Origin of the sequence: Modestobacter muralis (assembly GCF_010682105.1) — a bacterium.
GTDB lineage: Bacteria > Actinomycetota > Actinomycetes > Mycobacteriales > Geodermatophilaceae > Modestobacter > Modestobacter muralis.
In genome coordinates, this window is sequence record NZ_JAAGWH010000013.1 from 565,101 (window position 1) to 621,627 (window position 56,527).

The 56,527-nt window shown below is 75.2% G+C and carries 53 protein-coding genes and 1 pseudogene (1 of these 54 running past the window's edge); 31 read left to right on the plus strand and 23 right to left on the minus strand.

Features of this window, described 5'->3' with window-relative positions; translation table 11 throughout:
* Nucleotides 1-355, plus strand: the 3' portion of a protein-coding gene (locus GCU67_RS06835) for a GntR family transcriptional regulator (RefSeq protein WP_338104826.1). The gene continues 374 nt to the left of window position 1, outside the view; the window shows 355 of its 729 coding nt (coding positions 375-729); its start codon lies off the left edge, out of view; the stop codon is at nucleotides 353-355.
* Nucleotides 356-409: 54 nt separating this feature from the next.
* Here the strand turns inward: GCU67_RS06835 and GCU67_RS06840 are convergent, their stop codons facing one another.
* The gene (locus GCU67_RS06840) at nucleotides 410-1,063 is read right to left on the minus strand and encodes an FMN-dependent NADH-azoreductase (protein ID WP_163610278.1); all 654 of its coding nucleotides are present in this window, start codon (nucleotides 1,061-1,063) and stop codon (nucleotides 410-412) included.
* A gap of 104 nt (nucleotides 1,064-1,167) precedes the next feature.
* On the opposite strand from GCU67_RS06840, the gene GCU67_RS06845 reads away from it, so the two are divergent.
* Nucleotides 1,168-1,521, plus strand: a complete 354-nt coding sequence (locus GCU67_RS06845; RefSeq protein WP_163610279.1) for a winged helix-turn-helix transcriptional regulator — start codon at nucleotides 1,168-1,170, stop codon at nucleotides 1,519-1,521.
* Nucleotides 1,522-1,525: 4 nt separating this feature from the next.
* Here the strand turns inward: GCU67_RS06845 and GCU67_RS06850 are convergent, their stop codons facing one another.
* Entirely contained in the window at nucleotides 1,526-1,972 is a 447-nt protein-coding gene (locus tag GCU67_RS06850; RefSeq protein WP_163610280.1) for a rhodanese-like domain-containing protein, read from the minus strand.
* 129 nt (nucleotides 1,973-2,101) lie between these two features.
* On the opposite strand from GCU67_RS06850, the gene GCU67_RS06855 reads away from it, so the two are divergent.
* Nucleotides 2,102-2,761, plus strand: coding sequence for a GntR family transcriptional regulator (locus tag GCU67_RS06855; RefSeq protein ID WP_338104827.1), 660 nt, complete (start codon nucleotides 2,102-2,104; stop codon nucleotides 2,759-2,761).
* Nucleotides 2,748-3,791 carry a 1-aminocyclopropane-1-carboxylate deaminase gene (locus GCU67_RS06860; RefSeq protein ID WP_163610282.1) on the plus strand — a complete coding sequence of 348 codons (1,044 nt, stop codon included), beginning with the start codon at nucleotides 2,748-2,750 and terminating at the stop codon, nucleotides 3,789-3,791. Before GCU67_RS06855 ends, GCU67_RS06860 begins: the two co-directional genes overlap by 14 nt.
* A 40-nt stretch (nucleotides 3,792-3,831) precedes the next feature.
* On the opposite strand, the gene GCU67_RS06865 is transcribed toward GCU67_RS06860, so the two are convergent.
* The 4 genes from GCU67_RS06865 to GCU67_RS06880 form a co-directional block, all read right to left on the minus strand.
* Nucleotides 3,832-4,560 (minus strand): alpha/beta fold hydrolase, encoded by a 729-nt coding sequence (locus GCU67_RS06865; RefSeq protein ID WP_163610283.1) that lies wholly within the window; start codon nucleotides 4,558-4,560, stop codon nucleotides 3,832-3,834.
* Between the two features lies 1 nt (nucleotide 4,561).
* Nucleotides 4,562-4,765, minus strand: a complete 204-nt coding sequence (locus tag GCU67_RS06870; protein WP_163610284.1) for a hypothetical protein — start codon at nucleotides 4,763-4,765, stop codon at nucleotides 4,562-4,564.
* Nucleotides 4,766-4,879: 114 nt separating this feature from the next.
* On the minus strand, nucleotides 4,880-7,393 hold the full coding sequence (locus tag GCU67_RS06875; RefSeq protein WP_163610285.1) for a SpoIIE family protein phosphatase: 2,514 nt from the start codon (nucleotides 7,391-7,393) through the stop codon (nucleotides 4,880-4,882).
* Nucleotides 7,394-7,449: 56 nt separating this feature from the next.
* The gene (locus GCU67_RS06880; RefSeq protein ID WP_163610286.1) at nucleotides 7,450-8,475 is read right to left on the minus strand and encodes an NADP-dependent oxidoreductase; all 1,026 of its coding nucleotides are present in this window, start codon (nucleotides 8,473-8,475) and stop codon (nucleotides 7,450-7,452) included.
* 73 nt (nucleotides 8,476-8,548) lie between these two features.
* Here GCU67_RS06880 and msrA point away from each other — a divergent pair, with 73 nt between their 5' ends.
* The 3 genes from msrA (at nucleotide 8,549) to GCU67_RS06895 (ending at nucleotide 12,169) form a co-directional block, all read left to right on the plus strand.
* Entirely contained in the window at nucleotides 8,549-9,202 is a 654-nt protein-coding gene (gene msrA / locus GCU67_RS06885; protein WP_163610287.1) for a peptide-methionine (S)-S-oxide reductase MsrA, read from the plus strand.
* A 158-nt stretch (nucleotides 9,203-9,360) separates the two neighbouring features.
* Nucleotides 9,361-10,494: a methyltransferase gene (locus GCU67_RS06890; RefSeq protein ID WP_163610288.1), complete on the plus strand. Its 1,134-nt coding sequence runs from the start codon at nucleotides 9,361-9,363 to the stop codon at nucleotides 10,492-10,494.
* Nucleotides 10,495-10,585: 91 nt separating this feature from the next.
* Nucleotides 10,586-12,169, plus strand: a complete 1,584-nt coding sequence (locus GCU67_RS06895; RefSeq protein WP_163610289.1) for a methyl-accepting chemotaxis protein — start codon at nucleotides 10,586-10,588, stop codon at nucleotides 12,167-12,169.
* A 76-nt stretch (nucleotides 12,170-12,245) separates the two neighbouring features.
* Here GCU67_RS06895 and GCU67_RS06900 read toward each other — a convergent pair whose 3' ends face one another.
* The gene (locus tag GCU67_RS06900; protein ID WP_163610290.1) at nucleotides 12,246-12,746 is read right to left on the minus strand and encodes a phosphoribosyltransferase family protein; all 501 of its coding nucleotides are present in this window, start codon (nucleotides 12,744-12,746) and stop codon (nucleotides 12,246-12,248) included.
* A gap of 47 nt (nucleotides 12,747-12,793) precedes the next feature.
* Nucleotides 12,794-13,531 carry a GAF domain-containing protein gene (locus GCU67_RS06905; RefSeq protein ID WP_338104828.1) on the minus strand — a complete coding sequence of 246 codons (738 nt, stop codon included), beginning with the start codon at nucleotides 13,529-13,531 and terminating at the stop codon, nucleotides 12,794-12,796.
* Nucleotides 13,532-13,866: 335 nt separating this feature from the next.
* On the opposite strand from GCU67_RS06905, the gene GCU67_RS06910 reads away from it, so the two are divergent.
* On the plus strand, nucleotides 13,867-17,301 hold the full coding sequence (locus tag GCU67_RS06910; RefSeq protein ID WP_163610291.1) for a DUF6923 family protein: 3,435 nt from the start codon (nucleotides 13,867-13,869) through the stop codon (nucleotides 17,299-17,301).
* Nucleotides 17,302-17,332: 31 nt separating this feature from the next.
* Here GCU67_RS06910 and pucL read toward each other — a convergent pair whose 3' ends face one another.
* The 3 genes from pucL to uraD form a co-directional block, all read right to left on the minus strand.
* A complete protein-coding gene (pucL, locus tag GCU67_RS06915; RefSeq protein WP_163610292.1) occupies nucleotides 17,333-18,250 on the minus strand; it encodes a factor-independent urate hydroxylase in 918 nt (305 codons plus the stop codon).
* Nucleotides 18,251-18,339: 89 nt separating this feature from the next.
* Nucleotides 18,340-18,651 carry a hydroxyisourate hydrolase gene (gene uraH, locus GCU67_RS06920; protein ID WP_338104829.1) on the minus strand — a complete coding sequence of 104 codons (312 nt, stop codon included), beginning with the start codon at nucleotides 18,649-18,651 and terminating at the stop codon, nucleotides 18,340-18,342.
* Between the two features lie 2 nt (nucleotides 18,652-18,653).
* On the minus strand, nucleotides 18,654-19,169 hold the full coding sequence (gene uraD / locus GCU67_RS06925; RefSeq protein WP_338104830.1) for a 2-oxo-4-hydroxy-4-carboxy-5-ureidoimidazoline decarboxylase: 516 nt from the start codon (nucleotides 19,167-19,169) through the stop codon (nucleotides 18,654-18,656).
* 52 nt (nucleotides 19,170-19,221) lie between these two features.
* On the opposite strand from uraD, the gene GCU67_RS06930 reads away from it, so the two are divergent.
* The 3 genes from GCU67_RS06930 (at nucleotide 19,222) to GCU67_RS06940 (ending at nucleotide 22,522) form a co-directional block, all read left to right on the plus strand.
* Nucleotides 19,222-20,442: a DUF6986 family protein gene (locus tag GCU67_RS06930; RefSeq protein ID WP_163610294.1), complete on the plus strand. Its 1,221-nt coding sequence runs from the start codon at nucleotides 19,222-19,224 to the stop codon at nucleotides 20,440-20,442.
* A gap of 143 nt (nucleotides 20,443-20,585) precedes the next feature.
* Complete coding sequence (locus tag GCU67_RS06935) at nucleotides 20,586-21,611, plus strand: anti-sigma factor RsbA family regulatory protein (RefSeq protein WP_163610295.1); 1,026 nt, start codon at nucleotides 20,586-20,588, stop codon at nucleotides 21,609-21,611.
* A 59-nt stretch (nucleotides 21,612-21,670) separates the two neighbouring features.
* Nucleotides 21,671-22,522 (plus strand): NAD(P)H-binding protein, encoded by an 852-nt coding sequence (locus tag GCU67_RS06940; protein WP_163610296.1) that lies wholly within the window; start codon nucleotides 21,671-21,673, stop codon nucleotides 22,520-22,522.
* A 58-nt stretch (nucleotides 22,523-22,580) separates the two neighbouring features.
* On the opposite strand, the gene GCU67_RS06945 is transcribed toward GCU67_RS06940, so the two are convergent.
* Complete coding sequence (locus GCU67_RS06945) at nucleotides 22,581-22,976, minus strand: STAS domain-containing protein (RefSeq protein WP_163610297.1); 396 nt, start codon at nucleotides 22,974-22,976, stop codon at nucleotides 22,581-22,583.
* A gap of 29 nt (nucleotides 22,977-23,005) precedes the next feature.
* A complete protein-coding gene (locus tag GCU67_RS06950) occupies nucleotides 23,006-23,485 on the minus strand; it encodes an NUDIX domain-containing protein (protein ID WP_338104831.1) in 480 nt (159 codons plus the stop codon).
* 95 nt (nucleotides 23,486-23,580) lie between these two features.
* Between GCU67_RS06950 and GCU67_RS06955 the strand changes: the two genes are divergently transcribed.
* Nucleotides 23,581-24,069 carry a DnaJ family domain-containing protein gene (locus GCU67_RS06955; RefSeq protein ID WP_163610299.1) on the plus strand — a complete coding sequence of 163 codons (489 nt, stop codon included), beginning with the start codon at nucleotides 23,581-23,583 and terminating at the stop codon, nucleotides 24,067-24,069.
* A 3-nt stretch (nucleotides 24,070-24,072) separates the two neighbouring features.
* Here GCU67_RS06955 and GCU67_RS22300 read toward each other — a convergent pair whose 3' ends face one another.
* Nucleotides 24,073-24,207, minus strand: coding sequence for a hypothetical protein (locus GCU67_RS22300; protein WP_276508397.1), 135 nt, complete (start codon nucleotides 24,205-24,207; stop codon nucleotides 24,073-24,075).
* Nucleotides 24,208-24,399: 192 nt separating this feature from the next.
* Between GCU67_RS22300 and GCU67_RS06960 the strand changes: the two genes are divergently transcribed.
* Nucleotides 24,400-31,380, plus strand: coding sequence for a DUF7507 domain-containing protein (locus GCU67_RS06960; RefSeq protein WP_163610300.1), 6,981 nt, complete (start codon nucleotides 24,400-24,402; stop codon nucleotides 31,378-31,380).
* A gap of 30 nt (nucleotides 31,381-31,410) precedes the next feature.
* Here GCU67_RS06960 and GCU67_RS06965 read toward each other — a convergent pair whose 3' ends face one another.
* Nucleotides 31,411-32,235, minus strand: a complete 825-nt coding sequence (locus tag GCU67_RS06965) for a dienelactone hydrolase family protein (protein WP_163610301.1) — start codon at nucleotides 32,233-32,235, stop codon at nucleotides 31,411-31,413.
* Nucleotides 32,236-32,340: 105 nt separating this feature from the next.
* Here GCU67_RS06965 and GCU67_RS06970 point away from each other — a divergent pair, with 105 nt between their 5' ends.
* Entirely contained in the window at nucleotides 32,341-32,499 is a 159-nt protein-coding gene (locus GCU67_RS06970) for a hypothetical protein (protein WP_163610302.1), read from the plus strand.
* Nucleotides 32,500-32,506: 7 nt separating this feature from the next.
* Here the strand turns inward: GCU67_RS06970 and GCU67_RS06975 are convergent, their stop codons facing one another.
* A complete protein-coding gene (locus GCU67_RS06975) occupies nucleotides 32,507-32,935 on the minus strand; it encodes a MarR family winged helix-turn-helix transcriptional regulator (protein ID WP_338104832.1) in 429 nt (142 codons plus the stop codon).
* Nucleotides 32,936-33,002: 67 nt separating this feature from the next.
* Between GCU67_RS06975 and GCU67_RS22730 the strand changes: the two genes are divergently transcribed.
* Nucleotides 33,003-34,844: an ABC transporter ATP-binding protein gene (locus GCU67_RS22730; protein ID WP_338104833.1), complete on the plus strand. Its 1,842-nt coding sequence runs from the start codon at nucleotides 33,003-33,005 to the stop codon at nucleotides 34,842-34,844.
* A 302-nt stretch (nucleotides 34,845-35,146) separates the two neighbouring features.
* Here the strand turns inward: GCU67_RS22730 and GCU67_RS06985 are convergent, their stop codons facing one another.
* The gene (locus GCU67_RS06985) at nucleotides 35,147-35,971 is read right to left on the minus strand and encodes an SDR family oxidoreductase (RefSeq protein ID WP_163610303.1); all 825 of its coding nucleotides are present in this window, start codon (nucleotides 35,969-35,971) and stop codon (nucleotides 35,147-35,149) included.
* A 203-nt stretch (nucleotides 35,972-36,174) separates the two neighbouring features.
* On the opposite strand from GCU67_RS06985, the gene GCU67_RS06990 reads away from it, so the two are divergent.
* Both GCU67_RS06990 and GCU67_RS06995 read left to right on the plus strand, forming a co-directional pair.
* A complete protein-coding gene (locus tag GCU67_RS06990) occupies nucleotides 36,175-37,257 on the plus strand; it encodes an alkene reductase (RefSeq protein WP_163610401.1) in 1,083 nt (360 codons plus the stop codon).
* A gap of 154 nt (nucleotides 37,258-37,411) precedes the next feature.
* On the plus strand, nucleotides 37,412-38,887 hold the full coding sequence (locus GCU67_RS06995; RefSeq protein ID WP_163610304.1) for an MFS transporter: 1,476 nt from the start codon (nucleotides 37,412-37,414) through the stop codon (nucleotides 38,885-38,887).
* A gap of 55 nt (nucleotides 38,888-38,942) precedes the next feature.
* Here GCU67_RS06995 and GCU67_RS07000 read toward each other — a convergent pair whose 3' ends face one another.
* On the minus strand, nucleotides 38,943-39,401 hold the full coding sequence (locus GCU67_RS07000; protein ID WP_163610305.1) for a hypothetical protein: 459 nt from the start codon (nucleotides 39,399-39,401) through the stop codon (nucleotides 38,943-38,945).
* A gap of 203 nt (nucleotides 39,402-39,604) precedes the next feature.
* Between GCU67_RS07000 and GCU67_RS07005 the strand changes: the two genes are divergently transcribed.
* A complete protein-coding gene (locus GCU67_RS07005) occupies nucleotides 39,605-39,946 on the plus strand; it encodes a DUF1801 domain-containing protein (RefSeq protein WP_163610306.1) in 342 nt (113 codons plus the stop codon).
* A gap of 34 nt (nucleotides 39,947-39,980) precedes the next feature.
* Here the strand turns inward: GCU67_RS07005 and GCU67_RS07010 are convergent, their stop codons facing one another.
* A complete protein-coding gene (locus GCU67_RS07010) occupies nucleotides 39,981-41,180 on the minus strand; it encodes an EAL domain-containing protein (RefSeq protein WP_163610307.1) in 1,200 nt (399 codons plus the stop codon).
* A 130-nt stretch (nucleotides 41,181-41,310) separates the two neighbouring features.
* Nucleotides 41,311-41,991, minus strand: coding sequence for a DUF4386 domain-containing protein (locus tag GCU67_RS07015; RefSeq protein WP_163610308.1), 681 nt, complete (start codon nucleotides 41,989-41,991; stop codon nucleotides 41,311-41,313).
* Nucleotides 41,992-42,085: 94 nt separating this feature from the next.
* Between GCU67_RS07015 and GCU67_RS07020 the strand changes: the two genes are divergently transcribed.
* The 5 genes from GCU67_RS07020 (at nucleotide 42,086) to GCU67_RS07040 (ending at nucleotide 46,241) form a co-directional block, all read left to right on the plus strand.
* The gene (locus GCU67_RS07020; RefSeq protein ID WP_163610309.1) at nucleotides 42,086-42,802 is read left to right on the plus strand and encodes a TetR/AcrR family transcriptional regulator C-terminal domain-containing protein; all 717 of its coding nucleotides are present in this window, start codon (nucleotides 42,086-42,088) and stop codon (nucleotides 42,800-42,802) included.
* Nucleotides 42,803-42,926: 124 nt separating this feature from the next.
* Nucleotides 42,927-44,678 (plus strand): SpoIIE family protein phosphatase, encoded by a 1,752-nt coding sequence (locus GCU67_RS07025; protein ID WP_163610310.1) that lies wholly within the window; start codon nucleotides 42,927-42,929, stop codon nucleotides 44,676-44,678.
* 53 nt (nucleotides 44,679-44,731) lie between these two features.
* Nucleotides 44,732-45,370 carry a hypothetical protein gene (locus GCU67_RS07030; protein WP_163610311.1) on the plus strand — a complete coding sequence of 213 codons (639 nt, stop codon included), beginning with the start codon at nucleotides 44,732-44,734 and terminating at the stop codon, nucleotides 45,368-45,370.
* A gap of 83 nt (nucleotides 45,371-45,453) precedes the next feature.
* Nucleotides 45,454-45,720, plus strand: coding sequence for a hypothetical protein (locus GCU67_RS07035; RefSeq protein ID WP_163610312.1), 267 nt, complete (start codon nucleotides 45,454-45,456; stop codon nucleotides 45,718-45,720).
* Nucleotides 45,717-46,241, plus strand: coding sequence for an RNA 2'-phosphotransferase (locus tag GCU67_RS07040; protein ID WP_163610313.1), 525 nt, complete (start codon nucleotides 45,717-45,719; stop codon nucleotides 46,239-46,241). The genes GCU67_RS07035 and GCU67_RS07040 overlap by 4 nt, the downstream gene beginning before the upstream one ends.
* Nucleotides 46,242-46,251: 10 nt before the next feature.
* On the opposite strand, the gene GCU67_RS07045 is transcribed toward GCU67_RS07040, so the two are convergent.
* The gene (locus GCU67_RS07045) at nucleotides 46,252-46,830 is read right to left on the minus strand and encodes a TetR/AcrR family transcriptional regulator (RefSeq protein WP_338104834.1); all 579 of its coding nucleotides are present in this window, start codon (nucleotides 46,828-46,830) and stop codon (nucleotides 46,252-46,254) included.
* Between the two features lie 110 nt (nucleotides 46,831-46,940).
* On the opposite strand from GCU67_RS07045, the gene GCU67_RS07050 reads away from it, so the two are divergent.
* From GCU67_RS07050 to GCU67_RS07070, 6 genes and pseudogenes are all read left to right on the plus strand, one after another.
* Nucleotides 46,941-47,363, plus strand: a complete 423-nt coding sequence (locus GCU67_RS07050) for an organic hydroperoxide resistance protein (protein ID WP_163610315.1) — start codon at nucleotides 46,941-46,943, stop codon at nucleotides 47,361-47,363.
* Between the two features lie 153 nt (nucleotides 47,364-47,516).
* Nucleotides 47,517-47,948: pseudogene (locus GCU67_RS22315) on the plus strand (SDR family NAD(P)-dependent oxidoreductase); the annotation flags it as partial.
* A 97-nt stretch (nucleotides 47,949-48,045) separates the two neighbouring features.
* Nucleotides 48,046-48,297, plus strand: coding sequence for an SDR family oxidoreductase (locus tag GCU67_RS22320; RefSeq protein WP_338104837.1), 252 nt, complete (start codon nucleotides 48,046-48,048; stop codon nucleotides 48,295-48,297).
* Between the two features lie 23 nt (nucleotides 48,298-48,320).
* Nucleotides 48,321-49,361, plus strand: coding sequence for an isopenicillin N synthase family dioxygenase (locus GCU67_RS07060; RefSeq protein WP_163610316.1), 1,041 nt, complete (start codon nucleotides 48,321-48,323; stop codon nucleotides 49,359-49,361).
* A gap of 9 nt (nucleotides 49,362-49,370) precedes the next feature.
* Nucleotides 49,371-50,141 (plus strand): SDR family NAD(P)-dependent oxidoreductase, encoded by a 771-nt coding sequence (locus GCU67_RS07065; RefSeq protein WP_163610317.1) that lies wholly within the window; start codon nucleotides 49,371-49,373, stop codon nucleotides 50,139-50,141.
* Between the two features lie 220 nt (nucleotides 50,142-50,361).
* A complete protein-coding gene (locus GCU67_RS07070) occupies nucleotides 50,362-51,774 on the plus strand; it encodes an LCP family protein (protein ID WP_338104835.1) in 1,413 nt (470 codons plus the stop codon).
* A 224-nt stretch (nucleotides 51,775-51,998) separates the two neighbouring features.
* Here GCU67_RS07070 and GCU67_RS07075 read toward each other — a convergent pair whose 3' ends face one another.
* Together GCU67_RS07075 and GCU67_RS07080 are read right to left on the minus strand one after the other, a co-directional pair.
* Nucleotides 51,999-52,289, minus strand: coding sequence for a hypothetical protein (locus tag GCU67_RS07075; protein ID WP_163610319.1), 291 nt, complete (start codon nucleotides 52,287-52,289; stop codon nucleotides 51,999-52,001).
* 46 nt (nucleotides 52,290-52,335) lie between these two features.
* Nucleotides 52,336-53,172: a PHP domain-containing protein gene (locus GCU67_RS07080; RefSeq protein WP_246214594.1), complete on the minus strand. Its 837-nt coding sequence runs from the start codon at nucleotides 53,170-53,172 to the stop codon at nucleotides 52,336-52,338.
* A 69-nt stretch (nucleotides 53,173-53,241) separates the two neighbouring features.
* Here GCU67_RS07080 and GCU67_RS07085 point away from each other — a divergent pair, with 69 nt between their 5' ends.
* Nucleotides 53,242-55,482 (plus strand): RecQ family ATP-dependent DNA helicase, encoded by a 2,241-nt coding sequence (locus GCU67_RS07085; protein ID WP_163610320.1) that lies wholly within the window; start codon nucleotides 53,242-53,244, stop codon nucleotides 55,480-55,482.
* A gap of 113 nt (nucleotides 55,483-55,595) precedes the next feature.
* Nucleotides 55,596-56,225 (plus strand): alpha-ketoglutarate-dependent dioxygenase AlkB, encoded by a 630-nt coding sequence (locus tag GCU67_RS07090; protein WP_163610321.1) that lies wholly within the window; start codon nucleotides 55,596-55,598, stop codon nucleotides 56,223-56,225.
* The last annotated feature ends 302 nt before the right edge of the window (nucleotides 56,226-56,527 follow it).

Here is a 56,527-nt window from a genome sequence, read left to right on the forward strand (position 1 = left end):
CCAGGCCTGGCACGTGCGCCGGCTCCGGCTGGCCGACGAGCAGCCGATGTCGATCGACGACGCCTGGTACGACGCGCGGGTGCTGCCCGACCTGGACCGGCAGGACCTCACCGGTTCGCTCTACACGCTGCTGGCCGAGACCTACGGCTGCACGATCGACCGGGCCGAGCAGACGGTGCGGGCCACCGACGCCGACCGGGAACGCGCGGTGCTGCTGGGGATGTCCACCGGCCGGCCGGTGCTGGTCTTCGACCGGGTCTCCTACAGCGGCAGCCGCCCGGTCGAGCACGCCGAGACGACCTACCGCGGTGACCGGTACGAGGTCCAGATGACCGTGGGGCTCGGCGACGGCTGACCCCGCTCATGGAGTCCCAGCGCGTCACGAACCGAGCGCTGGGACTCCATGACGTCAGGCGGCGGCGCGGGCGCTGGTGAGCAGGCGGCCGTGCTCGGCGGCCTCGCGCTCGGCGGTCTCCTTGAGCTCGGCGGCCATCTCGGTGAAGGAGTCCAGCGCCGGGTTGACCCCGACCAGGGTGAAGTCCCGCTCGACGACGCGCAGGTCCATGCCCCAGACGTCCTCGAGGATGCGGCGCATCCAGCTGGTGGCGTGGTCCCAGCCCTCGCGCGGGGTGCCGGCGCTGTAGTTGCCGCCGCGCACGGTGACCAGCACCGCGGGCTTGCCGATCGTCGGGGCCTCGGCGTGCGGGCCGAAGCGCGGGTCGGTGATGACCATGTCGACGTAGGTCTTCACGTGCTGCGAGACGCCGAAGTTGTACAGCGGGACGGCGAACAGCAGCGCCTCGGCGTCGGCCAGCTCGTCGGCGAGCGTCGCGGCGAGGGCGGCGGCCTCGGTCTGGGCGGGCGTGCGCTGGTCGGCGGGCAGGTACGACCCGCTGACGGCGTCGGCCCAGGCGGTGGCCGGGAGCGGCTCGGTGCCGACGTGCCGGCGGGTGACCGGGGCGTCGGGGTTCTCGGCCCGCCACTCGCGCTCGACGATGTCCGCGATCGCGCGGCTGGCCGACCCCTCGACCCGGATGCTGCCGTCCAGACGGAACAAGGACATGATGACTCCCCGATTGCTAGTCGCTAGTCGTTTACTAGCACTTCGGGAAAGCTAGCACTTCGGGAAGCGAAGTGCACGGGGTCGCCACGCCGTACGATGGCGGGGTGACCGAGGGGCTGCTGCACACGCCGACAGCGTGCGACGGCGCCCTCGTGCGGGCCTTCGGCTTCCTGGGCAAGCGCTGGAACGGGCTCATCATCGGCGTGCTGGCCGGTGGTCCCGCGACCTTCTCCGGACTACGGCGGGCCGTGGGCGGGATCAGCGACTCGGTCCTGTCCGACCGGCTGACCGAGCTCACCCGGGCCGGGCTCGTGCAGCGCACCGTCGACGACGGCCCGCCGGTGTCGGTCGGCTACCAGCTCACCGAGGCCGGGCAGTCGCTGTCGCCGGTCCTCGAGCAGCTCGCCACCTGGGCCCGCACCAGCCTCCCCGAGCGGGAGTGCACCGGCGACTGCTGAGCGCTCAGCAGCCGCAGCTCACCGCGGCCGGTGCCGTCAGCGGGTCGGCGGGGGCTCGCACGACGCCGTCCGCGGTCTGCACGGGGAGGCCCTCGCGGGCCCAGTACTCGAAGCCGCCGATCATCTCCCGCACCCGGTACCCGAGCTGCGCCAGCGTCAGCGCCGCCCGCGTCGCGCCGTTGCAGCCCGGCCCCCAGCAGTAGGTGACCACCGGGACGGCGGGGTCCAGCTCGGCCGCCGCCCGCACCGCGAGCTCCCGGCCGGGGAGGTGCACCGCGCCCGGGACGTGCCCCTGCGCCCAGGACTCCGCGCTGCGGCTGTCCAGCAGCACGAAGCCCGGCGCGCCGGACTCCAGCGCGGCGTGCACGTCGGAGACGTCGGTCTCGACCGCCAGCCGGCGGGCGAAGTGGACGGCGGCGTCGGCGGGCGGGGTGGACCAGTCCAGGCTCATGCCCGTCATCGTGGAGGCCGGCGGGCGGCCGGACGAGGGCCCTGACTGCCCGGGACCGCAACGATCCGGACGACGTCGGACGCGGCAGGGGGTTGACGCGACCGCCTACTGACATGTCAGATGTCAGTCGTGCCGATCGAACCCGTCTCCCGCGTGCTGCTGCGCGACCAGGCGGTGACCCTGATCCGGTCGGCGATCCTGAGCGGTGAACTGCCGCCCGGCTCGGTGGTCAAGGACAGCGCGCTGGCCGGCCGGCTGGGCCTCTCGGTCGCCCCGGTGCGCACCGCGCTGGCCCGGCTGGCCGACGAGGGGCTGGTCGAGAGCAAGCCGCAGAGCCACACCCGGGTCACCCCGCTGGTCCTCCGGCAGGTGCGTGACGCCGCGGTGGTGGTCCGCGCGATGCACGAGCTCGCCGTGGCCGAGGCCGCTCCCGCGGTCACCGCCGCGGACGTCACCGCGATGCGGGCGGCCAACCGGCGGTTCGCCGTCGCCGTGGCCACCGGCGACCTGGACACCGCGCTGGCCGCCGACGACGAGCTGCACGACGTCCTGCTGGCCCGCTGCGGCAACGGCGCCGTGCGGGCCACGATCGACCGCTTCACCCCCGCCGTCCGGCGGCTGGAGCGGCAGCGCTTCGCCGCGGCGCACGGCCACGGGTCCGTCGTCCTGCACGAGCGACTGATCAGCGCCTGCGCGAACGGCGACGTCGCCGCCGCCGTGTCCACCACGACCGAGATCTGGACCGCCCTGCTGTCCGAGCTGGAGGAGACCCCCGATGAGCGTTCCTGACCCCGCCCGACCCAGCCTGGCCGACTTCCCCCGCCACCCGCTGCTGTTCGGCCCCTCGCCGGTGCACCGCCTCGACCGGCTGACCGCGCACCTGGGTGGTGCCGCGGTATGGGCCAAGCGCGAGGACGTGAACTCCGGGATCGCCTACGGCGGCAACAAGACCCGCAAGCTGGAGTACCTGGTCGCCGAGGCCCTGGCCCAGGGCTGCGACACCCTGGTCTCGATCGGTGGCGTGCAGAGCAACCACACCCGGCAGGTCGCCGCCGTCGCCGCGCACGTGGGCCTGAAGTGCGTGCTCGTCCAGGAGAGCTGGGTCGACTGGCCCGACGCCGTCTACGACAAGGTCGGCAACATCCTCATCAGTCGGCTGGCCGGCGCCGACGTCCGGCTGGTGAAGGCCGGCTTCGGGATCGGGTTCAAGGAGAGCTGGGAAACCGCGCTCACCGAGATCACCGACCGCGGCGGCAAGCCCTACCCGATCCCGGCCGGCGCCTCGGACCACCCGCTGGGCGGGCACGGGTTCGCCAACTGGGCGCACGAGGTCGCCGCGCAGGAGGCCGAGCTCGGCGTCTTCTTCGACACCGTCGTCGTCTGCTCGGTGACCGGCTCGACCCAGGCCGGCATGGTCGCCGGCTTCGCCCAGCTGGAGGAGGCCGGTGCCCGGCCGCGCCGCGTGCTGGGCGTCGACGCCTCGGCCAAGCCCGCCGAGACCCGTGACCAGGTGCTGCGGATCGCGCAGCGGACGGCGGCCGCGATCGGCGTGCAGCGGGAGCTCACCCTCGACGACGTGGAGCTCGACGAGCGGTACCACGCGGGCGTCTACGGCATCCCGGACGCCACGACGATCGCGGCGATGGAGCTGGCCGCGCGCACCGAGGGCATGGTCACCGACCCGGTCTACGAGGGGAAGTCGATGGCGGCGACGATCGACCTGGTCGGCCGCCGGGAGATCGACCCGTCGTCCACCGTGCTGTACGCCCACCTCGGCGGGCAGCCGGCCCTCAACGGCTACAGCGCGCTGTTCTCCTGAGTGAGCGCTGCCCGGCCACTCGGCCGGGCAGCACCCCTCCTCACAGCGGGACGGCGAGACCCTCCGGGCTCGGCTGCCGCAGCGCCTCGGCGATCGACGGCCGCATCGGCTCCAGCCCGGTCCCGGCCAGGACGACGTCCCGGACGAAGGCGTGCCAGGCACCGGAACGGCGGACCATCCCGTGCCCGCCCACGACGGTGAACCGGGCGACCCGGGCGCCGGCCCGCCGGGCGCGGACGGCGAACTCGGCCGAGAGCCGGGCGGGCACCCAGCGGTCGCCCCGGCCGTGCAGGATCGCCACCGTCTGGTCGCGCAGGTGCATCACCGGCTCGCCGGGCGGTGTCCAGGGGGCCAGGGCGCAGACCGCGGTGACCGACGGCTCGCCGCCGGCGCGGAGCGCGGCCCGGCCGCCCATCGAGTGCCCGACCAGCACGATCGGGACGTCGGTGCCGTGCTGGGCGCGCAGCTGCCCGATCGCCCAGCGGACGTCGGCATGGGCGTCGGCGGCCTCGCCGTTCCACCCGGCCACGCGGTAGCGGAGCAGGGCGGTCGCGATGCCGCGCTCGGCGGTGGTCGCGTGCACGTGGTTCTCGATCGCCCGCATGCGCACCAGCGACAGCGCCCGCTCCTTCGGCGGTTCGATGCTGGCGACCGTGCCGCCGTGGCAGAACAGGGCGATGCCCCGGGTCTCCCCGGCGGCGGGGCGCTGCTCGAGCGCGGGCTGCCGCGGTGCGGGTCGGTCGGCGTCCGGGGTGGTGGGGTCCGTCACCTCAGCGGCGCTTGCGGCCGCCGCGCAGCCGGTCGCGCGTGCGGTCGCCGAGGGCGCCTGCCTTGAGCAGCCCGTTGCTCACCGAGGTGGGCCCGTTGCGCCGCTCGAGGGTCTGGCCGAGCTTGCGCAGCAGGCCGCTGGCGAGCGGGACGATGAAGGTGAGCAGGATCCACGTGCGGAACCGGCGGGTGAGGAAGAGCCACATGATCAGCAGTCTGCCCGGATCGGCGGCTGCGCAACCGGGCCGGGCCTAGACCGGTCGCCGCCCGGGACCGGCGCCGCGGTCGTGCCCTCCGCCCGGGCAGGACCGGGCGCGGGGTCACCGCAGTCGCACGCAGATGACGGCGACGTCGTCGGAGGGCGTGTCGGCCAGGCGCATCAGCACGGCGCACAGGTCTGCGGGGTCGGCGGTGTCCGGCTGTGCGGTCAGGGTGGCGAGCAGCCGGTCGATCCCCTGGTCGAGGTCCTGGTCGTGGCGTTCGATGAGACCGTCGGTGTAGGCGACCAGCGTGCTGCCGCGCGGTGCCCACACGGTGGCCGAGGTGCGGGTCGTGGTCGCGTCGACGCCGAGGATCAGCCCGTGGACGTCGGCCAGCAGGTGGACGGTGCCGTCGGGGTGGCGCAGGACCAGCGGTGGGTGCCCGGCGTTGGCGACCTCCAGCCGCCACCGGTCGTCCCCGGCCGTGGGCCGGTGGGCGTGCACGTGGGCCAGGGTGGCCAGCCCCGGGACCGAGAGCACGTCCATCAGCTCGTCGACGCGGGCCAGCACGTCGGCGGGGTCGGGACGGGCGGCGTCGTGGGCGCTGGCGCGCAGCAGGCCGCGGAGCTGGCCCATGGTGGCCGCCGCGTCGATGTCGTGGCCGGCGACGTCGCCGATGCTGATCCCGATGCTCCCGTCGGGCAGGGCCAGCAGGTCGTAGAAGTCGCCACCCACGGCGGCGGCGGCGGACGCGGACTCGTACCGGGCCGCGGCCTGCACGTCGGGCAGGTCGGGGAGGGTGGGCAGCAGGGCGCGCTGCAGGGCCTCGGCGACGGAGCGCTGCCCCTGGTAGAGCCGGGCGTTGTCCAGGGCCAGCCCGGCCCGGCCGGCCAGGTCGCCGAGCAGCTCCACGGCGTCGCGGTCGAAGGCGCCGGTGCGGGTGCTGGTGAGCACCAGCACGCCCAGCGTGGTGTCCCGGGCCCGCAGGGGGAGGGCGATGAGGGACCCGATGGCGAGCTGGTCGATGAGCTGGTGGACGGAGGAGTCGGGATAACGCACCCGGGCGTCGGCCGACGACACGTCCGGGACCACCGTGGCGCCACCGCTGCGCAGCGAGTCGGCCGCGGGGGAGCGCGGTGCCAGCGGCCGGCCGGTGACCTTCCTGCCCAGCCGGGCGAGCTCGTCGTCCAGGCCGTCCCGGTGCCGCAGCACGGTGGAGGTGACGACGTCCTCGGCGCCCAGGCGGGCGATGAGCACCGAGTCGGCCAGGGTGGGCACGCACAGCTCGGCGATGCGCTGCATGAGGTCGTCGACGTCCAGCGTGCCGGTCAGCGTCGCCGACGCCTCGCTCATCAGCTGCAGCCGCCGGCGGGCGGCCTCGGCGGTCTGCCGGGCCTGCCGCTCCGCCCGGAGCGCGGACTCGCGCTGCTGCTCCAGCCGGACCCGTGCGGTGACGTCGTGCTGCACCCCGACGAAGCTGGCCAGCTCACCGGCGCCGTCGAAGATCGGCGTCAGGGTCAGCTGGTTCCAGAACGTGGACCCGTCGGCCCGGTAGTTGAGCAGCGTCACGGTCTCCTGGCGACCGGCCGCGACCGCCTCGCGGACGACGGTCACCGACTCAGGGTCGGTGTCCGGGCCCTGCAGGAAGCGGCAGTTGAAGCCGATCGCCCGCTCCGCCGGGTAGCCGGTCACCGCGGTGAACGCCGGGTTGACCCAGACCAGCGGGGCGTCGGGGAGGCGGGCGTCGGCGATGGTGAAGCAGACCTCGGTGGCCTCGATCGCCTGCTCCTGCAGCCGGCGCAGGCCCTCGTCGGCGTGCTGCGGCTCCGCGCCCCGGTCCTCGGCGACGGGGAGCAGGACGACCAGCGAGAGGTCCCGGTGGGCGTGCTGGTCGGCGTCGTGCGGTGTCGCGTCGCGGTCGAGCGGCAGGCCGGTGATCGACAGCAGCTGCCCCGGGTCGGTGCCTGCGGGCAGGCGCACCGGTTCGCCGTCGACCGGCAGCCCCCGGGTGAGGCGGGACAGCGGTGCGTCGGCGCCGTGCAGGGCACCGCCGGAGGCGTCGGTCAGGCCGGCCGCGGCCGCCCAGGCATCGAGGCCGACGGGCAGCCGGACGTCCCCGGCCAGGGCGATCGCGGCCCGGTTGGCGTAGGTCACCGCCCCGTCGCGCCGGTCCACCAGCAGCACGGCGACCACGGACCCGCCCAGGACGGCCGGGAGCGACCCCGCGTCCCGGGGCCCGGTGGTGGCGGCCCGGGCCAGCCCGTCCGCCCGGGGGTCGCGCCGGGCGGTGGCCGGTCGGTCCCGGCCCGGGTCGACCGGGCCGGCGGAGGAGCCCCCGGCCTGCTCCGCGCCCGGCACCGGGGGACCTCCGTGACGTGCTCCGTGCATGGTCGAACAGTAGGTGACGCACCACCGACCGGCGGCCGAGCGGCCGGGGAGGTGGCCGGACCACCCGGCGGCGGTCAGCGCCTCGCGGACCGACGGCCAGCCGGCGAGCGCCGTCCGGACGGCGGGGTGGGTCTCCTCCGCCAGCGCCTGTGCGTGCGCCCGGGCCAGCACGTCGTCCAGCTCCACCGGTGCACCCGTGGCCGCCGACTCGACCGCCGCCTCGACCATGGCCAGGCGCCGTTCCACGACGTCTGCGCGCCGGGGGCGGCTGCGCGACGGGCACCGCTCGCAGGTCGCCCGGCTCAGTCCGGGTCGGGCGCCAGCCGGACGACGGCCTTGCCGGTGTTGCCACCGCGCAGCAGCATGTCCAGGAACGCGTCGACGGCGGAGTCGAGCCCGTCGTGGACGGTCTCCCGGGCCTGCACCGACCCCTCGCGCAGCCAGCCGGGGACCGTGGCCAGGAAGTCCGGGCGCAGGTCCGCGTGGTCGCCGACCAGGAAGCCCTCCAGCCTGACCCGCTTGCCCACCAGCTGCGTCAGGTTGCGCGGCCCGGGCGGGGGCTCGGTGGCGTTGTAGGCCGAGATCGCGCCGCACAGCGCCGCGCGGCCGTGCTCCCGGAACGCGCTGACCGCAGCCTCCAGGTGCTCGCCGCCGACGTTGTCGAAGAAGACGTCGATGCCCTCGGGGGCCGCCGCGGCGAGCAGCTCGCGAACCGGGCCGTCGTGGTAGTCGAAGGCGGCGTCGAAGCCGAGGTCCCCGGTCAGCCAGCGCACCTTCTCCGGGGTGCCGGCGCTGCCCACGACCCGGGCCGCACCGCGGAGCCGGGCGAACTGGCCGACCAGGCTGCCCACCGCGCCTGCGGCACCGGAGACGAACACCGTCTCGCCCGCGGTGAAGGAGGCGACCCGGAACAGCCCGGCCCAGGCGGTGAGCCCGGGCATGCCCAGCACGCCCAGGTAGAGCGACAGCGGCAGGCCGGGCAGCGGTTCGACCGGCCGGACGCTCGTCGCCGGCAGGACCGCGACGTCGCGCCAGCCCAGTCCGTGCAGCACGAGCGTCCCCTCGGGCACGTCGGGGGAGCGGGAGGCCACCACCTGCCCGACCGTGGCGCCCTCCATCGTGGCGTCGAGCTCCCAGCTGGGCGCGTAGGACCGCGCCGCGCTCATCCGGCCGCGCATGTAGGGGTCGACCGACAGGGCGATCGTGCGGACGGCGACCTCGCCGGGACCGGGGTCGGGACGCTCGGTGTCGACAAGCCGGAAGTCCTCGGGCACCGGCTCGCCCTGGGGACGACGGACCAGCTGCCACTCACGGGTGGGGATCGGCATCTCCCGAGGGTGCGCCTGTGAGCGTCACCGCAGTCGCTCCGGGTCCGGTCGGGTCCTTGATTACGATCGGACCGTGTTCTTCTCCCGTGCCAGGACCAGGCCGGTCACCGCGGCGGACGCCCTGACCGGCCGTTCCCAGCCGCTCGCCGGCGTCCCCGAGGTGCACGCGGTCAACGGCAACCGCATCCAGCCGCCGTTCCCCGAGGGCATGCAGACCGCCGTCTTCGGCGCCGGCTGCTTCTGGGGTGTCGAGAAGGTCTTCTGGGAGACCCCGGGCGTGTACTCGACCGCCGCGGGCTACGCCGGCGGGTTCACGCCGAACCCGACGTACGACGAGGTCTGCTCCGCGCGCACCGGCCACACCGAGGTCGTCCTGGTCGTGTTCGACCCGGCCGTGATCTTCTACGAGCGCCTGCTCAAGGAGTTCTGGGAGGAGCACGACCCGACCCAGGGCATGCGCCAGGGCAACGACATCGGCACCCAGTACCGCTCGGCGGTCTACACCTCCGGCGCCGAGCAGGCGGCCGCGGCGGAGGCCAGCCGCGGTCTCTTCCAGGAGCGGCTGACCGCCGCCGGCTACGGCGACATCACCACCGAGATCGCTCCGCTCGGAGACTTCTTCCACGCCGAGGCGTACCACCAGCAGTACCTGCACAAGGTGCCGCACGGCTACTGCCCGGTGAACTCCACCGGCGTCAGCTGCCCCGTGGGCCTGCCCGGCGTCTGAACAAGGACCTCCTCGCCCTCACCACTCGTTCCTCATGGCGGGCCTCTGCGGGGCCTGACCCTCGCCACCCACTCGCACGCTCGCGGCGGGACCCTGCGAGGGGCCCTGACCCTCGCCCGCCCGGCCGGGCGGGCGGCGCACACGGCAGAGTGGGCTGCGTGACCTCCATCGACGCGCCCGACCTGTTCGCCCAGCTCCGCCGCGAACCGGACGTCGAGGCCCCCGAGCTGGTCGCCGTCGACGCCACCGACCGGCTGCTGCTCGACGAGGCCGCGGACTCCCTGGCCGCGGGCCCCGACGCGGTCGCCGTCGTCGACGACTCGCACGGCGCCCTGACCCTCGGGGCGGTCGTGCTGCACGGCGCCGTCTCGCCGCGGGTGACCACCGACCTGTTGCTCGGCGAGCTGGCGCTGGCCGCCAACGCCGAGCGCACCGGCCAGGCGGGCACCTACCGGCTGCTGCCGCTGGGTCCGGAGCTGGTGCGCGGGGCCACGACCGTGCTGGCCAAGGCGCCCAAGGGCCTGGACGCGCTGCGCCAGCTCGCCGAGGTCGTCGCCGCCGACGCCGACCCGGACGTGACCCTGTTCGTCGGGGGGCGGGTCAAGCACATGACCCGGGCGATGAACGACGTCCTGGCCGAGTCCTTCACCGAGGTGCGGGCGTCACTGGGGCGGCAGAAGTCCCGGGTGCTCGTCGCCCGCGGCCCGCGGGCCGACGGCGCCTCCTCGTTCCCGCACTGCCGCGAGCACACCGAGCTGGGGCTCACCGTCTGCGCGCACGGCGCCGCCTTCGCCGGCCCGAAGGTCGACCGGGGCACCCAGGCGCTGCTGGCGGTGCTCGCCGGGGCGGTGCCCGACGCCGCGACCGCCCTCGACCTGGGCTGCGGCACCGGCGTGCTGGCCACGGCGCTGGCCGCCGCCCGGCCGGGCCTGCGGGTGCTGGCCGTCGACCAGTCGGCGGCCGCGGTCGCCTCGGCGCAGGCGACGGCGGCGGCCAACGGGCTCACCGACCGCGTCACGGTCGTCCGGGACGACGCCGGCAGCAGCATCCCCGAGGGCACCGTGGACCTGGTGGTCTGCAACCCGCCCTTCCACGCCGGCGTCGCGGTCGACGAGACCGTCGCGCACCGGCTGTTCGAGGGGGCGGCGCGGGTGCTGCGCCCGGGCGGGGAGATGTGGTGCGTCTTCAACTCGCACCTGCCGCACCGCCAGGCGCTGACCCGCATCGTCGGCCCGACCCGCCAGGTGACCCGCAACCCCACCTTCACCGTCACGGCCTCGACCCGCCGCTGAACCTGGCGGTGGCCGCCGGTCCCGTCCCGTCCCGCGCCTGCCGATGGTGCGGGCACGAGGGTGCCCTGCTCTCCGAGATCCCAGGAGAGTCATGTCCCAGTCGTGGTGGGCCGACCGGCCACTCGGTCTGAAGTTGTCCACGCTCGTCGTCGCCGGCTCGATCGGCCTGGGCGTCGCCGGTCTGATCGGCGTGACGGCGCTCCAGGACAGCGGGGAGCGCACCGACCGGTTGCTGCTCACCACGACCGCGACCGCCGCCGCGCTGGAGGCGGACATGATGCACGACGCCATCCGGGCGGACGTGCTGCAGGCCATGCTGGCCGGGAGCGGCGGCCGGTACGACGCCGCGGCCGCCGACCTCGAGGGGCACGCCGCCACGCTGGAGGGCTCGCTGGCCGAGGTCCGCGACGGCGGCCTGGGGAGCGGCGTCGGCGCGGCCGTGGACTCGGTGTCCGACGAGGTGGCGTCCTACCTGTCCTCCGCCCAGGAGATCGTCATCCTGACCGGGGCCGACCCGGGTGCGGCCTCCGCCGCCTACCCGCAGTTCCTAGAGGCCTTCGAGGGTCTCGAGGAGGCGCTGCCGACGGTCGGTGACGCCGTCGGCGCCGAGGCCGCCGCGGCTGCCGCCGAGAGCCGGGCGCAGCGCGAGTCGGCGATCGTCTCCGTCGTCGTCGTGGTGGTCCTCGGCGCTCTCGTCCTCGGTGGGCTGGGGTGGGTGGTGACGCGGTCGGTGGTGCAGCCGCTGCGGCGTGTCCGCGCCGTCGTCTCCGGCCTGGCCGACGGCGACCTCCGGGGCACCACCGGGCTGACGAGCACCGACGAGGTCGGCCAGATCGCCACGGCGCTCGAGTCGTCCATGGCCTCGATGCGCGCCGTCATCCTCACGATCGGCGACAGCTCCACCACCCTGGCCGCGGCGACCGAGGAGCTGTCGGCGACCGCGCAGGACATGGGCCGGCTCGCCGCGGAGTCCGCCGAGCAGACCGGCCTGGTCGCTGCGACGGCTGGGCAGGTGTCGGGGAACGTGCAGGTCGTGGCGGCCGGCACCGACGAGATGGGCACCTCGATCCGGGAGATCGCGCACAACGCCAGCGACGTCGCCCGGGTGGCAGCCCAGGCGGTCGGCGCAGCCGAGTCGGCCACCACGACGGTGGCGAAGCTGGGGGAGTCCTCCATCGGGATCGCCACGGTCGTCGCCGTGATCACCTCGATCGCCGAGCAGACGAACCTGCTCGCCCTCAACGCCACGATCGAGGCGGCGCGGGCCGGGGAGGCGGGCAAGGGGTTCGCCGTGGTCGCCAACGAGGTCAAGGAACTGGCCCAGGAGACGGCGAAGGCGACGAAGGACATCACCGACCGGGTCGACAGCATCCAGTCCGACACCCGGGGCGCCGTCGCCGCCATCGCCGAGATCGCGTCGGTCATCGCGCGGATCAACGACGCCCAGGGCACCATCGCCGCGGCCGTCGAGGAGCAGACGGCGACGGCTGCGGAGATGAGCCGCGGGGTGGCCGAGGCGGCGTCCGGGGTGGACCAGATCGCCGGGAGCGTGGGCGCGGTGGCCGAGGCCACCGGTGCCACCACCCGGGCGATGGCCGACGCCCAGGTGGCGATCGACGAGACGGCGCGGCTCGCCGCTCAGCTCAGCACTGCCGTCGGCCGCTTCCGCTGCTGACGGAGGACTCCCCGGCCGGCCCCCTCGCAGGGGCCCGCCCCGAGGCACGAGGGGTGGGGGGCGAGGGGGTCCTTATTCAGTGGCCGGAGCCGCCGCGGGAGACGACCGGGGGCAGGGTCGACCAGGGGAAGTCGATCCAGGCCTCGGTGCGCTTCCAGGCGTAGTCGCACCGCACGAGCGACCGGGGCTTCTCGTAGACGACGGCGGTGCGGACGTCGGTGACGTGGCCGGCGCAGAACTCCTTGACCAGCTCCAGCGTCTTGCCGGTGTCGGCGACGTCGTCGGCGATGAGCACCTTCGCCCCGGTCAGGTCGACCACGTCGAGGGTCGGCGGCAGCACCACCGGCAGGTCGAGCCGCTGGTCGACGCCGGTGTAGAACTCCACGTTCATCACGAAGAGGTTCTTCACGTCGAGCGCGTAGCCCAGCGCGCCGCCGAGGAACAGCCCGCCGCGGGCGATCGACAGGATGATGTCGGGCTCGAAGCCGTCGTCGGCGACCTGCTGGGCCAGCTCACGGGCGGCCCGCCCGAAGTCCTCGTAGGTCAGGGTCTCGCGGGCAGGCTCCGGTGCGCTCACCCGGTGATCGTCGCAGCCCGGTGCTGGGTGTGACCAGACGGCCGTGCTCAGGCGGCGCCGGTGCCGGTCGTCATGGCCAGCTCGTCGATGGTCAGCCGCCGCTCCAGCACGGCCACGGCGACGTCGTCCAGCTCCTCGTCGTGTCCGTAGGCGTAGGCCCGCAGCACCGCCAGCGCGTCGGCGCTGGGCAGCTCCAGCGCGACGTTGACGACCCCGACCGCCTGCCAGACCCGCGCCCGGCGGCCGGCGCCGGGGGAGTCCAGCCAGGACGGCCCGTCCTCGGTGTGCGGCTCGGCGGCCATCGCCACGGCGAAGGCCTCGGACAGCGCGGCGGTGACGGTCAGCGAGTCGGCCAGCCCGAGCACCCGGACGTCGCCGGGCGCCAGCAGGTAGAGGTCGAGGGCGCCGACGTCCTCCAGCCCGCCGTGCAGCGGCAGCGAGACGATCCCCCGCACCGGCGTCCGGGTGACGAGGGCGTCGTGGAAGGCGGGCCAACGGTCCCGCAGCTGCGCCTCGTCGGCGAGCACCGGCATGCCGGTCGCGTGCGCGCTCAGGCAGGGGCCCTCGCCGACGGTGAACTGCAGCCGCTCGGCGACGGCCGCGACCGGGTCGCTGGCCCCCAGTGGCAGCCGCCGGTCAGCGGAGAAGTAGGCGCTCAGCCCCACGCCGTCGACGGGGAGGACGGCGGCGCAGGCGCGCGCCAGCCGGTCGGGCAGCAGCTCGGGCCCGGGCAGGTCCTGCTCGGCGGCGGTCACCTGGGCGGCGAACTCCTGGGCGAGGTCCACGTCTCCTCCTGCGGGCGGCAGCCCGGGCGGGGCACGGCCGTCTGCTGGACCTCCCCGCCGCCTCGACGTGCCGCGCCGGGGAGGTCCTACCCCCGTCGGTCTGCTCCCGACACCTCGCTCGACCAGCAGGACCCGGGCGTCCCCCGCCGGGCCCTGGCGCGGCCGGCACCCCGCCGTCGTCGAGGGCAGGTCCCGTCCACCCCCGAGGCGCGGCCCCACGACGACCCGTCACCTGCTCAAGCAGCCGCACCGGGGGCCGATCAAGGAGGTGGGACACCACTCGAGGAGGTCACGTGTCACCCCGTCCGTCGCGCGCAGGCCGCTCGTCCGCAGCCGTGGGTCTGCTGACCGTGCTGCTGACCTCGGTTGCCGCCGTGGCGCCGACCGTGGCTGCGGCACCGGTGACCTCGCCCGTCCCGACGTTCTTCATGAGCCAGGTCAGGCCCGGCGACAACGGTTCGACGCTGCGGGTGCTCGCCCAGGACCGGTACGCCGACTCCGGCGCGGGCGGGGTCACCGTGTCCGACGTCGGCGGGGAGTCGCCCTACGAGTACAACGCGGTCGGGCACCGGGCGGCCGACGGGTACCTCTACGGGATCGTGCGCTCCGGCCCGAGCAGCGACCAGCTCGTGCGCGTCGGGTCCGGCGGCGAGGTGACCCTGCTCGGCCCGGTCGACGGGCTGCCGGCCACGCCCGGGACCGACGCCTACCTGAGCGGTGCCTTCGGGGAGGGGACGTACGCCGACACGCTCGTCGTCAAGGACAACAAGGCCGCCGGGCGGCTGTACCGCATCGACGTCGCCAGCCGGAGGGTGACCGGGTCGGTCGCGCCCTCCACCGGCGTGAAGCTGTTCGACTACACCTGGAACGCCGGGTACCTCTGGGGCGGGGAGGTCGACGGCGGCGTCCGGAGCATCGTCCGGCTGGACGTCGCGACCGGGGCGGTCACGCGGATCGCCGCCGGGTCCGTCCTCCCCGCCGACGACACCGGCGACTACGGGGCGGCCTGGCGGTACGGCAACGGGAACATCGCGCTGCTGAGCAACGGCAGCGGCGTCATCACCCAGGTCCGGATCGGCGGTCCGGCGTCGGCCTCCCCGACGCTCACCGCGGTGTCCCGGGTCCAGGCCGCCCCCGGCGAGAGCAACGACGGCGCCAGCACGCTGGCCGCGCAGCCGGCCGACCTGGTGCTGACGGTCCCCGCACCGGCTCCGGTTCCTCCGTCCAGCCCGGTCTCCTGGACGGTGACGGTCCGCAACGCCGGTCCCGGCCCCTCGTCGGGCTCCACCTTCACCGTCGCGGTGCCCACCGGGGTGACCGCCGTCCAGCTGCCTGCCGGGTGCAGCGTCCCCGCGGGGACGGTCACCTGCGTGGTGGGCCCGCTGGTCGACGGCGGCTCGGACGACTACACGTTCACCGCCTCGTCACCCGCCGCCGGAGCGGTGTCCGTGGCCGCGCCGGTCGACGTGCTCGGCAACGAGCAGGACCCCTCCGTCGACAGCGCGCTCCTGGTCGTCACCCCCGACCAGGCGCTCGCCTCGACCGGCGTCGGCACTCAGGAGCAGAGCGTCCTCCCCGGCGTCCCGGCCGGCGGCGCGGTCGAGCTGCTCGACGGCAACACCCCGGTCCCGACCCTCGACGTCCCGGGCGGGCGCTACGCCGTGGACGTCGACGCGCTGACGTTCACCCCCGCGTACGGCTGGTCGGGCACTGCGGCGACGGCGAGGTTCCGCGTCACCGACGGCTCGGGCGCCACCGGCGTCGGCGGGTACACCGCGACCGTGCAGCCCCCGGCACCTCCCGCGGCGCCGGCGCTGACCTCGAGCGGGACCGGGACGGCGACCCAGCGGGTCACCTTGCCCGCGCCCCCGCCGGGCGGGTCGGTGACCCTGCTGGACGACGACGGTGACCCGGTCGCCGGCCTGGTCCTCCCCGGGCGGGGGAGCTGGACGACCGACCCGGTCGCCGGGACGGTCTCCTTCGCCCCGGCGACCGGCCACCTCGGCACCACTGCGGTCGCCTACCGGGTGACCGACGCCTACGGCCGGTCCAGCGACGGCACGTACGAGGCGACGGTGACCGCCCCGCCCGGTCCGTCGGCCCCGGACCTGGCTTCGGTCGGCACCGGCACGGCCCCCCAGCAGGTGGTCCTGCCGCCGGCCCCGGACGGTGGCTCCCGGACCCTGCTCGACGACGACGACGCCCCGGTGTCGCGGGTCGTCCGCCCCGGGCAGGGCACGTACGACCACGACGCGTCCTCCGGCACGGTCACCTTCACGCCCGTGCTCGGCTTCCAGGGGCCGGCCACCCCGGTCCGCTACCGGCTCACCGACGCCTACGGCCAGTCGGCCACCGGGGCCGACACCCCGGTCGTCACCCGGCCGGCCGGGCCGCCGGCCGGCGCCGTGCTCACCTCCCGCGACGTCGGCACGACGCTGCAGCAGGTCGTCCTCCCCGCGGCACCGGCCGGTGGGTCGCGGACGCTGCTGGACGGCGCGGGGACCCCGGCCGCCGTGGTGGACGTGCTCGGCGAGGGCCGCTACGTCCTGGACCCGGGCACCGGGACGATCTCCTTCTCCCCGGTGCTGGGCTTCGCGGCCGTGGGCCGCGTCGCGTACCGGTCGACGGACGCCTACGGCTCCTGGGCCGACGGGTCCTACCGGCCGGAGGTGCTCCCGCCGGAGCCCCCGGCCCCCGCCGCCGAGGCCACCACCGGAGTCGGCACCACCCAGCAGCAGACCACGTCACCGGCGGTCCCCGAGGGTGGTGTCGTCACCGTCCTCGACGGGGAGGGTCGGCCGGCGACGTCCGTGACCCTGCCGGGTCAGGGCACCTACCGCTGGGACGCGCTCGCCGGCTCGGCGGTGTTCGACCCGGAGCTGGGGTTCCACGGCGCCGCGTCACCGCTCACCTACCGCGTGACGGATGCGTACGGGCAGTGGGTCGACGCGACCTGGACCCCGACGGTGCTGGCGCCCGCTCCACCGGTCACCGAGCCGCGGACGTCGACGGGAGTCGGGACCTCGGTCCACACCGTCCTGCTGCCCGAGGCCCCGGCGGGCGGCGCCCGGGCGTTGGTGGACGTCGACGGGGACCCTGCGACGACGGTGGTGCTCGCCGGCCGGGGGACGGTCGAACTCGATTCCGTGACCGGGTCGGCCGTGTTCCGGCCGGTGCCCGGGTACGGCGGCACGACGGTGATCACCTACCGGATGACCGACGCCTACGGCCAGACCGCCGACGGCCACTGGACGGCCACCGTCACCGCGCCGGCGCCCCCCGCCGACGCGCCGCTCCCGCCGGCCCCCACCCCGACTCCGACCACCTCGACTCCGATCACCTCGGCATCGCCCGTGGCGACCTCACCCACCCCGAGCCCGCCCGCCCCGGCATCGCCCGCACCGACCCCGGCCGCCCCGACCCCGCCGGACACGACAGCGCCCGCCCCGGACCACGCGGACCAGCCGATGTCGGCTCCCGTGACCGCCGGGCCACCCGAGCTGGCCTGGACCGGTGACGACCTGCAGGTGCTGGCCGGGCAGGGACTGGCGTCGGTCGCCCTCGGCCTGGTCCTGTTGGTCGCCGGCCGGGCTCCGCGCATGCACCCGGCCGGTCCGGCGGCCGGCCGCGACCGGTCCCCGCGGGGGCGGCACGCGGCCGGGAGGACCAGTCCCCGGCGGCGCACCAGCGGTGGGGGTCGGCACGCAGCCGGGAACGCCGTCCAGAGGCGGTCCGCCGGTCGGGTCGGCGGCCAGCCGGTCGGCACCTGACGGTCGGCACCTGACGGTCGGCGTCGCCCGGTCAGCAGAAGCCGGGCGTGCCCTCCCAGGCCACCGGCGCGGCCGGCACCTCGTCGCGCAGCACGGTGCCCTCGATCAGCCCGTAGGGCCGGTCGTCGGCGTGGTAGACGACCGCACCGGGCCCGTCGAGGTCGTTGTCCAGCCCGAACGCCGACAGGTCCTGCAGGAAGTGGTGCTTGTTCGGCATCGAGAACCGGATCTCGGCGACGTCGGGGTGCCGGCTGAGCGCTGCCTCGCCCATCGTGAACAGCGTCTGCTGCAGGGCGAGGGAGTGGGTGCCGGCGAAGGTCTCCAGCAGCGTCGTCCGGACGGCGTCGTACGTGCCGTTCCAGTCGACGTCGGTGCCGGTGTACCGCCAGCGGGCGGTGACCGCGGTGGCCAGGATCCGGTCGGTCGTCTCCGGCAGGGTCGTGTAGCGGTCGCGGGGGAAGCCCCAGAACTCCGACCCGGTGGTCTTGAGGACGACGAGGTCGGTGAGCCCGGCCAGCACGTGCACGGTCGCATCGGTCCCGGAGCCGGCCACCGTGACCACCGCGGTGCGGACCTCGCCCCCGGGACGGCGGAAGGCGTGGTCGTGCGGCTGCCCGCCGACGGCGATCCGGTCCCAGCCGTAGGACTCGATCGACACCCGGGCGCCGGTGACCCAGGGCTGCGAGCCGGTGAAGTGGTCGGCCAGCCGGATGCCGAACTCCTCCGGCGAGCCGATGCCGTCGCGGGCGAACGCGAAGACGGTGTTCTTCTGCGCGTCGGTGGTCAGCACGTGGGCGTTGTCGCCGGCGGTGTGCGCGGCGGCGAAGTCACCCCGCAGCGCCGAGCTCACGTTGAGGTCGACCAGGGAGTGCCGTGGGGTGGAGCGGTCGACCGCGACGACGCGGACCTCCGCCTTCCCGTACTGGTTGGGTCCGAGCACGATCGCCATGGGTGCACCCTGCCCTCTCGGCGTTGCCGTCGTGTTTCCCGTGGAACCGGAGTGGACGCGTCGCGCTCACGCCGACGCATCCACTCCGCTCACGAGCCGCGGTAGGTGGAGTAGGCGAAGGGGGAGAGCAGCAGCGGGACGTGGTGGTGCTCGGCCGGCTCGCGGACGGCGAAGGTCAGCACGACCTCCGGCCAGAACGTCTCCTCGCCCCGCGCCGCGGCCCACGCGCCGGTGCCGAACACCAGCCGGTGCGGGCCGGCGCCGGTCGGGCCCTCGACGAGCCGGCAGCGCCCGTCGGCGTCCGTCGTCCCCTCGGCCACCAGTCCCTCGGCGGCGTGCAGGGCGACGGCGAGACCGGCGGCGGGCCGGCCGGTCACGGAGTCCAGGACGTGCGTGGACACGCTCACCGCATGGCCTCGCGCACCCGCAGTGCGGTGATCTCCACCAACTGCGCCTGCACCTCGGCCCGCTCGGCCTCGGGGGTGTTGCCCAGCCGGCGCTCCAGCTCACGGCGGATCTCCGCGGGCGGGCGCCCGGCCGCCCGGATCAGGAAGACGTGCCCGAAGCGCTCCTCGTAGGCCCGGTTGCCCTCGGCGATCGCGGTGCGCACCTCGTCGTCGGCGTCGGCCATGCCGCTCTGCTCGCGCCGGGAGGCCTCCGCCGAGGCCGACGACCCCTCGACCCGGTCGCCGATCCGCGGGTGCGCGTCCAGCGCCGCCGAGACGTGGCCCCAGGACAGCGCCCGCGTGAGCTCGGCAGCCCGGGTGACCAGCGCGCCGACCGAGGCGTAGGGCCGGCCCGCGGTCAGCACCATGGCGAACGCCGGGGCGCCCAGCCAGCCGAACGCCTGCTCGGCGGCCTCCGCCTGGGGTGCGTCGTTGAAACGGGCCAGCGCATCGTCGCCACCGGGTCGGGTCACGTGGGGCAGGATGCCAGCTCAGTCGCCCCGCACGAGCACCCGAGGAGGTCCGGTGGTCCCCGAGCACGTCCTCACCGAGCTCGACCGACGGCTCGCCCCCGTCGACGCCGCCCGGCTGGCGGCCTACCCGGGGGAGTCGTCGTCCCGGCAGCCGGTCCACACCTGCTACGTCCCGGCCGACGCGGTCGTCCCCGGGCTGACCGGGCGCTGGGGGGCCGCGGCGCTGGCCGCCCTCGACGAGCACGGGCTGCCCGACCTCGGCCTGGACGCCGACCTGGTCGCCGACGTGCTGCCGCGGGTGCGGGCGAAGCTGGCCACCGAGCCGGTGGAGGACCTGCGTGTCGACGCCGAGGACGGCTACCGGGGCAGCCCGGACGCCGAGGACGGCGACGTCACCGCCGCGGCCGGGGTGCTGGCCGCCGAGCCGGTGCTGCCGCTGTCGCTGGGGGTGCGCGCCAAGTCGCTGGAGGGCCCGACCCGGCACCGCGGTGTGCGCAGCCTCGACCTGTTCCTCACCGGGCTGGCCGCGGCCGGGCGCGAGCGCGCCGTGGTGACCCTGCCCAAGGTCACCGCGGTCGAGCAGGTCGCCGCGTTCCTCCCCGTGCTGGACGCCCTCGAGGCCGCCACCGGCCTGGGGCTGGACCTGGAGCTGCAGGTCGAGACCCCGCAGGCGGTGCTGGGGGCCGACGGGACGACGACGCTCGCCCGGATGCTGCACGCCGGCGCGGGCCGGGTCACGGGGCTGCACTACGGGACCTACGACTACAGCGCCGCCCTGGGCATCGCCGCGGCCCACCAGTCCTCCGACCACCCCGCGGCCGACGTCGCCAAGCAGGCGATGCAGGTCGCGGTGGCCGGCACCGGGGCGCGGGCGGTCGACGGCTCCACCAACGTGCTGCCCCTCGGCGGCACCGCCGAGGTGCACGCGGCCTGGCGGCTGCACGCCGGGCTGGTGCGCCGCGCGCTGGAACGCGGCTTCTACCAGGGCTGGGACCTGCACCCCGCGCAGCTGGTCACCCGCTACGTGGCCACCTACGCCTTCTTCCGGGCCGCACTCCCGGCCGCCGCCGCGCGGCTGTCGGCCTACGTCAGCCGGGTCGAGGGCGGCGTGCTCGACGAGCCGGCGACCGCGCGGGCGCTGGCCACCGTCGTCCTGCGCGGGCTGGACTGCGGCGCCCTGGACGTCGCCGAGGTCGAGGCGGCGACCGGCCTGGACCGCACGGTGCTCGACGCGCTGGCCGGGCGACGGGGGACGACACGCTCTTCCCGCTGACCCCGCACACCGGTCCGCCGGCGCCGGGCGCAGCGATCACCCGGACGAGGGGGTCAGGGCAGGACCCCGGGCTGCCGAGATCAGTGGTGGGTGACCGAACACGTCACCCGTCCCTGCGAGGAGTCGGCGTGAGGCGAGGTGTCGTGAGCGTGCTCGGAGGTCATCCCCCGCGCTGGTTGCAGCGCGCCCGGGCCGACAGCGCCGTCGCCGACGCCGGTGCGCTGACCGCGGAGCGCGCACCCGGCCACACCGCCGCCCTGATCGGGTCCTCGGCCGAGCTCCTCGACGTCGCCGTGCCGTGGCTCCTGGCCGGCCTGGACGCCGGTGACCTCACCGTGCTGGCCTGCGACCCGGAGACCACCGACCAGCTGCGCGACGTCCTCGGCGCCGACGGCGCTGGGCTGGTCAGCGACCCGGGCATCGCCCTGCACGGCTCCCGCCCGCCGGACGCCGTCGGTGCGCTCCGCCGGCTGGTCGAGCGTGCGGAAGAGTGCACGTCGGGCCGGGTGCGCGTCCTCGGGATGCCCTCGTTCGGCTCCGCCCCGCGCGACTGGCACGAGACCCAGCGCTTCGAGGCCGTGCTCAACCTGCTCTTCGCCGACACCGCGGTCGACCGGCTGTGCGTGTACGACCGGCGGGTACTGCCGCCCACCGCGATGAACAGCGCCCTCGCCACCCACCCCCACCTGCTGGCCGGGGGCAACGTCTTCACCAGCCGCGGCTACCGGCGCCCGGACACCTACGTCCGGTCGCTGCCGATCCCGCGTGAGCCGATGGAGGAGCGTGCGCCGGCCTTCGCCGTCGACGGTGCGCAGTCCCTCCCGCACTTCCGGCACCAGCTGACCGCGGCACTGGACACCCACGTGCCCGACCGCGAGCAGTGCCACGACCTGCAGCTGGCGGCCAGCGAGATCGCCGCCAACGCCTTCCGGCACGGCGTCCCGCCGGTCTCGGCCCGCGTCTGGGCTTCCGCCGACCGGGTCGTCTGCACGATCACCGACCGGGGCACCGGGGTCGCCGACGAGCTGGTCGGCTTCCAGCCCGCCCACGGCGCCGACCTGTCCCGTGGCGGCATGGGCCTGTGGCTGGCCCGCAAGCTGTGGGACCACGTCGACCTGGTCGCGGCCCCCACCGGCCTGACCGTGCGGCTGAGCACCTCCCTGCGCTGACCCGCCCCGGTCCGTCATGGCGCACCGCGGTACGGCCGCCCGGCGGCTACCGTGACCCGGTGATCGTGGTCACCGCGGCCGGCGGGCCCACCGGCACGGCCGCCGTCCGGGAGCTGCGCCGCCGGGGCGAGGCGGTGCGGGCGGTGGTGTCCCGCCGTGGCCCGCGCCCGGAGCTCGCCGCCCTCGGTGCCGAGGTGGTCGTCGCCGAGCTGACCGCGCCGATGTCGTGGTCGTCGGTGCTCGCCGGCGCCGACGCGCTGTACCTGGTCTGGCCCACCTTCGATCCCGACGAGGCAGAGGGCGCGCCGGCGCTGTTCGCCGAGGCCCGCCGGGCGGGCGTCCCCCGCGTCGTCTACCACTCGGTGCTGCGCCCGCAGCTGCGCGTCATGCCCCATCATGCCGGCAAGGACCGGGCCGAGGAGGCCCTGGCCGGCAGCGGCCTGCGGTCCTGGCGGGTCCTCCAGCCGTGCGCCTACGCCGACGACCACGACGGCCAGCTGGAGTCGGCCCGGGTCAGCGGGGTGTTCCGCAGCCACTGGGGCCTGCGCACCGGGCAGTCGCTGGTCGACCTGCGCGACGTCGCCGAGGCCGCCGCCGTGCTCCTGCTCGAGGACGGCCTGGACGGCGGCACGTTCGAGGCCGCCGGGCCGGAGGCGCTGACCGCCCCGCGGATGGCCGAGCTGATCGGTGAGCGGCTGGGGGAGGACGTGGTCGCCGACGACGTCGTCCCGGGTGGCGAGGTGCCGACGTCCTACGTGGGCCGCTGCCGGCGCGCCATGTACGACCACCACCGTGCGCACGGGCTCGTGGGCAGCCCCCGGGTGCTGGCGGGTCTGCTCGGCCGCCCGCCCCGCAGCTACGCCGAGCACCTCGCCGACCTGGACCCGGCCGTCCTGGGCCTGACGTCCTGACTCGGCCCCGTCCAGAGACTCGTGCCGAGCGGGCGAGGCATGAGGAGGACGGGGTCCTTCAACTGTGCTCGGTGCGCCGGTGGGTGGACTCGTGGACGACGTCGGCGCCGTCGTCGCGGCGGTCGACCACGGTGAACCGGTGCCAGAGGCCGGACAGCTGCAGCGGCCGCGCGACCGTGGTGGAGTGCACGACCAGCGGCAGCTCGATCCCGCGCGGCTGGACCATCTTGTGCAGCTGCACCAGCGAGGCGATGCCGGCGGAGTTCATGAAGGTCACCCCGCAGGTGTCCAACTGGACCTTCTTCAGCGCCGGGGCGCTGAGCATCAGGTCGGTCATCGCCCGTACCAGCGGCCGGCGGGCACCCTCGGTGAGCTCACCGACGACGCGGATCTCGGCGGTCTCCGCGCCGTGCTCGGTGACGGTGACCTCGACGGTGTCCTCAACATCGTCCATGCCCCGTCCTTGCCCGGGAGTGCCCTGGTTCACTCCTCCGTCGCCGTGGCGCGGTCCAGCAGCAGCAGCGAGAGCGCGGCCAGCGACGGGGCGTCGGTGAACCGGCCGTCGCCGACCATCGCCCGCAGCTCGGCCTCGGGGACGAACTGCTGCCGCATGTCGGCCTCGGTGACCTCCCGCGCGGTCGGGCCGGGGGTCAGGTCACCGGCCAGCCAGACATCGGTCTGCTGGTCGGTCAGGCCCGGTGCGATGTCGATCCGGCCCAGCAGCCGAATCTGCCCGGCGCGCAGCCCGGTCTCCTCGGCGAGCTCGGCGCGGGCCAGCTCCTCCGCCGTCCCGCTGCCACCGGCCGGCCAGGTGCCCTGCACGAACTCCCAGGACCGGCGGCCCAGCGGGTGGCGGAACTGCTCGACCAGCCAGAAGCCGCCCCGCTCGGCGGCGATCACCAGCGTGGCGTCCGGCTTCTCGACCACGCCGTAGATTCCGGCGGAGCCGTCGGGGTGTTCCACGGCGTCCTCCCGCACCCGTATCCAGGGGTTCCGGTAGACCTCTCGGCTGCTCGTCGTCCGCACGCGACCTAGCCTGGCAGACCGGGAGGAGGACGATGACCGAGCGTAAGCCCGAGGGCATGTCGTTCGAGTCCTGGGTGGAGCAGCAGATCGCCCAGGCCCGGGAACGAGGCGCCTTCGAGGACCTGGCGGGCGCGGGCAAGCCGCTGCCCCGCCGGGACAGGGAGAAGAGCAGCTACGAGTGGGCCCTGGAGTGGGCCCGGCGCGAAGAGGCCGACGTCGCGGCGATGCTGCCCTCGGGGCTGGTGCTGCGCAAGGAGCGCGAGGACCTCCCCGAGCTGGTGGCCGCCCAGCCGACCGAGGAGCGGGCGCGGGCGGTGGTGGAGGCGCACAACGCCCGCGTCGACCTGTACTACCGCCGGCCGGTCGAGGGGGTGTGGATCGCCGTGGGCATGGCCGACGTCGACGAGGAGCTGGCCCGCTGGCGGGAGGGGCACCCCGCCGTGCCCGAGCCACCGGCCGAGGTGCCCGCGCCGCCCGCGCCGTCCCGCCGTCGCGGCTGGTGGCGGCGCCGGGCGGGCTGAGGCTCAGTCCTCGGCGTCGTCGTCCTCCTGCTGCTGGCGGGCGGCCAGCTCGCGGGTGGCCATGCCGCCCTCGCCACCCTCGTCGTACTGCCCGGGGTGCAGGTTGACCTGGTCGTGGTCGGGCTCCGGTGCGCTCATCGCCCCAGCCTGCCCAGCCCGTGCCGCCCGGGCCACTCGGACGTGCCCGCCGGTCGCCTTGTCGATCACCCCGGACGGTCACCCGTCGATGTCCGCGACACGACCGCGGGCGGCGCCGCAGGGCGCGTCCACGCCTCCACAGTTGCGCTGCGAGTTGCGGATGTGACTGCTGGTGTCGGAGTGGAGGAAGCGGTGGCGAAGAGCGCTGCAGGCGTCGAGAGCGGGCGTCGGTGGGGCCTGGGCGGTCGCCTGACCGCCGTCGCTGTCGCGGGCGCGCTGATGACCGGTGGGCTGACCGGGGTGTTCCCCGCGCTGCGCAGCACCCCGGTGGCCACTGCCGCGCAGACGCCGGTCTCCTGCCCGTCGGCGGTCGCACTGCAGAACGGCGGCTTCGAGCAGCCGGTCATCCCCGCCAACTCCGACCGGCAGCTCGACCAGTCGCAGGTGCCCGGCTGGATGACCACCGCCACGGACGGCCTGATCGAGCTGTGGCGCGCGCCGTACCAGGGCGTGCCCGCCGGGTCCGGTTCGCAGTTCGCAGAGATCAACGCCACCCAGGCCGCCACGCTCTACCAGGACGTCGCCACGACCCCGGGCCAGACGCTGCGCTGGGAGCTGCAGCACCGTGGCCGGGCCGGTACCGACGTGATGGCCGTCAACATCGCCGCGCCGGGCACGCGGGCCTCGACGGCCACCCGGCAGGCGCTGCTCAGCGACCCGAACACCGCCTGGGGCACCCACTCGGGCACCTACACCGTCCCCCTGGGGCAGACCACGACCCGGTTCGGCTTCCAGGCCGTGAGCTCCGCCGGGGCGAACGCCAGCGTCGGCAACTTCCTGGACAGCATCTCCTTCGGCACCCAGCCGTGTCTGGTCACGACCACCACCGTCTCCCTGCCCGCCGGGCGCACCACCGCGCAGGTCGGTGACGTGCTCACCTACACGGTCACCACCGCCAACAACGGCGGCAACCCGGCGCGCGAGGTCGTGATGACCGACGACCTGCCGGCCGGCGTGGAGTTCGTGCCGGGCTCCATCGTGGCGGTCACCGGCACGGCCACCACGACCCGGACCGACGCCGCCGGCGACGACCAGGGCGAGTTCGTGGCCCCCGCCGGCACGGGTACGGGCACCGTCCGGGTCCGGGTGGGCACCGCCGCCACCAGCACCGCCGGCGGGGTCGTCGGCGCCGGTGACGCCCGCAGCTTCAGCTACCAGGCGCGGGTGCTGCCGGTGCTGTCCGGGCAGACCCTGCGCAACGACGCCCGGGTCGCCTACCGCGACGAGCTCACCGTCACCACGCCCACCTCGACCTCCAACGAGGTGGCCACCCCCGTCGGCGTCGCCGCCGACCTGCGCGCCACGCTCACCCAGGACACCACTCCGCTGGTGGCCGGGCGCACGGCCAGCTGGACGGCGACCCTGACCGACCGCGGCCCGGGCACCGAGCCGGCGCCGGTGCTGACCACCACGATCCCGGCCGCGCTCACCGGCGTCACCGCCACCCCGGTCGGCGGCGGCAGCTGCACGGTCAGTGGCACGACCGTCACCTGCACCGGTCCGGCGCTGGCCTCCGGCGCCGCGCGCTCGGTGACCGTCACCGGCACCGTGCCCGCCGACGCCACCCCCGGTGTGCAGTACACGGTGCTGTCCAGCGTCCGGGGCGACGCCCACGACGCGGGCCCCACTGACAACACCGCCACGGTCAGCGGTGCGGTCACCGCGCTCGCCGACGTCTCGGTGACGCTCACCAGCGACCCGGCGACCGGGGTGGCCGGCGGCCTGGTCCGCTACACGGCCGTCGTGACCAACGACGGGCCGTCCACGGCCCGCGGCGTCCGGCTCGTCGACCCGCTCCGGGCCACCTCGGCCTTCCAGTCCGCGACGGTGGCCGGGGGCATGTGCAGCCTGGACGGCGCCTCGAACACGGTGACCTGCGCGCTGCCCGACCTGGCGCCGGGCACCTCGCTGCCGGTGGTCGTCACCGCCCGGCTCGCCCCCGGCGGCGACGGCTCGGTCGACAACGCGGTCTCGGTGGCCGCGACCACCCCCGACCGCGACGCCGACGACCTGACCGCCTCCGTGCGCGGGGCCGGCGGGCAGGAGGCCGACCTCTCGGTGACGCTGACGCTGGACGACACCGACCTGCTGCCCGGGGAGACCCTCGGCTTCACCGTCACCGTCCGCAACGACGGCCCGTCGGACGCCACCAACGTCTCCGTGCGCTCCACGCTGCCCCCGGGTGTGGTCATCCTGTCCACGAACACCGCCGGGTGCGTCCCGGGCAACTGCAGCATCCCGCTCGTCGGCGGCAGCGGTGGCACCGTCGTCATCACCGGCACCGCCCGGGTCGGCGCCGACGCCCCCGAGGGCACGCTGCTGGCCAGCGCCACGGTCGTCTCCGCCGTGCCCGACGTCGACGGCGCCGACCAGTCGGCCACGGTGAGCGCCACGATCCGGCTGTCGGCCGACCTCGGCGTCACCCTGGCGCTCAGCGACCCGGCCGACCCCGGCAACCCGGCGCCCGTCCTGGTCGCCGGCTCGCTCGTCCACGGCCTCGCCACGGTCACCAACAACGGCCCCACCCGGGCCTCCGGCGTCCAGCTGCGGCTGGCCACCCTCGCCGGTGCGCCGGTGCCGACCGTCGTCCCGAGCGCCGGCGGCTGCGGCTACCAGGGCGCGACGACGGCGGACGGCCGGGCCGTCGACGGCGGCGTCGTCGTCTGCTGGCTGGACCAGCTCGCCACCGGCGCCGTCTGGACCGTCGCGTCCGACGGCCTCGTCCCCGCCACCTACACGGGGAGCACGTTCACCCGCAGCCGCACCGTCACCTCCACCTCGCCCGACCCGGCGCCCGACAACGACACCGGCAGCGCCACCCTCTCCGTCGTGCGTCGGGCCGACCTGCAGGTGGTCAAGACCACGAGCACGCCGAGCGTCGTGCAGACCGGCACCGTGCGGTTCCAGGTCACGGTCAGGAACGCCGGCCCCTCCGACGCCCGCGACGTCGTCGTCCGCGAGCAGCCGCAGCCCGGCGTCGTGGTGACCGGGGCCAGCCCGTCGGCCGGCAGCTACGGCGACGCGACCGGTGTGTGGCGCGTGCCCTACCTCGCCGTCGGCGGCTCCGCGGTTCTGGACGTCACCGGCACCGCGGAGTCCCCCGACGACGTGGAGAACCGGGCCGCGGCGGCCGGCTCCGACGCGACCGACCCGCAGCCGGGCAACGACGTCGGTGCCGTGCAGGTCGACGTCCTGCCGGCGGCGCGCACGCTGACGGTCACGGCGCAGGCGACGGTCGCGCCGGCGGTCGACCAGGGCGGTGCCCGGGTGGGCGACGCCGTCGACCTCGGCTACGTCGTGCGCAACGACGGCAACGTGCGGATGAGCGGCATCCGGGTGGACGAGACGCTGGTCCCGGGGGCCGTGGCCTGCCCGCACGACTCGCTGGCGCCGGGCGAGCAGATGACGTGCACCGCCGGCAGCACCTACCGGGTCACCCAGGCCGACGTGGACGCCGGCACGCCGGTCACCAGCAGCGCCACCGCCTTCGGCCGGGCCCCCGACTCCACCACCGACCTCGTCTTCGGTCCGGCCACCACCTCGCTGCCGATGGCCGCCGGCGCCCCGGGGGTCGGCCTCACCCTGGTCGCGAACTGGGACGACGCCGACGCCGACGACGCCCTCGACGTCGGGGAGACCGCCACCTGGACCGCCGTCGTCACCAACAGCGGTGACCTCACCGTGCGCGGGCTGACCGTGTCGGCGCCCCGGGTCCCCGCGTTCACCTGCGCGGACACCGAGCTGGCCCCGGGCGCCTGGACCAGCTGCGCCACCGCCACCACCCCGCTGACCCAGGGCGACGTCGACGGCGGCCAGCGCTCCGCGACCGCGACGGCGACCGGCACCGAGGCGCGCACCGGCGCCGTGGTGCAGAGCGCCCCGTCCGCCACCGCGTTCCCCGCCGTCCTCGCGCCGGCCCTGCAGATGACGCTGGGCGGGGTCGTGACGCCCCCCGCCCACCAGGACGCCGCCGCCCTCGGTGACCAGGTGACCTGGCGGTACACGGTGACCAACACCGGCAACGTCGAGCTGACCGGCGTGGCCGTCGACGACCCGGACGCCGGACCCGCGACGTGTGCGCTCACCGTGCTGCAGCCCGGCCGCACGACCGTGTGCACCTCCGACACCCCGCGTGCGGTCACCGAGGCCGACGTGCTGGCCGGCGGGGTCACCGGGCGCGCCACGGCGACCGGGTCCCCGGTCGTCGGCGGCGACCAGGTGCGCTCACCGCAGGGCCAGACCGTCGTCCGGGTGGCCGGGGCGGTGCGGTCGCTGCAGATCACCGCCCGGGCGCTCACCGCGACCCTGCCGGTGCGCGCCGGCGACACGATCGACTACGAGTACACGGTCGCCAACGACGGCAACGTGACGATGCGGCTGGTCCAGGTCGCCGACGAGCTGGTCGGGCCGGCGCGCTGCGGGCAGGACGTGCTCGCCCCAGGCGAGACCACCACCTGCTCCGGCGGTGGCTCGCACCGGGTCTCCCAGGTCGAGTTCGACGCGGGCCGGCCGATCGCCGACCTCGCCCAGGTCTCCGGCGTCCCGACGGGCGCCAGCACCGAGCTGACCTTCGGCCCGGCGTCCGCGCCGGTCGCCGTCGCCGCGGCGGCCCCCGGGCTGGCGGTGCTCGGCGTCGCCGACTGGGCCGACGCCGACGCCGACGACGTGCTCGACGCCGACGAGACCGTCGACTGGTGGGCGCTGGTGACCAACCCCGGCGACGTGACCGTCACCGGCATCACCGTGACCAGCACGCGCGGCGACGTGCTCACCTGCCCCGTGCCGGCCCTCGGCCCCGGCGAGCAGATGCGCTGCACCGCCCCGCGGCACACCCTCACGACCACCGACGTCGCCGGCCCGGTCCAGGCCGACCTCCGGGTGGCCGGCGTCGAGCCGCGCGCCCTGACCGCGGTCGAGGGACTGGACTCCGTCACCGTCTCCGGCACCGAGCGGCTGGCGCTGCTGCTGACGGTGGGCCAGGCGGTGGCCGGCAGCCCCACCCCGGACGTCGGTGACGGGGTCCGCCGGCTGTTCACGGTCACCAACGCCGGCAACACCACGGTCGACACGCCGTCGGTGACCAGCGACGACGGGGAGCCGGTGACCTGCCCGGCCGGCGCCCTGGCACCCGGGGCGTCGACGGTCTGCCGCGGGGACGGCGTGCACACGGTGACCGAGGCCGACGTCCGCGCCGGGAAGCTGGTCACCGGGGGGACCGCGTCCGCGCCGGCCCTCGTGAGCCGCACGGCCGTCTCCTCCACCCACGTCACGCAGGCGCTGTTCCTCGCCCCACTGCTGCGTGCCCTGCAGGTGACCGCCACCCCGCTGCCCTCGGCCCCGGCCCCGCTGGCCGTCGGCGACCGGGTGGACTACCGCTACGTCGTCCGCAACGTCGGCAACGCCACGATGACCGCCCTCGCCCTGGTCGACTCCGCGGGCGGCACCGCGACCTGCGCGGCGCCGTCGCTGGCGCCGGGTGCGGAGACCACCTGCACCGGTGGCAGCAGCCACGAGGTGACGCAGCCGGACTTCGACGCCGGCCTGCCGGTCGGCCTCACCGCCGAGGTGACCGGGCTGGCCGACGGCGACCTGGACCCGCTCGCCTTCGGCCCGGCCGCGGCACCGCTGCCGCTCCGCACGTCGACCCCGGCGCTGACCGCGGTGAAGACGGCGGACTGGACCGACGACGGCAACGGCGCGCTGGACGCCGGCGAGCCGATCTCCTGGACCGTCGCGGTGCGCAACACCGGTGACGTCACCGTCGCGGACCTGTACGTCGACGACCCGCTGGTGCACGTGCAGTGCCCGCAGACCTCGGTCGGACCCGGGCAGCAGGTCGACTGCGTGGCCGACGCCTACCGGGTGACCGACGCCGACGCCCTGGCCGGCGAGCGCACCAACACCGCCGTGGCGCTGGGCGACGACCCCCGCACCGGCAGTCCCGTGGTCAGCCTGCCCGCGCTGGCCTACGCGGTGGGCACGCCGGTGGCGGCACCGGCGCTGGCGATCGCGGTGGACGGCGTCGTGACCCCGACGCAGCGGCAGAGTGCCGCGGAGTGGGGCGACACCGTCCACTGGCGGTACACCGTGACCAACACCGGCGGGGTGGCCGTCCTGGCGCCGGCCGTGGTCGACCACGTCGACGGCCCGGTCGTCTGCCCGTCCACGGCGCTCGCACCGGGGCAGCAGGTGAGCTGTCAGGGCGTGGTGCCGCACCTGGTCGCCGAGGTCGACGTGCTGGCCGCGGCCGTGCGGACCCAGGCCCACGCCGAGGGCCTCACCGTCGACCCGGCGGCGGCGTCGCCGGCTGCCGCCGAGGCGGCCCCGGCGGCCCGGGTCGCGGCCGCGGCGTCCCGGGTGGTCTCGAGCCCGGCCGACGGCGTGGTCGCGACGGCCGCCGCCCGCCCGGGGCTGACCCTGGCCCAGCGGATGGAGAACACCACGGCCCGCGACACGGCGCCGCGGCGCGACGACCTCGTGGACCTCGTCTACCGGGTGACCAACACCGGCAACGTGACCCTGACCGGGATCGCGATCAGCGACCCGTTCTTCGGCACGGTCGCCTGCCCGCAGCCGGCGCTCGGCCCGACCGAGTCGATGGACTGCCGCACCGCCCAGCCGCACCGGGTCGACGCCACCGACGTCGGCGCCGGCGAGCTGGTCAGCGAGGCGCGGGCGGCCGGCACCCCGCCGACGGGCTCCGGCACCGCGACCGCCTCCACCGTGTCGACGGTGAGCATGCCGGTGGCCGCGTCGGCCGGTGGTCCGATCACGGGTGGGCCCGTCACCGACGGGCCGGTCACCGATGATCCGGGTACCGGCGGCGGTGCCCCGGACGGCGGTGCCACCGACGAGGAGGACGGCGGCGCAGCCGGCGGGGGCGTGCCGAGCGGCTCGCAGCCGCCGTCCGCCGCGCCTGTCGATGTCCCCGCCGAGACGTCCCCGGCTCCGGTGCCCACCGCGACCCCCGGCACGCCCCCGACCGCGACGCAGGCGCTGGCGGCGACCGGCACGGACACCGGCGCCCAGTTCGTGCTGGGTGTGCTGTCGGTGCTGCTCGGCGCACTGCTGCTGGTGCTGGCCCGCCGACGGGTGGTCAGCCGCCGCTGGTGACCACCCGCCGGCCGGCCCGGACCGGGCTGCTCAGCGCCTCGGCCCGGCCGGGACGGCGGCCAGGCGCTCCCGCAGGAAGGCGACCACCTGCTCGCGCGCCTCGTGTGTCGGGTGCCCGGGCGTCTCGACGTCCGTGCTGGTCAGCACCCGGTGCTCGTTGGCCCCGATGCCGGCATCGTTGCCGGGCCGGGAGTTCAGCTGCACCGGCAGCCAGCCGTCGCCGAAGGTCGCCCGCAGCGCGCGGAAGCGGTCCCGGGGCGAGGCGGCGTCCTCGCTGAACCGCAGGCCCATCAGGCACAGCCCCTCGCTGCGCACCCGCTCGCTGATCGCGTCGGCCTCCCGCGGGGACATCCCGATGTCCCGGCGGTGGCCGGCGGTGACGGGGAACGGCACACCCGGCTGGCTGGCCACCGGCGCCAGGACGGCGGGCTCGACGGCGGAGGCGAGCGCGAACCCGCCGCTGAAGCACATGCCGATCACCCCGACGCCCGGACCGCCCACCCGGTCGTGCAGCCGGCGCGCGGCGGCCCGCACGTACTCGGCGACCGGCCGGTCCGCGCCCTTGGCGAAGGCACGGAACTCGCGGCTGATGCAGGCCGTGGCGATGCTGCGGGCGGCGTAGCCGGGGGAGAGGGGGCGCCCGGGCTCGCCGAGGAGGCTGATGACGTCGACGGTGAAGCCGGCGCCGACCAGGTGGTCGGCCAGGCCCAGCACCTCCGGCGTGATGCCGGGGATCTCCGGCAGCAGCACCACCCCGGGGCCGGAGCCCCGCGAGTGGATCGTGTGGGTGAGGCCGGCGTTGGTGAAGGACTCTTCGGACCAGCCGGCCAGGGCGGGGGATGACGACGCTGTCATCGCCTGATGGTGGCCCACCGGGTGCTCGCGGTCGAGACCCCCCTGCACGATCGCCGAGGAGTCCCGCGGGGGGAGACGGTCTGAGGGGGAGAGGCCGTCGTCCCGGTGTCCCTGGTCAGCGGGCGGCGGCTGTTCGCCGACGGCACCGTCCCCCGCACCTGGCGGCTGACCTCCTCGGCGGTGAGCTCGACCGGGGCATTCCTCATCGCCTACCAGCGGGCCGGTGACGTCGCCACGGGGTCGCTCCAGCTCGACGAGGGCTGAGGCGCGATCAGTCGGTGAGCAGGCGGAGCAGCCGGGCCAGCTCGGCGCGGTCGTCGGCGGAGAGCCGGGCGAACAGCTCGTGCGCGTCGGCCCCGCGGGCGGCGTCGACCTCCTGCTGCACCTGCCGGCCGGCCGGCGTGGGCGTGAGCACCACCGCCCGCCGGTCGGCCGGGTCGGGGGAGCGCTCGACCAGTCCCCGCTCCTGCAGCCCGTCGGCGACCTCGGTGGCCGAGCGCGGGGCGATGCGCAGCGCCTCGGCCAGCTCCGACAGCCGCACCCCGTCGCGCCCGCAGACCACCCGCAGGGCCCGGGCCTGGTGCGGGGAGAGGTCCCAGGGGGCGAGGGCGGCCATGAACCGGCGGCGCAGCGTGCGGGCGACGCCCAGCACCAGCTCACCGAGCACCGCGGTGCCGGCGTCGGGAGGGGAGGCGGTCACCGGGGAATCGTAGCGACAGCGGTGCGGTTACCACACCGTGAGGTAACCTCACCATCGACAGAGAGGGGTGGTCGCCATCGACGACACCACGACCCCGGGCCGGGGAGGCGGGCGCCCGAGCGGGCGGCCCGACCCGGCCGACCGTGCCCAGCTCGACCGCTCGCCCGTGCGCTGGAGCCGGGCCGCCGGTCTCTTCGCCCCCTACCGCTGGCAGCTCGCCCTCGTGGTCGGGCTCATCGTGGCCAGCTCCGCCATCGCCCTGGCCAGCCCGTTCCTCGTCCGGCTCGTGATCGACGAGGCGCTGCCCCGCCAGGACGTGCGGCTGCTGGCCTGGGCGGTCGGCGGCATGCTCGCCGTCGCCGCGGCCACCGCCGTCCTGGGCGTGCTGCAGACCTGGATCTCCACCACCGTCGGCCAGCACGTCATGCACGGCCTGCGCACCTCGGTCTTCACCCACCTGCAACGCCAGTCGCTGGGCTTCTTCACCCGCACCAAGGGCGGGGAGGTGCAGTCGCGGCTGACCAACGACATCGGCGGCATGCAGTCGGTGGTCACCTCCACCGCGACCTCCTTCGCCGCGAACCTCACCACCGTCGTCGGGACGGCGGTGGCCATGGCCGCGCTGAGCTGGCGGCTGTCACTGCTGTCCCTGGTCGTGCTCCCGCCGGCGATCTGGCTCACCCGCCGGGTCGCGGTGATGCGCCGCTCGATCACCGCCCAGCGCCAGCGCCACCTGGCCGACCTGCACTCCCAGGTCGAGGAGGGGCTCAGCGTCAGCGGCGTCCTGCTCGGCAAGACCCTGGGCGCCGGCCCCGTGCAGTCCCAGCGCTTCGCCGCGACCTCGGACGACCTGGTCGGCCTGGAGGTCCGCTCGCAGCTGGCCGGCCGCTGGCGGATGGCGACGATGAGCATCGTGTTCGCCGGCATCCCGGCGCTGATCTACCTGGCCGCGGGCCTGCCGGCGACCTCGGGCGGGATGACCATCGGCACCCTGGTCGCCTTCACCACGCTGCAGGGCGCGCTGTTCCGCCCGCTGATGGGCCTGCTGGACATCGGCGTGCAGCTGACCAGCTCGATGGCGCTGTTCAGCCGGGTGTTCGAGTACCTGGACCTGCCGGTCGACATCGACGACCCGGCGGCCCCGGTGCGGCTGGGCGCCGTCCGCGGCGAGGTGCGGTTCGACCACGTGGGCTTCCGCTACCCCGACGGCCACCGCGACGCGCTGTCCGACGTCGACCTCACCGTCCCCGCCGGCGCGACGCTGGCGCTGGTGGGGGAGACCGGTTCGGGCAAGAGCACCCTGGCCTCGCTGGTCGCCCGGCTCAACGACCCGACGTCGGGGCGGGTGACCATCGACGGCGTCGACGTCCGCGACCTGACGCTGGCCGACCTCGCCCGGGTGGTCGGGGTCGTCTCCCAGGAGACCTACCTGCTGCACGGCACCATCCGGGAGAACCTCCGGCACGCCAAGCCGGACGCCACCGACGCCGAGATGGTCGACGCGGCCCGCCGCGCCCAGGTGCACGACGTCATCGCCGCGCTGCCCGACGGCTACGAGACCGTGGTCGGCGCCCGCGGGCACCGGTTCTCCGGCGGGGAGAAGCAGCGACTGGCCATCGCCCGCACGCTGCTGCGCGACCCGCGGGTGCTGGTGCTCGACGAGGCCACCAGCGCGCTGGACAACGAGACCGAGCGGGCCGTGCAGGCCGCGCTCGACGAGGCCAGCCGCGGCCGGACGACGATCACCATCGCCCACCGGCTGTCCACCGTGCGCGACGCCGACCTGATCGCCGTCCTGGACGCGGGGCGGGTCGTCGAGCGCGGGACGCACGAGGAGCTGCTGGCGCAGGGTGGCCGCTACGCCCGCCTGGCCGGCACCGCCGTCCGCCAGGCCGAGCTCGTCGGCTGACCCACCGACCGTGCGCTCCACGGGCTCCCCCGACCGGCGGGACCCCGTTGGGCGCACGGTCGGCGGCTGCCGGAGCGCGGACCGAGCGTGTCGGCGCACGAGCCCTGCGGGGCGCACCGCTGTGCACCCGCGGCTGCCTCTGGGCCGTGGAGACGACCACCAGCGCACAACGGCGGGGCCGCGGTGCCCACGGAGTGCGCTGAGGCCGGGTCCCGGGGTCCTGGACCCCGCCGGAGCGCACACCGTGCGGACGCAGCGAGGCCCGGCCCCCGACGTGGGAACCGGGCCTCGGGTGCGTCAGGTCAGCCGTGGGCCTTCTTGGACAGGGCGTCCCAGGCGTTCCACTCGGCCAGCCGGGACTCGTAGTCGGCGGTGGCGATGCCCAGCGGGGCGTCGCCGAAGAAGACGCGCAGCGGCGGGTTCTCGGCATCCACGATCTCCAGGACGGCCTCGCGGGTGGCCACCGGGTTGCCCGGGGTGCCGCCCAGCCGGGCCTTGCGCTGCTCGGCGGCCTTGACCCGGAACTCGTCGTAGGCCGGGTTCTCGGTCGCGTGCTTGGCCGAGGCGCCGCCCCAGTCGGTGGAGTACCCGCCGGGCTCGATGAGGGTGACCTTGATGCCGAAGTCGGCGACCTCGGCGGCCAGCGACTGCGTGAAGCCCTCCAGCGCCCACTTCGAGGCGTTGTAGATGCCGATGTTGGGGAACGCGGAGATGCCGCCGATGCTCGACACCTGCAGCACGTGGCCGCCGCCGTTGGCCCGGAGGAAGGGCAGCGCGGCCTGGGTGACCCACAGGGCGCCGAACACGTTGGTCTCGAACTGCGCCCGCGCCTCCTCCTCGGAGATCTCTTCCACCATCCCGAACTGGCCGAAGCCGGCGTTGTTGACCACGATGTCGAGGCCGCCGAAGTGGTCGTGCGCCTGCTGGACGGCGGCGACGTCGGCCGCGCGGTCGTTCACGTCGAGCTGGATCGGCAGCACCCGGTCGCCGTACTGCGCGACCAGGTCGTCGAGGGTCGCGGTGTCGCGGGCGGTGGCCGCCACGTTGTCGCCGCGCTCGAGAGCGGCGATCGACCACTCCTTGCCGAAACCGCGGGATGCGCCGGTGATGAACCAGGTCTTCGCCATGGGTCTGTCCTCTCGTCGTGGGGTCGGCGGGGGAGGCGGCGTCGGGGCCGTCGGGCCCGGGACGGCGTCGTCCTCACCCCTCCGGGCATCCCCAGCACCGGACGACGCCCGGGTGTTCCGTCCTGCAACGACTTTCCGGGTCCGCGACGTGAGGAAGGCCGCACCGCGGAATGGTGGGCGAGGACAACGACCTTGCTCAGGACATGGACCTGTTCTCCCCTGTGACCCTGGGCGACCTCGAGCTCGCCAACCGCGTCGTCATGGCCCCGCTGACCCGCATGCGCGCCGGGGACTCGGGCGTGCCGAACGACCTGATCGTGGAGCACTACGCGCAGCGCGCGAGCATCGGCCTGATCATCACCGAGGGCACCTACCCCCGGTTCGAGTCGCAGGCCTTCGTCGGCCAGCCCGGCATCGTCACCGACGAGCAGGTCGCCGGCTGGGCCCGCGTGGCCGAGGCCGTGCACGCCCGCGGCGGCCGCATCGTCATGCAGGTCATGCACGGTGGGCGGGTCACCCACCCCGACACGAACAACGGCCACCGGGTCGAGGCGCCCTCGGCCATCGCGATCGACGGCGAGACGCACACGTCGACGGGCAAGCAGGCCTACCCGGTGCCGCACGCGCTGACCGTCGAGGAGGCCGCCGAGGTCCGCGACTCCTTCGTCACCGCCTCCCGCCGGGCGATCGAGGCCGGGCTGGACGGCGTGGAGGTGCACGGCGCCAACGGCTACCTGCTGCACGAGTTCCTCGCGCCGTCGTCCAACACCCGCGACGACCTGTACGGCGGGTCCCCGGAGAACCGGGCCCGGTTCGTCGTCGAGGTCGTCACCGCGGTGGCCGAGGCGGTCGGCGCCGGCCGGGTCGGGCTGCGGATCTCGCCCGAGCACAACATCCAGGGCGCGCTGGAGACCGACCGGGACGACGTCCTGGCCACCTACGGCACCCTGCTCGACCAGTTGCGCCCGCTGGGCCTGGCCTACCTTTCGGTGCTGCACGCCGAGCCCGCCGGGGGGTTCGTGCAGGAGCTGCGCCGCCGGTTCGGCGGCCCGCTGATCGCGAACAGCGGCTTCTCCACCGTGACCACCCGCGAGGAGGCGGTCGCGCTGATCGAGGCCGCGCACGCCGAGGCCGTCGCCGTGGGCCGCCCGGCCATCGCCAACCCCGACCTGGTCGAGCGCTGGGCCGGGGCGCACCCGGAGAACGAGCCGCGGCCGGAGCTGTTCTACGCCCCCGGCCACGAGGGCTACACCGACTACCCGACGCTGCAGCTCAGCCAGAGCTGACCGTCCGCACGACCCGCAGGGCCCGGCAGCCGCGTGCTGCCGGGCCCTGCGTGTTCCCGGCGCCGATGTGATCTGCGCAGCACGCGGGAAGTGATCGGACGTCCGCCGCCTTGCGGATCGTTGCTGGAAGCAACGAACAGGACGGACCCGCCGCATGAGCACGACCGAACGCCGCACCCCCCACCAGGTGACCTTCGCGGTCCTGACGACGGGGGTGATCGCGTTCGCGCTCCTGCAGTCGCTGGTGACCCCGGTGCTGCCCACCCTTGAAGTCGCGCTGGGCACCGACCAGTCCGACGTGACCTGGGTCCTGACGGCCTACCTGCTGTCGGCGTCCATCTCCACGCCGATCCTGGGCCGGCTCGGCGACATGACCGGCAAGAAGCGGATGTTCGTCCTGGCGCTGTCGGCGCTGGCGCTCGGCTGCCTGCTCGCCGCGCTGGCCACCAACCTGACCGTCATGATCGTCGCCCGGGTCGTGCAGGGCATCGGCGGCGGCGTGCTGCCGCTGGCCTTCGGCATCATCCGCGACGAGTTCCCCCGCGAGAAGGTGGCCGGTGCGGTGGGGGCCATCTCCGCGCTCATCGCCGTGGGCGCCGGGGTGGGCCTGGTCGTGGCCGGCCCGATCGTCAACGCGCTGGGCTACCACTGGCTGTTCTGGCTGCCCCTGGTCGTGCTCGTCGCCGCGGCGCTGGCCGCGCAGTTCCTGGTGCCCGAGTCGCCGGTGCGCACGTCGGGTGCGATCAACTGGCCCGCCGCGTTCCTGCTGTCGGCCTGGCTGGTCGCGCTGCTGCTCGCCGTCAGCCAGGCGCCCAGCTGGGGCTGGACCTCGGTCTCCGTCGTCGGGCTGCTCGTCGCCGCCGTCGTCCTGGCCGCGGTCTGGATCCTGGTCGAGTCCCGCTCCGCGCAGCCGCTGATCGACATGCGGATGATGCGCGTCCGCGCGGTCTGGACCACCAACCTCGTGGCACTGCTGTTCGGGGTGGCGATGTACGCGGCGTTCGCGTTCCTGCCGCAGTTCCTGCAGACGCCGTCCGCCGCCGGCTACGGTTTCGGGTCCTCGGTGACGGCATCGGGGCTGCTGCTGCTGCCGCAGACGATCGCGTCGTTCGTCCTCGGCCTGGTCTCCGGCCGGCTGGCCCAGCGGGTCGGCTCCAAGACGGTGCTCGTCCTCGGCACGCTGGTCGCCGCTGCGGGCTACCTGGGCTTCGCGCTGGCGCACGGGAGCCAGGGGCAGGTGCTCGTCGCCTCGACGGTCATGGGCGCCGGCTTCGGGCTGGCCTTCGCCGCGATGTCCAACCTCATCGTCGCGGCGGTCGAGCCGGCGCAGACCGGGGTGGCCAGCGGGATGAACGCCAACATCCGCACCATCGGCGGGTCGCTGGGCGCGGCCGTCATGGCCTCGGTGGTGACGGCCCACGCCGGCCCGAGCGGGCTGCCGAGCGAGTCCGGTTACACCAACGGGTTCCTCATGCTGACCGGTGCGCTGGTGCTGGCCGGCCTGGCCGCGCTGTTGATCCCGGGTGTGGCCCGGGACCCGCGCACGCACATCGAACCCGACGTGCAGCTGCGCCACCCGGAGGCCGCGCTGGTCGCCGGCGGCACCCTGGTCGGCGACGACCCGGAGTGAGCAGCGGGCACCGTGCGCAGGTGCGCACGGTGCCCGGGAGGACTGCTGGGGTCGGTCAGGCCGCGCGCTGGGCGGCGAACTCGGTGGTCTCGGCCTCGGAGAGGTGCCGGCCGCGGGTCGACACGGGCACGGCCCGCAGCCCCTCGGCCGGGGTGGCGAACTCGGCGGTGGCCGGCTCCGCGTCGATGGCCTGCACCTCGAGGTCGGTCTCGACCTCGACGGTGGTCTCGACCTCGACCTCGACCGGGGCCTCGGCCTCGACCGGGGCCTCGGCCTCGACGGTGACCTCGGCCTCGTCGGTGGTCTCGGTGTCGGTCGCGGCCTCGACCGGCGCGGGGACCTCGGCGGCCTGCTCCTGCGGGAGAACCACCGGGTTCTCGGAGATGTCGACGACCTCGGCCAGCCCCGCGGCGTGGATGCGGGCGATGGACTCCAGGGCGCCGGCAGCCAGCTCGGCGATGACCTGCGCGTCCGTGGTCGCCTGACCGGCCTCGGCAACGGCGTTGATGCTCATGTCCTCTCCCATCGGCAGCCGCACCCCGGGTCGGTACCGGCCGGCCCGGACGATCTACGGACGGCGTGGCGGAACGGGTTCCGGTGCCGGCGGCGCGGTGCCAGGCTGCCGGGGTGAGCACCCGGTCCTGGCCGTCGGTCGGCGGCACCCGCACGGCTCGGTGCGCCGCCGCGGCCGCCGGCGTCCTGGTCCGGGGGCACTGAGTGGCCGCCACCGTCGAGGAGTACCTGGCCGGGCTGCCCGCCGACGTCCGGGCCCGGGTCGAGGAGCTGCGCGGCGTCGTCCGCGAGGTCGTCCCGGACGCGGGGGAGGCGATCAGCTACGCGATGCCGGTCTTCACCCTGGACGGCGCGCCGCTGCTGCACATCGGCGCGTGGAAGCACCACATCGGCCTCTACCCCGTCCCGCGGCTGGACCCGGAGCTCGAGGCCGAGGTGGCGCCGCTGCGCAGCGGCCAGGACACCGTGAAGCTGCGGCACGCGGCGCCGCTGCCGCACGCGCTGCTGGTCCGACTGGTGCAGGCGATGGCCGACCGCCGCGGCTGACGCCGGCTCAGGCGGCGTCCTCGCGCACCTGCGGTCAGCCCGCCAGGGCCCGGGCGTCCTGGGGCGCGACGGCGAGGACGCCGGCCGGTGCCGGGCGCCCGAAGTGCCAGCCCTGGCCGTCGTCGACCCCGAGCGCGCGGAGCACGGCGTGCTCGGACGCGGTCTCGACGCCCTCGGCCACGACCCGGACGGCGCCCCCGTGGGCGAAGTCGACCAGGGACTCGACCAGCCGGGCGAGCACCGGGTCGGTGTCCAGGCCGCTGACGATGCTGCGGTCGATCTTGATGACGTCGGGGTCGGTGACCACGATGTGCCGCAGGCTGCTGAACCCCGCGCCCACGTCGTCGATGGCCAGCCGCATGCCGGCGGCGCGCAGTGGCGCGAGGGCGGCCCCCAGCGCGGCGTAGTCCGCCACCTGGTCGTGCTCGGAGAGCTCCAGCAGGACCCGGGGGAGGGGCAGGGAGGCCAGCAGGTCCAGGCAGCGGGTGGTGAGCAGCGTGGCGGGGGAGACGTTCATCGAGACGTAGCCGGGGACGTCGTCCAGCAGCGCGGCTGCGCGGGCCAGGGCCTGCAGCTCCAGCCGGTCGCCGGCGCCGATGCTGTGCGCCTCGGCGAAGACGGTGTCGGGGGCCCGGCCCCACTCGCCGGGGAAGCGGCTGAGCGCCTCGGCGCCCCGGCGCTCACCGGTGGCCAGGTCGACGATCGGCTGGAGGACGACGACCGGGCCGCCGCCGGCCATCACCGGCACGATCCGCTGCTCGATCTCGGTGCGCCGCTGCTCCTCGCGCAGCTCGGGTTCGATGATCACCGAGGCCGCGTTGGCCAGCACCTCCATCAGCGCCTGGTCCCGGGTCGACAGCTCCGGGTCCGAGCGCAGGCCGAAGGCGCAGAAGCTGCCGTAGACGGTGCCGTCGCTGAGCCGCACCGGGGCGGTGACGTAGCTGCGGATCCGCGGGACCCGGGCCGGCCGCAGCCGCATCGCCGCCGGGAAGTCGGTCACGTCGGGCATCACCGCCGGCAGCTCCCCGTCCAGCACGGCCTGGCAGAAGCTGGTGTCCTGGGGCTGGGTCACCCCGTCGTGGAACACCAGCGGGATCGAGGACTCGACGACCTCGAGGTGCTGGGTCGTGCCGTCCAGGCGGCTGAAGAAGGCCACGCTCAGGCCCAGCGACCGCCGCGCGGTCTGCAGCAGGTCGGCGATCTGCTGCTCGGTCTCCGAGCGCTGTCTGCGCACGAGCCTCTCCCCGGTCGGGTGGCGACCCGCCCCCGTCGTCTCGAGGTGGTTGCCCGACCTCACCATCGGCAGCTCGGGCACGCACCTGCAGAGGCCGGCCGTCGACTCACCCGGGCGGGTGCCGTGCAGGTCAGGCGGGGGTCAGCGCCGCGGCCGGGCGGACGGCGGCCGGCGTCGCGAACCCCCGGGCGATCAGCCGGACGGCGAGGCTCATCTCCCAGGCGGTGACCGGCAGGGCCGCGACGAACCGCCACGGTGAGGTGTCGTCCAGCAGGCCGGCCATGACCGCGGTCGAGGAGAGCAGGACCAGCGGCCCGCCCACCAGCCCGAGGACGGCGATCCAGCGGGGCGCCAGCCGGGCCCGGTACACCAGCAGCGCGAGCACCAGGCTGTTCACGCCGATGACCAGGCCGGGTCCGACGAGGAAGGTCCAGTCGTGCACGGCGACCAGCGCCCGGGCGACGGCGACGTCCTCCGGGCCACCGCCCTGGCGCAGGGTGACCAGCGACAGGGTGGCCACGACGCCGGTCGAGATGACCGCGGCCTCCAGGACCCGGCCGCAGACGTAGCCGAGCGCGAGGCTCTCGCTCTCCCGCCGGACCACCGGGTACAGCGCCACGGCGGTGCCGATGCACGACGCGGCCAGGACCATCTCCAGCCAGCCCCCGAGGAGCACGCGTCCGTCGGCACCGGCGCCCAGGACGTAGGCCGGGTCGGTCAGGGCGGGCTGGTAGAGCACCAGCCCGGCGATCGCGGCCACCGCCGCGACCACGAAGAAGACACCGGCCGCCCGTGCGTTGCCCCTGTCCATGACTCCACCTCCCGTTGGTGGTGTACGGCGTACACCAGCATGGCGAGGAGGCTAGGTGTACGGCGTACAGCTGTCAACGGGGTACGGTGCACCGGTGGTCGACCAGGCGCGGCGGGCGCCGCTCAACCGCGACCGGGTGCTCGCCGCGGCCGTCGGCCTGGCCGATGCGGGCGGCATCGAGTCGCTGAGCATGCGGCGCCTGGCGCAGGAGCTCGGCGTCGTCCCGATGGCGCTGTACAAGCACGTGTCGGACAAGGACGCCCTCCTCGACGGCATGGTCGACGCCGTCCTCGGCGAGATCGAGCCGGTCACCCCAGGGTCGGACTGGCGGACCGCCGTGCAGCAGCGGGTGCTCTCGGCGCGACGGGCGGTGCTCCGGCACCCGTGGGCGCGGAAGGCGATCGAGTCGCGGACCTCCCGATCGCCGGTGGTCCTCGACCACATGGAGGCCCTGGCTGCGGCCTTCCGCGCCGGTGGCTTCTCCGCCGACCTGACCCACCACGTCCTGCACACGCTGGGCAACCGCATCTGGGGCTTCAGTCCCGAGCTGTTCGACGCCCCGCACGACCCGGCTGCACCCGTCCCGAGCCCGGCGGAGCAGGAGGTGCGGTCCGCCGAGTTCGGCCGACGGTTCCCGACCGTCCTGGAGATCGCGGTGACCGCGACCCGGGGCGACCTGGGTGCCGTCGGCGGGGGCTGCGACGAGCAGTTCGAGTTCGAGTTCGCCCTGGACCTGCTGCTCGACGCCTTCGACCGGCTGCGCGAGCAGGGCTGGAGCTCGGCTGCCGACCCCCGGCGGGGTGGTGCGTGAGCACCCGGGCACGGCGCGGCCGGCCCGGTGGCCTGGGCCGGACGGCGCCGGTCGCGTGCCATGCTCTCGGCGGCGGCCGCCGGTCTGCTGTGCCGCGCGCACACCGGAGCACTGCGGGAGAGGTGTGACGCTGACCGGTCTGCTGGCCGAGCTGTTGCCCCGTGGCGCACGGTCCGAGCACCAGCGGGCGGTCCTGGAGCACGACTGGGCGGCCACGGCGCTGGGCGACGTCGAGACCTGGTCGCCGACGCTCTTCGCCACCGTGGGCGCGTGCCTGAACTCCCGCTTCCCGATGCTGCTCATCTGGGGCCCGGACCTGGTGATGGTCTACAACGACGCCTACGCCCCCCTGCTCGGTACACGGCACCCGGCGGCGCTGGGCCGGTCGCTGTCCGACGTGTGGGCCGACATCTGGCCGACCCTGCGCGGCATGGTCGAGCAGGTGCACGCCGGGGAGGCGACCTTTAGCGAGGACCTCCTGCTCGTCACCAGCCGGCACGGGTTCGACGAGGAGACCTACTTCACCTTCTCCTTCAGCCCTGTCGTCGAGCCCGGTGGGGAGGTGGCCGGCATCCTCGACACGGTCGTGGAGACGACGTCGCGGGTGCTCGCCGCCCGCCGGATGTCGGTCTTGCAGCAGCTGGGCAGCCTGCCGCGCTCGGTGCACGGCAGCACCGAGGCGGCCTGTGCCGCCGCGCTCGAGGTGCTGGCCGAGGCCCGGACCGACTGTCCGTTCGGCCTGGTCTACCTGATGGAGGACGGCGGTCACGGCGCCCGGCGGACCGGGGGCTTCGGCCTGGACCCGGCACACCCGCCGTCCGACGACGTGCTGCAGGCGGCGGTGCGGCAGGCGGTCGTCACCGGCGCGGTGGTCGCGATCGGGGACCTGGGTGCCCGGCTGCCCGGCCTCGCCGACACCGGCGGCGGCCTGGTCGGTCCGGCGGACGTGGACACCGCCTTCGCGCTGCCGCTGACCGCGGCCGGCCGGGACCGCCCGGTGGGCGCACTGGTGCTCGGGGCGAGCCCGCACCTGCGCGTGGACGCCGGGTACCTGACCTTCCTGGAGCTCGCCGCCGGTCAGGTCGCCGCCGCGGTCGCCGACGCCGAGGCCGTGCTGGCCGAACGCCGGCACGCGGAGGAGCGGGCCGAGCTGGACCGCTCCCGGGCGGAGTTCTTCACCGCGGTCGCGGTCACCCTGCAGCGCGCCGTCCTCGGGCCGACCGTGCTGCCGGCGGGCTTCGCGGTCCACTACGAGCCGGCCGCCGGCACCCTGGAGGTGGGCGGCGACTGGTACGACGTCGTCGACCTGCCCGGCGGGCTGTACGGCGTGGTGGTGGGCGACGTGGTCGGCCGCGGCCTCGACGCGGCGGCCGTGATGGGCCAGCTGCGCAGCGCAGGGCGGGCGCTGCTGCTGGAGAGCCGCTCGCCGGCGCACGTGCTCTCGGCGCTGGACCGGTTCGCTGCGCTGGTGCCCGGCGCCACCTGCAGCACCGTGTTCTGCGGCGTGGTCGACCCCGCCACCGCCACGCTGCGCTACAGCAGTGCCGGTCACCCGCCCGCCGTCCTGGCCGACGAGCAGGGGCGGGCGGAGCTGCTGGAAGCTGCGCGCGGCCTGCCCCTGGCCGTGCTGGAGGGGGCGGCGCGACCCGAGGCTCAGGTCAGCCTGCCGCCGGGCTCGACCCTGCTGCTCTACACCGACGGGCTCGTCGAGCGCCGCGACGAGGCGCTCGACGAGGGCATCGACCGGGCGGTGACGGCCCTGGTCGCCGGTCGGCACCTGGCCACCGACGTCCTGTCCGACCTGCTCACCGACCAGCTGCTGGCCGACTCCCCCGACGATGACGTCGCGTTCCTGCTCTACCGCAGCCCCGGCTGACGGCGGCGGGAAGTCGCTTGCCGCAGCCGGCCACACCGGCCAGGCTCCGCGGCATGCACGTCATGAACAGCGGCGACGGTCCGGACGACGAGTGGATGCGCCGGCACAGCGCCCCGGAGAACGAGGCGCCGGTCGCCGTCCCGGTGAGTGCAGTGCTCGCCCGTACCGACACGGCCGCGGTCATGCTCAGCGGGGTGCAGGTCCACACCACCGGCGTGAGCTTCACCCTCGGTCTGCGCTGCCGTCCCGAGGCGCTCGACCGGTTCGAGGACCGCAGCATCGGCGGCCTGCTGTGGCGCCACGGCCGGCGCGGTGAGCAGCTGCTCTTCGGCGTCGAGCTCGCCGACGGGCGCCGGGCCAGCAACGCGTCCGGGGAGGGCGACCCGTTCGGGCAGCTGGGGGGCCCGGAGGGGCTGGTGCTGAACTCGGGCGGTGGAGGGGGCGGGCAGCTGGCGGCCGACCAGACCTGGTGGATGAGCCCGCTGCCCCCGGCCGGCCCGCTGCGCCTGGTCGTCCGCTGCGATCTGCTGGGCATCCCCGACACCGTCACCGAGCTGGACGGGGCGGCGATCCGCGCCGCCGCCGACCGTGTGGTCACGCTCTGGCCGTGGGTCTCCCCGGCCGACGCCGAGCCGGCGATGCCCCCGCCGGGGCCCGACGTGCCCCCCGACAGCTGGTTCGCCCGCGCCTGACCCCGGTTCACCCCGGGGTCGCCCCGGGTAGTCGGGCACGCACATGACCGTTCCGGTCACGACGCCCAGGGGAGGGACGAGCCATGGCTGCCTGCGAGGTCTGCGGCAACGACTACCGGCTCAGCTTCGAGGTGCACGCCGCCGGCGCGGTGCACACCTTCGACAGCTTCGAGTGCGCGATCCACGCGATGGCGCCCATCTGCGAGCACTGCGGCGTGAAGGTGGTCGGCCACGGCGTCGAGGCCGACGGCGTGTTCTTCTGCTGCGCGTCGTGCGCACGCATGCACGGTGAGGTGGAGAGCGCCCGCGAGCTCGTCGACCACGCGGGCCGGGCGCCGGACGAGCGGTGACCGACGTCGTCCGGGTGAGCAAGCGGCTGTCGTACGTGCTGCGCCACCACCCGGACAGCGTCGGCCTGACCCTGGACGAGCACGGCTGGGTCGCCGTCGACGACCTGCTCGGGGCGCTGCGGCTCACCCGCGCCGAGCTCGACGAGGTGGTCGCGCGCAACGACAAGCGGCGCTTTGCCCTCGACGAGACCGGGACGCGGATCCGGGCCAGCCAGGGCCACAGCGTCCCGGTCGACCTCGGCCACGCCCCCGTCGTCCCGCCCGATGAGCTCTTCCACGGCACCGTCGAGCGGTTCCTCGCAGCGATCTGGGCCGAGGGACTGCGGCCGGGCGCCCGGCACGCGGTGCACCTGAGCGTCGACAGGGAGACGGCCGAGCAGGTGGGCGCGCGCCGGGGGAGGCCCGTCGTCCTGCGCGTGGACGCCGCCGCGATGACGCGGGACGGCGCCACCTTCACCCGCTCGGCGAACGGGGTGTGGCTGGTCGACGCCGTGCCCCCGCAGTACCTGACCCGGCGCTGAGGGCGCCGGGCTACAGCGCGGAGGCCCGGCTCAGCAGGTCGCGCAGGCCGGCGTCCAGGACGGCCTGCGCCTGCGCCGGGTCGGCCAGGTAGCCGGCGACCATCGCGCCGTCGCGCAGCACCAGCCAGTGCCGGGCCGCCCGGGCCGGGTCGGGGTGCCCGGCGGCGGCGAACGCGGCCCGGACGGCGCCCTCCAGCCACTCGCGGTGCACCCGCACGGCCTGGCGCACCGGGCTCGCCGGATCGGGGTCCTCGGCCGCGGCGTTGATGAAGGCGCAGCCGCGGAAGCCGACGCCGCACACCGAGTCGCCGACCAGCGTGGTGAGCCCGTGCAGCCACCGGGCGGCCGCGGCCGGGTCGGCCGGGGGCTCGCCGGCCTGTGCGCGCACCGACCGGTCGACACCGGTCAGGTAGGCCACGACCAGGTCCTCCTTGCCGGGGAAGTGCCGGTAGAAGGTGGCCCGGGTGACCGCGGCCTCGGCGACCACCCGGTCGACGCCGACCCCGCGCAGGCCCTCGGCGTAGAACAGCGCCGAGGCGGTGCGCAGCAGGCGCTCCCGGGCCTCCGACGTCCTGGTCGCGGTGGTCACGGTGATCACGGTAACCCCCTGTTGACGCTAGTCGGGGCGGCGTGCTGGAATCGGGACAGCAGGGAGAACGATCGTTCTCTCTACCGGATGTCCGAGCAGGAGGCCCACCCATGGCTGCCGTCTACACCGCCCTCGCCACCGCCACCGGGGAGGGCCGCAACGGCCACACCCGCACCTCCGACGGCACCATCGACCTCGACCTCACGGTGCCCACCGAGATGGGCGGCCCCGGCGGTGGCGCCAACCCCGAGCAGCTCTTCGCCGCCGGCTACGCCGCCTGCTTCCACGGCGCGCTGAAGATGGTCGCCGGCAAGCAGAAGGTGGCCTTCACCGACTCCGCGGTGACCGCCGAGGTCGGCATCGGCCCGAACGACGCCGGCGGCTTCGCCCTCGAGGTCACTCTGCGGGTCGAGCTGGGTGGCATCGAGCAGTCCGCCGCCGAGGCCCTCGTCGAGGCCGCCCACCAGGTGTGCCCGTACTCCAACGCCACCCGCGGCAACGTCCCGGTCACCCTCGAGGTCGAGACCGCCTGAAGAAGGACCCCCTCGCCCCCCCCGCCACGCTCCGCGCGGCGGGACCCTGCGAGGGGGCCGGGGACCGGGGGGAGGGTGGTGCCGTCAGGGCCTGCCCTCCCCCGTTCGCGTCCCGGGCGGAATCCCCCCGCGACGCGGTGCCTTGGGCTGGGCATGCAGATCGACCTCTCCGGCCGCACCGCCCTCGTCACCGGCTCCTCCCAGGGCATCGGCCTGGCGATCGCCACCGGCCTGGCCGGAGCCGGCGCCGCCGTCGTCCTCACCGGCCGGGACGCCGCGAAGCTCGATGCCGCCGCGGCCGGCATCGACGGCCGGGTGACCACCGTCGCCGGCGACGTCACCACCGACGAGGGGACGACGCAACTGCTCGCCGCCGTGCCCGACGTCGACGTGCTGGTCAACAACCTGGGGATCTTCGGCGCGAAGCCGGCTCTGGAGATCACCGACGACGAGTGGCGCCGCTACTTCGAGACCAACGTGCTGACCTCGGTGCGGCTCACCCGCGCCTACCTGCCCGGCATGGTCGAGCGCGGCTGGGGCCGGGTGCAGTACATCGCCAGCGACTCGGCCGTGGTCGTGCCCGCCGAGATGATCCTCTACGGGATGACCAAGACGGCGCTGCTCGCGGTCTCCCGCGGCAACGCCTGCGGAGGCCGCCGGCTCCGGGGTCGCGGTCAACTCCGTGATCGCCGGCCCCACCCACACCGGCGGCGTCGAGGACTTCGTCCGCTCCCTGGTCGGCGACGACCTGCCCTGGGACGACGCCCAGCGGGAGTTCATGCGCACGCACCGGCCGCGGTCGCTGATCCAGCGGCTGATCGAGCCGGAGGAGATCGCCGACATGTGCGTCTACCTCGCCTCCCCGCTGGCCTCGGCCACGACCGGCGGCGCGCTGCGGGTCGACGGCGGCTACGTGGACGCGATCCTGCCGTAACGCAGGCCCGCGACTCTGGGCCCATGACCTTCGCCGTCCCGGTCGTGGACATCTCCAGCTACGTGCACGACGGGACGCCGGAGCAGCGCGCGACGACCGCACGCGCGATGGACGACGCCTGCCGCACGGTCGGGTTCGTCCAGGTCGTCGGCCACGGGGTGCCCGACGCGGTCGCCACCGGGCTGGCCGGGGCGATGGACGCCTTCTTCGGCCTGCCGCTGGAGGCCAAGAACGGCTGGCGCACCCCGCCGGAGGTCAACCGCGGCTACAGCCCGCCGAAGAGCGAGTCGCTGTCGCTGTCGCTGGGCGTGGAGGCCGCGAGCCGGATGAACGACTTCTTCGAGGCGTTCAACGTGGGCGCCTCGCAGGCCACCTACCCGCACGCCCCCGGGTTGCCCCAGCCCGACTACGCCGCGAACACCTGGCCCGACGTCCCCGGGTTCGAGCCCGCCGTCGGGGCCTGGTTCACCGAGGCCGCCCGGGTCGCTCGCACCCTCACCCGGGTCTTCGCCGACTCCCTGGGACTGGCGCCGGACTTCTTCGCCCGGCTCACCGGCCACTCGCTCGACGTGCTGCGGATGAACAACTACGCCCTGCCCGAGGGCACCGTGCGCCTCGACGGCGACCTCACCGGCATGGGCGAGCACACCGACTACGGCATCGTCACCGTGCTGTGGGCCGACCGGGTCGCGGGCCTGCAGGTGCTCGGTGGCGACGGCGACTGGCACGACGTCATGCCCGCCGAGGGTGCGCTGCTGGTCAACCTCGGCGACGTCACCGCCCGGCTGACCAACGAGCGGTGGCTGTCGACCCTGCACCGGGTCAAGCCGCCGATCGTCGACGGCACCATCGTCCGCCGCCGGTCAGCGGCGTTCTTCCACGACGGGGACGTCGACGCGCTGATCACCACCCTGCCCTCCTGCCTGGAGCCGGGGGAGGAGCCGCGGTACCTCCCGGTCACGGTCGGGGAGCACGTGGCCGCGAAGCTGCGCGGCTCCCGGGCCGGGGTGGTCAACACCGCCGCCGATCGGGAGGCCGCCCGGGTGCTCGCCGCCCGGTCGTAGCGTGGGCGCGTGTCCCGCGTCCTGATCACCGGCTCCACCGACGGCCTCGGTCTGCTGGCCGGGCAGCTGCTCGCCGCCGACGGCCACGCCGTCACTCTGCACGCCCGCACCGACGCCCGGGCGGACGACGCCCGGGCCGCGCTGCCGGCCGCCGAGGGGGTGGTGGTCGGCGACCTGTCCACGATCGCCGGCATGCGTGCGGTCGCCGCGCAGGCCGAGGACGCCGGCCGGTTCGACGCCGTCGTCCACAACGCCGCCGTCGGCTACCAGGAGCTGCAGCGGGTCGAGACCGGGGACGGTCTGGCCCACGTCTTCGCGGTCAACGTGCTCGCCCCCTACCTGCTCACCGCGCTGCTGACCCCGCCCGACCGGCTGGTGTACCTCAGCTCGGGCATGCACCGCGGCGGCGACCCGGCGCTGGACGACCTGCAGTGGACCCGGCGGCGGTGGAACGGCTCGCAGGCCTACGCCGACAGCAAGCTGTGGGACGCCGTCCTGTCCGCCGCCGTTGCCCGGCGCCGGCCCGACGTGCTCGCCAACTCCGTGGACCCGGGGTGGGTGGCCACCCGGATGGGCGGGCCCGGAGCCTCGGACGACCTGGCGCAGGGCCCGGTCACCCAGGCCTGGCTCGCCGTCTCCGACGGCGACGAGGCCCGCACCAGCGGCGGCCACTGGTACCACCGCGCCCGGCGCGCGACCCATCCGGCGGTGTCCGACGTCGCCGTCCAGGACGGCCTGCTCGCGGCCTGCGCGGAGCTCAGCGGCGTCCCGCTGCCCTGACCCCGGCGCGTCGCGGGCTGTGGCTGCACCGGTTCCACAGCCGGTCGTGTGATCCTGGGCGTTGGTCGACCGCACCCCATCCCCCAGCACGCCCCGGAGGTCGTCGATGGAGCCCGGCGAGTCCGCGAGGCCGTTGCCTCCCCGGCTGGACCCCCGCGCGGGGAAGACCCCGCGCACGCTCGGCGGCGCCACGGCGTCCCGGTCTGCTGGGGGCGAGCAGGTGAGCCCGACGCGCCGGCTGGCCGTGGGTGTCCGGGCGCTGGCCGCGGTGCTGAGCGTCCTGGTGCTCGCCGGCAGCGGCTGGGGCTGGTACCTGGCCAAGGTCGCCGAGGCCAGCCTGAGCCGCACCGACGCGATCCCCACCGACGGCAACGTCGACGCGCAGGGCAACGGCGGCGAGGCGATGAACCTGCTGCTGGTGGGCCGGGACTCCCGCGCCGGGCTGACCCCCGAGCAGCAGGCGGAGTACGTCACCGGCGACACGTCCGGGCTGCTCAACACCGACACGATGATGCTGGTGCACGTGCCCGCCGACGGGTCCGCGGCCTCCTTCGTCAGCCTCCCGCGCGACCTGTACGTGCCCATCCCCGGCAGCGGCGAGGGCAAGCTCAACTCCGCCTACGGCGGCGGCTACAACGCCGCCGAGGGCGAGGACGCCGAGCGGGACGCCGCCGGTGCCCAGGCACTGATCCGCACGGTCAGCCAGCTCTCCGGCCTGCAGATCGACCACTACGCCGAGATCAACCTGCTCGGCTTCATCAACCTCAGCACCATCGTCGGCGGCGTCGAGGTCAACATCTGCGAGGCCGTCGACGACACCGTCACCGGCGCACACTTCGACGCCGGCCCCCAGACGCTCAGCGGGAGTCAGGCGCTGCTGTTCGTGCGCCAGCGGCACGGCCTCCCGTCCGAGCTCGACCGCCAGCGCCGCCAGCAGGTCTACATCGCCGGGATGCTGCGCAACCTGCTGTCCAAGGACCTGCTGCTGGACCTGTCCAAGCAGCAGCAGATCGTCAAGCAGGTCGGCAGCAGCGTCACCTTCGACGACGACCTCGACGTGTTCGAGCTGGCCGCGCAGCTCCAGTCGGTGCAGCCGAGCGACATCTCCTTCCAGACCCTGCCCGGGCTGAAGGACGACACCGTCGACGGGGCCGCGGTGCTCGTGCCCTCGGACGCCGACGCGCTGAAGGAGTTCTTCGCGTCGCTGAGCCAGCCGAAGGAGGAGCCGGCGGCCGAGACCCCCGCGCCCGTCGACCTGGTCGCGCCGTCCGAGGTCACGGTCAGCGTGCTCAACGGCTCGGGCGTCACCGGCGCCGCCGCGACCGCGGCCACGGCGCTGGGCACGGCCGGCTTCGTGGCCAGCAGCGGCGGCAACGCCCCGGCCAACACCGAGCTCACCACGATCACCCACGCCCCCGGTGACGAGGGCAAGGCGGCTGCGCTGGCCGCCCAGGTGCCCGGTGCCGCGGTGACCGCCGACGCCGCGGTCCTCGCCGGGACGGTGCAGCTGACGCTCGGCAAGGACTTCAACGCCGTCGGCCAGGCGGTCGACGCCCCGCCCCCGGTGCCGGCCGAGCCGGGCACCTACGCGACCAGCGAGCGCACCGCGGACGACACCAGCTGCATCGCCTGACCTCCGCCGTCCCGGGCCCCGGGACGGCGGACGTCACCAGAGGACGCGGTCGACCGGCCGGACCGTGCCCCGCAGGCGGCCGAGGAGACACGGTCCGGGGTCTCGTCCTGCCGCTCCAGCGCGCCCGGGGCGTCGGTGAGCGTCCTCCGCACGACCGGACGGTGCGGGTCCGCCCCGGCCGCGTCGACCAGCCCGGGGCGCACGTCCCCGGCTGGTCCGCCGGCTCAGGCGGCGAGGGCCTCGGTCCGGCGCGGGAGCAGTGCAGGGAGCTCGAAGCCGGACAGGGCGCGGACGTCGTCCTCGTCGTCGTCCTCGGCCGACCAGGTGGCGGGCTCGACCAGGGCGACGGGCTCGTCGTCGTCGTCCGCGGCGGCCTCCTCGACCGGGGCGTCCCAGTTCTCGGCCAGCGCGGCGATGGTCGCCATCGCCTCGTCGAACAGCTGCTCGACGAGTGCGTGTCCGGCGGACGCGACCGCCTCGGTGGAGAAGGTGCCGTCGAAGAGGAGTCCAGTCACGCCGTCCTCATCGGCAGTCGACACGTCGACCGTGACGACGGGTGGGTCAGCGGCGCCAGAAGTCGTAGCGGTCGCGGCCCGGGCGGAAGCCGGCCTGCTCGACGACGTCGACGGCCAGGTCGAAGCGCTGCCCGACCAGCTGCGGCTGGTGGCCGTCGCTGCCGAAGCTGACGGCGTCCCCGCCCTCGTCGCGGTACCAGCGCAGCAGCTCCACCGACCACAAGGGGCTGGTGGTGTTGACCTCCAGCGCGCGGCCGCCGGCCGCCAGGGCCCGGAACACCGCCCGGTACTCCTCCTCGAACACCGCCTCCGGGTACTCGTCGCGCCCGCCGGGCCAGTAGCGGCGCGGGAAGTCGCAGTGCGCGAGCACCTGGAAGACGTCGCTGCTCTCGATCATCGTCACCATCTCGGTGAGGTAGCGGCGCATCGTGGCGACCAGGTCGACGCCGGGTGCGTGCAGCACCCGGTTCACCCCGATCAGCCGCCCGTCGACCGGCAGCGAGTGCAGCGAGCCCAGGACGCGGTCGACCGGTGAGGCCTGCAGGTGGGCCGCGACGCTCGCCCCGAACAGGTGCGGCTCCCCGGCCTCGACGCCGGACCAGACCCGCAGCTGGGGGAACCGCTGCCGGGCCTCCCAGATCGTCTCGGCGTACACGTCGACGTCGATGGGCAGCTGGTTGGCCGGGTGCCGGTCGGTGAGCCCGTCGGTGGTCGCGCGGTCGTCCGGGCTCCACACGGTGAAGTCCAGGTGCTCGGTGAAGGCGATCGCCGGCAGGCCGATCGCCACCGCGTGCTCGCAGGCGCGCAGCAGTGAGGCCCGGGGCCCGGTGTCCCACGAGAACTCCGAGTGCACGTGGTTGTCCGGCGGCAGCATCGTCCCCATCCAACCGCTCGTCCACAGCGAGCGCACGCCGGGTCCCGAGATGTCGGTGCCGCCGCCTACCGTCGGGGCATGACGACCGCTGTGCAGACCGATCTGGCCGACGAGGCGCTCGGGGTCCTGCGCGAGCTCACCGGCCGTCCCGACGCCGTCTTCCGCGAGGGCCAGGACGACGCCGTCCTCGCGCTGGTCGAGCGGCACCAGCGGGCGCTGGTCGTGCAGCGCACCGGATGGGGCAAGTCGGCGGTCTACTTCGTCTCCACCGCGCTGCTGCGCCGCCGCGGCGCCGGCCCCACGGTGCTGGTGAGCCCGCTGCTGGCGCTGATGCGCGACCAGGTGGCCGCCGCGAGCCGCGCGGGCATCAAGGCCGTGGAGATCTCCAGCTCCAACGTCACCGAGTGGGACGACATCAACGCCCGGCTCGCCGCCGACGACGTCGACGTCCTGCTGGTCTCCCCGGAGCGGCTGACCAACCCGCGCTTCCGCGACGAGCAGCTGCCGGCCCTGGTCGAGCGCTGCGGCCTGTTGGTGGTCGACGAGGCGCACTGCGTCTCCGACTGGGGCCACGACTTCCGCCCCGACTACCGCCGCATCCGCGACCTGCTGGGCCAGCTGCCGGCCGGCACGCCCGTGCTGGCCACCACGGCCACTGCCAACGAGCGGGTCGTCGCCGACGTCGCCGAGCAGCTGGGCGCCGGCGGTGTGGAGGTCACCACCGTCCGCGGCCCGCTGGCGCGCGACTCGCTGCGCATGGGAGTGCTCCGGCTCGACTCCGACCGGGCCCGGCTGGCGTGGCTGTCGGCGCACATCGGCGACCTGCCGGGCAGCGGCATCGTCTACACGCTCACCGTCGCGGCGGCGGAGGAGACCGCCGCCCTGCTCCGCGACGCCGGCCACGAGGTGCGGTCCTACACCGGTCGGCTCGACGACGCCGACCGCAAGGACGCCGAGGAGGCGCTGCGGGAGAACCGGGTCAAGGCGCTGGTGGCCACCTCGGCGCTGGGCATGGGCTTCGACAAGCCCGACCTCGGGTTCGTGGTGCACCTGGGTGCGCCGTCGTCCCCGGTGAGCTACTACCAGCAGGTCGGCCGCGCCGGCCGCGCCGTCGACCACGCCGACGTCCTGCTGCTGCCCGGCCCGGAGGACATCGCCATCTGGCAGTGGTTCGCCACCTCGTCCATGCCGCGCGAGGACCACGCGGCCGCGGTGCTCACCGCCATGGCCGACGGCAAGGCGTGGTCGGTCGCCCGGCTGGAGACCGTCGCCGACGTCCGTCGCTCCCGGCTCGAGCTGCTGCTCAAGGTGCTCGCCGTCGACGGCGCGGTCGAGCGGGTGCAGGGCGGGTGGCGCTCCACCGGCGTCCCGTGGACCTACGACGCCGACCGGTACGCCCGGGTCACCGCGACCCGGGAGGCCGAGCAGCGCTCGATGCTCGACTACGCCAAGCCGGTCGACACCGCCGAGTGCCGGATGGCCTTCCTGCAGGAGGCCCTCGACGACCCGACCGCGGCTCCCTGCGGGCGCTGCGACGTCTGCGCCGGACCCTGGTACCCCACCGACGTCCCGGCCGGGGCCTCCCAGGCCGCCTCGGCCCGGCTGGACCGGCCCGGGGTGGAGCTGGCGCCCCGGGCGCAGTGGCCCACCGGCGCCGACCGGCTCGGGGTCGAGGTGAAGGGCAAGATCGCCGCGGGGGACCAGCTCGCCGACGGCCGGGCCGTCGCCCGGCTGACCGACCTGGGGTGGGGCCAGAAGCTCCGCACCCTGCTGGGCGACGACGGGATGGGCGGAGTCGCCTCCCTCGCCGAGGACCTCGAGGCCCCCTCCATCGAGGAGGACCCGGACGCGGCCTTCGACGTCGCGCACCGGGTGATCAAGCCGGGCATCGCCTCCGACGCGCCGCCGGACGAGGAGCTGCTCAAGGCGTGCGCCCGGGTGCTGGGCGCCTGGGACTGGGCGCAGCGTCCCGGTGCGGTCGTGGCCGTCCCCTCCCGGAGACGGCCCGCCCTGGTGACCGGCCTCGCCGAGGGCCTGGCCCGGATCGGCCGGCTGCCCTACCTGGGCACCATGGACCTCGTGCACGGTGGCCCGACCGGCGGGCCCGGGGGCAACAGCGCCTTCCGGCTGGCCGGGGTGTGGCAGCGGATCGTGGTGGGCCCGGAACTGCGCGCCCGCCTGGCCGAGCTCGGCGACGCCCCGGTCCTGCTCGTCGACGACCTGGCCGACTCACGCTGGACGATGACGGTCGCGGGCCGCGAGCTGCGCCGCGCCGGTGCCGCCTCGGTGCTGCCCTTCGTCCTGGCCCTCTCCGCCTGAACGGCCCCGTCCCAGAGGCTCGCCCCGAGCTCGCGAGGGGGGAGGGGGACGGGGTGCTTCCACTGTCCACAGGTTTTCGAACACCTGTGCGAAACCGGTAGTAGCCTCTCGGCATGTCGCTCGCGCACCAGCCGTCCATGTGGGACGTGGCCGAAGAGGCCTCGCTCACGCTGCTCGCCGGTCGGGTCGTCCGGCACCACCTGAGCCGAGGGGCCTGGGTCGACCACCTGCCCGGCTGGGTCGAGGGCTCCGATCAGGTGCTCGACGTGCTGCGGGGCGACATCGGATGGCGAGAGGACCGGCGCCAGATGTACGACCGGGAGGTGGCCGTGCCGCGTCTGCTCCGCTGGTACGGAGGCGACGAGAGCCTGCCGCACCACGCCCTCACCGAGGCCCGGTCGGCGCTGAACGCGCACTACCGGCCCGAGCTCGGCGAGGACTTCGTGACCGCCGGCATGTGCCTGTACCGCGACGGCCGGGACAGCGTCGCCTGGCACGGGGACCGGATCGGCCGCAGCCGCACCGAGGACACGATGGTCGCGATCGTCTCGTTCGGCTCTCCGCGACCGCTGATTTTGCGTCCGGTCGGTGGCGGCGAGAGCGTGCGCTTCACCCTCGGCCACGGTGATCTCGTGGTCATGGGTGGCTCGTGCCAGCGCACGTGGGAGCACTGCATCCCGAAGACGACGAAGGCCGTCGGACCGCGCGTCAGCGTCCAGTACCGCCCCCGCGGGGTCGCCTGAGGCGCGAACGCCCTGCTCGAGCCCCGTGCCAGGGGGTGGCTGGACCCCCCTTCGCACCCCCCGTGCAGACCCCCTCAGAAGGCGTGTATCGTTCTCCATGCACCAAGCGAGAACGGACCGGGCCGCAAGGCCTGGGAAACCGCCGGACAGAACCCCTGAGGTTCGACTGCTGCGGAACTTGGTGTAAGGTGGAACTATCGCCACGAAGAACGGCCGAGCAATTGGTCGGGGAACGTGCGCGTCCGCTCCTTGAGAACTCAACAGCGTGCCGAAAGTCAGTGCCAAGTAACACATCCCCATGC

Coding starts and splice junctions, on each gene's coding strand:
- GCU67_RS22300 (WP_276508397.1), bottom strand. CDS start 24,207: ATGAGCGCACCGGAGCCCGACCACGACCAGGTCAACCTGCACCCCGGG.
- GCU67_RS06895 (WP_163610289.1), top strand. CDS start 10,586: ATGTCCCAGTCGTGGTGGGCCGACCGGCCACTCGGTCTGAAGTTGTCC.
- GCU67_RS06945 (WP_163610297.1), bottom strand. CDS start 22,976: ATGGACGATGTTGAGGACACCGTCGAGGTCACCGTCACCGAGCACGGC.
- GCU67_RS07060 (WP_163610316.1), top strand. CDS start 48,321: ATGACCTTCGCCGTCCCGGTCGTGGACATCTCCAGCTACGTGCACGAC.
- GCU67_RS07015 (WP_163610308.1), bottom strand. CDS start 41,991: ATGGACAGGGGCAACGCACGGGCGGCCGGTGTCTTCTTCGTGGTCGCG.
- GCU67_RS07080 (WP_246214594.1), bottom strand. CDS start 53,172: ATGGGGACGATGCTGCCGCCGGACAACCACGTGCACTCGGAGTTCTCG.
- GCU67_RS06840 (WP_163610278.1), bottom strand. CDS start 1,063: ATGTCCTTGTTCCGTCTGGACGGCAGCATCCGGGTCGAGGGGTCGGCC.
- GCU67_RS06870 (WP_163610284.1), bottom strand. CDS start 4,765: ATGTGGCTCTTCCTCACCCGCCGGTTCCGCACGTGGATCCTGCTCACC.
- GCU67_RS06990 (WP_163610401.1), top strand. CDS start 36,175: ATGGACCTGTTCTCCCCTGTGACCCTGGGCGACCTCGAGCTCGCCAAC.
- GCU67_RS07000 (WP_163610305.1), bottom strand. CDS start 39,401: ATGAGCATCAACGCCGTTGCCGAGGCCGGTCAGGCGACCACGGACGCG.
- GCU67_RS07030 (WP_163610311.1), top strand. CDS start 44,732: ATGCACGTCATGAACAGCGGCGACGGTCCGGACGACGAGTGGATGCGC.
- GCU67_RS07085 (WP_163610320.1), top strand. CDS start 53,242: ATGACGACCGCTGTGCAGACCGATCTGGCCGACGAGGCGCTCGGGGTC.
- GCU67_RS06860 (WP_163610282.1), top strand. CDS start 2,748: ATGAGCGTTCCTGACCCCGCCCGACCCAGCCTGGCCGACTTCCCCCGC.
- GCU67_RS06995 (WP_163610304.1), top strand. CDS start 37,412: ATGAGCACGACCGAACGCCGCACCCCCCACCAGGTGACCTTCGCGGTC.
- GCU67_RS06850 (WP_163610280.1), bottom strand. CDS start 1,972: ATGAGCCTGGACTGGTCCACCCCGCCCGCCGACGCCGCCGTCCACTTC.
- GCU67_RS07090 (WP_163610321.1), top strand. CDS start 55,596: ATGTCGCTCGCGCACCAGCCGTCCATGTGGGACGTGGCCGAAGAGGCC.
- pucL (WP_163610292.1), bottom strand. CDS start 18,250: ATGGCGATCGTGCTCGGACCCAACCAGTACGGGAAGGCGGAGGTCCGC.
- GCU67_RS06880 (WP_163610286.1), bottom strand. CDS start 8,475: ATGCCGATCCCCACCCGTGAGTGGCAGCTGGTCCGTCGTCCCCAGGGC.
- GCU67_RS06955 (WP_163610299.1), top strand. CDS start 23,581: ATGACCGAGCGTAAGCCCGAGGGCATGTCGTTCGAGTCCTGGGTGGAG.
- GCU67_RS06965 (WP_163610301.1), bottom strand. CDS start 32,235: ATGACAGCGTCGTCATCCCCCGCCCTGGCCGGCTGGTCCGAAGAGTCC.
- GCU67_RS07050 (WP_163610315.1), top strand. CDS start 46,941: ATGGCTGCCGTCTACACCGCCCTCGCCACCGCCACCGGGGAGGGCCGC.
- GCU67_RS06985 (WP_163610303.1), bottom strand. CDS start 35,971: ATGGCGAAGACCTGGTTCATCACCGGCGCATCCCGCGGTTTCGGCAAG.
- GCU67_RS07035 (WP_163610312.1), top strand. CDS start 45,454: ATGGCTGCCTGCGAGGTCTGCGGCAACGACTACCGGCTCAGCTTCGAG.